Source organism: Saccharothrix algeriensis, from assembly GCF_016907655.1.
Lineage (GTDB): Bacteria > Actinomycetota > Actinomycetes > Mycobacteriales > Pseudonocardiaceae > Actinosynnema > Actinosynnema algeriense.
Map to the genome: position 1 here is coordinate 2447672 of NZ_JAFBCL010000001.1, position 56435 is coordinate 2504106.

Consider the following 56435-nt stretch of genomic DNA (forward strand, 5'->3'; position numbering starts at 1 on the left):
GGCCACGTCGGGGTGGTGCGCCGGGTCCGTGCCGATCGACGGGATGGACAGCCACTCGCGCAGCCCGGCCAGGAAGTCGTCGGCGAGCGCGGTCACCGCCGCGCGCTCGGGATGTTCGGGATTTTCGGGATCACCGCTCACGGTGCGGGAGGATAACCCTGACAGCGCCACCGGACGGGGGACATGACAGGGTGGACCCCATGGAACCCACTCGTTCCCGATCGCGGTCGGCGCGGGCGCTGGCCGGGCTGCTCGGCGCGGCGGGCGCCCTGCACTTCGCCCGGCCCCGGCCCTACGACGCGATCGTCCCGCGATCGCTGCCGGGCAAGCCGCGGACCTGGACCTACGCCTCCGGTGTGGCGGAGGTGGCGGTGGCCGCGCCCCGCACCCGCAGGCTCGGCGGGCTGCTGGCGGCGGGTTTCTTCGCCGCCGTGTTCCCGGCGAACGTCAAGATGGCCTGGGACCTCCGCTCGAAGTCGCCCCGGACCAGGGTGATCGCCTTCGGCCGGCTGCCGCTGCAGGTGCCGCTGGTCCTGTGGGCGCTGCGGGTGCGCCGCTCGGCCCGCTGATCACGCTGCGCGCCGGGTCCGACACCCAGCGCTGCCGAGGTCTGTCATTGTCACCTCAACCAGCCCTAGGATGCCCGAGTGCAACCGCTCCTCCACCGCGCCGCATCGGCACTCGGTTGGCGCGGCGTCGTCGTGCCCGACGTCGCCGTGCTGGGTCACCAGGTGTCGGCCGTCGTGCGCGTCCGTGCCGACGTGCACGAGTGGCGCACCACGAACGGCTGGCCTCCCCAGGCGGACCCGTCGTGGTTCCGCTCGTGGTTCGAACCTGCCGAGCACGACCGCCTGCCGGTCCCCGCGGTGGAACTGGTCGGCGTGCTGGTGGGCGAGTCGGCGGTGGACCGCGCGTTGCAGTCGTGCGGCACGCTGATGACGCTCGCGCCGTGCTCGGTGGTGCTGCCCGCGCCGCAGGGCGACCAGTCGTGGCCGTTGATCGAGCTGGACTACTACGGCATCGGCGTGGTGGCCGCGGACGACGCGGGCACGGCCGAGCTGCTCGTGCCGCCGGAGGACCGGTCGACGGAGTTCGGCCCGTCGCTGTTCGGCCGGTGGCTGCTGGAGGTCCTCTACGACCGGGTGCTCAAGGACACCCCGGACCACGCGCGGGTGAGCAGCTAGCGCCCTAGGAGGGGACCGAGCGGACCAGGGCGCGCAGGCCGTCGGCGTCCAGCAGGTCCGCCGGGCGCAGGGTGCGGTCGTGCCGGACGTAGTGGAACGCCGCCCGCACCCGCTCGACCGGTGTGCCCGACAGCGCCGCCCACGCCAGCCGGTAGGCCGCCAGCTGCACCGACAGGGCGGGCAGCCGCTCCTCCGCCGGCACCGCGCCGGTCTTCCAGTCGACCACCGTCCAGCCGCCGTCGGGGTCGGCGAACACCGCGTCCATGCGCCCGCGCACGGACAGGCCGTCGATCTCGGTTTCGAACGACACCTCGACGTCGTGCGGCGTCCGGTCGGCCCAGCTGCCGGCCAGGAACGCCTCCTGGAGGCGGGACAGGTCGCCGTCCGGGGCCGCGCCCTCGTCGGCGGCGCCGGGCAGCTCGTCCAGGTCGAGCAGCCTGCTCGCGCCGAACCGCTGCTCCAGCCAGGTGTGGAACGCCGTGCCGCGGCGGGCCGACGGGTTGGGCGGGAACGGCAGGGGGCGGCGCAGGCGGCGGGCCAGCCGGTCCGGGTCGGCGGCCAGTTCGACCAGCTGGCTCACCGAGAGGTGCTCGGGCAGGACGACCCGCTCGCGGCGGTCCGCGGCGGCGGCCCGTTCGGCGAGGAGGACGTCCACGTCCCGCGCCCAGCCCTCCGGGTCGTCGGCCTCCTCGTCCGGGGGCGCGGGGAAGTCCTCGTCCGGAGGGGCCGCGAACTCCTCGTCCGGGGGTGCGAGGTCGTCCTCCGGGGGCTCCGGCGGCAGGTCCTCCGCAGGGTCCGACGGGGCGTCCACGGGCTCCGGCAGGTCGTCCTCGGGCTCGGGCGACAGGTCCTCCTCGGGCTCGGGCGGCAGGTCGTGGTCCGCGGGCTCGGGCGGCAGGTCCGGTTGCGGCGACGGGTCGGGCCGGCGCCCAGGGGAAGCGGGTGCGGTCGCGGGCGCGGTCAGGTGGCGCCGCAGGGCGGCCAAAACCAGGTCCGCGCCCTCGGCCACGGCCGCGCGGCGCCTGCCCAGGGGGTCGGCGGGCCAGGCGGCCGTCTTCACCTGGGAGGCCAGCGGGTTGGGCTCGTCCTCCGCGGGGGGCTCGGCCCAGTGGACGACGTCGGCCGGCGGGTGGTCGGCGGCCCGGACCGCGTCGCGCAGCTCGCCGAGGAACACCGACGGGCCCTTGGGCTTGTCGCCCGTCTCGGCCCACCAGTGGCCGGAGACCAGCAGGCTGTGCTCGGACCTGGTCAGCGCCACGTAGAGCAGCCGGCGCTCCTCCACCAGGCGCCGGTCCTCGAAGTCGTCGGCGTGGCGGTCCAGCGCGTCCTGGACCTCCTTGCGGTCGCTGCCGCCCGGGATGCGCAGGGTGGGCAGGTCCTCGGCGTCGCCCCGCAGGTCGGCGGGCAGCTCGGTGACCGACTTGAGCCAGCAGGAGGACTTCTTCCGGCCGGGGAACACGTCCTTCACCACGTGCGGCACGGCGACGATGTGCCACTCCAGGCCCTTGGCCGAGTGCATGGTCAGCACCTGCACGCGGTTCTCGGCGACCTCCACCTCGCCGGGTTCGAGCCCGTCCTCGGCCTGCTCGGCCGTGTAGAGGTAGTCCAGCAGCGCGGGCAGCGTGGCCGACGGGCTGGCCGCCGCGAAGTCGGCGACCACGTCGGCGAACGCGTCCAGGTGCGCGCGGCCCACCCCGCCCGGCCGGGCCATGGCCTCGATGTCGAGCAGGAGGGTCCGCTCCACGTCGGCGACCAGCTCGGGCAGCGGCTGGTCCAGCCGCCGGCGCAGCGCGGACAGCTCGCCGCCGAACCGGCGGATGCGGCGGTAGCCCTCGGCCGAGTAGGCGGTCGGGTCGCCGGGGTCGTCCAGCGCGTCGGCCAGGCCCGCCTGCTCGGCGTGCTCGCCGGGCAGGGCGTCGGCGATGACGGACAGCGGGTTGTCGGCGGCGGCCTGGCGGCTGGGCGCGCCCGCCAGCTCGCGGGCGCGCTGCCACAGCGCCGCCAGGTCGACCGCGGCCACCCGCCAGCGCGACCCGGTCAGCAGGCGGGCCGCCGCCGTGCCGGCCAGCGGGTCCACCAGGACGCGCAGGGCGCTGGTCAGGTCGCGGACCTCGGGTTCGTCCAGCAGGCCGCCCAGGCCCACCACCTCGGCGGGCAGGCCCCGGTCGCGCAGGGCCGCGGCGATGGCGGCCATGTCCGAGCGCCGGCGCACCAGCACGGCGGCGGTCGGCGGCTCGTCGCTGGAGTCCAGGTGGTCCTCCCACTGCGCCGCGACGGTGTCGGCCACCCAGGCCAGCTCGGCGCGGACGTCCTCGAACAGTCCCAGGCGCACGTCGCCGGGCCCTGCCCCGGGGCGGGCGCGCAGCTCCTCCACGTCCAGGCCCGCGGCGCGCAGGGGCGCGGAGACGGCGTTGGCCAGCGCCAGCACCTCCGGCGGGTTGCGGAAGCTGGTCAGCAGGCCGTACTTGCGGGCGGGCGGGAAGTCGTGGACGAAGCGGGGCAGGTTGGCCGCCGACGCGCCGCGCCAGCCGTAGATGGCCTGCGCCGGGTCGCCCACCGAGGTGACCGACATCGGCTCGCCCCGGCCGAACAGGGACCTCAGCAGCACGCGCTGCGCGTGGCCGGTGTCCTGGTACTCGTCCAGCAGGACCGCGCCGTAGCGCTCGCGCTCGCCGCGCACGACCTCCGGGTGCTCGTCGGCCAGGCGGGCGGCCAGGGACATCTGGTCGGCGAAGTCCATGGCCGCCTCGCGGCGCTTGCGGGCCTGGTAAGCCTCCAGCAGGGGCAGCAGGTTCACGCGCAGGCGCTGGGCGTCGACGACGTCCTTCAGCTTCTCCGGCAGCGCGTCGCGCTGGCGCGGGGTCCTGGGCGCGGACTCGATCAGCGTGGTCAGCCACTCGGCGTGCTTGCGCAGCGCGGTCGGCTCGACCAGGTGCTCGCCCAGCTCGCCGGCCAGCGCCAGCAGGTAGCCGGTGACCGTCGCGGGGACCTTGTCGGTGTCGATGTCCTCGGTCCACGTCGACACCACGCGGTGCGCGAGCTGCCACGCCGCCGTCTCGGTGAGCAGCCGGACACCGGGTTCGACGGGCAGGCGCAGGCCGTGCTCGGCGACCAGGCGGCCCGCGTAGGCGTGGTAGGTCAGGATCACCGGCTCGGTGGTGAGGACGGCGGCCCTGCGCTCGCCGCTCGGGTCCAGGCGGTCCAGCAGCGGCGAGCCGCCCAGGCGGCGCAGGCGGGCGCGGACGCGGTCGGCCAGCTGCCGGGCGGCCTTGCGGGTGAACGTCAGGCCGAGGACGCGGTCGGGGGTGACGAAGCCGTTGGCGACCAGGTAGACGACCCGCGCGGCCATCGTCTCGGTCTTGCCCGCGCCCGCGCCGGCGACGACCAGGGCGGGCGCGGTGGGCGCGGCGACGACCGCCGCCTGCTCGGGGGTCGGTCTGGGCAGGCCGAGGGCTTCGGCGACCTCGAACGGGCTGGCCGGCTGCTCCAGCTCCCCCACCCGCCCTCGCTCGTCACCCGGCACCGCCACGACCCCGCCCGCGCGGCGCTGCGGCGACCCGCAGCGCGCTGATCGAGACCTCGGGGGCGGCCAACGACTGTGTCAGAGACGGCCGGCGGACGCCACCCGCGGTGGTTGACGCCACTCGATCACGCGAGCACCCGTCACGCGGCGCAGCGAGCCGTGCGCGGACCGGCGGTCCGGGCCCCGGTCTACTGGCTGACCTGCCGGCCGGAGGCGTGCACGGGGCAGGAGGTGCGGGCCGGGCAGCGGTCGCAGTCCGCGGTCTCCGTGGCCGGGTAGGTGGGGCCCACGCTGGAGCCCGCGGCGGCCTGGACCGCCTCCAGCCAGGCCCGCACGCCCTGCTCGTCCAGCGGGGCCTGCTCCAGCTCCGTCGCGCCGGTCTTCCGGTTCTCCTTCGCCACGTAGAGCAGGCGGGCGCCGCCCGGGTCGGTGCCCAGGCCGAGGTGGGTGAAGCCGCCCAGGGCGGAGGCCAGCTGGTAGACCGCCAGCTGCGGGTGCCGGCGGGCTTCCTCCCGGGTCACCGGGGACTTGCCGGTCTTCAGGTCGACCACCACCGGGCGGCCGTCGCGGTCGGTCTCCAGGCGGTCGACGCGGCCCTTGACGCGCAGCCACGGGCCGCCCGCCTTCTTCGGCACCTCCACCGCGATCTCCTGCTCCACCGCGACCTGGGTGAGCTGGGAGCGGCTGGCGGCCAGCCAGGTCAGGAAGGTGTCCAGCATCCGCTCCACGCGCAGGCGCTCGCGGCGGGAGAACCACGGCGCGCCGGCGTCCACCGCCGCCCACGCCTCGGCCAGCTTGGCGCGCAGCTCCTCCTCCTGCGCGCCGGTGGCGGCGGCCTGGGCCAGGGCGTGGACGAGCGTCCCGGTGATCGACGCCAGCTCGGCCGGGTCCTGGCCGCCGTGGCGCTCCACCACCCAGCGCAGCGGGCACTTGGCCAGCACCTCCACCGTGGACGGCGAGACGCTCACCGTGTGCTCCTCGGTCCACAGCGGGGCCTCCGAGGTCACCGGGGCCAGGCCGTACCAGGAGTCGGGGTGCGCGCCCGGCACGCCCTCGGCCGCCAGCCTGGCCAGCTGCACCGCCGCGCGACCGCGGCGCTCCTCCGGCTCGTCCGCGGAGCAGACCACGCGGCGCAGCTCGCCGACCAGCTCGGCCAGCACCAGGCCGCGCTCGGGGGTGCTGGTGGGCCGCTCGGGCTCGTCGGTGGACAGCTCCTCCAGCTCGTCGAGGAAGCGGGAGGGCTGCTCGTCCTCGCCGCGGACGGCGCTGACCAGCAGCGTCCGCCGCGCCCGGCTGGCGGCCACCAGCAGCAGCCGGCGCTCCTCGGCCAGCAGCGGCGCGAGGGCGGAGACCTGCTCGCCCACGCCGGCCACCACGTCGACCATGCGCTCCACGCCCAGCAGGGACCCGCGCAGCCGCAGGTCGGGCCACACGCCCTCCTGCACGCCCGGCACGGCCACCACCGTCCACTCCCGACCGGCGGCGGCGTGCGCGGTCAGCACCGCCACCGCCTCGCCCACCGGGGCCGACTCGGCCAGCGTGTCACCGACGATCTGCTGCGCGGCCAGGTAGTCCGCGAAGCCGTCCGCCCCCGCGCCGGGCAGCCGGTCGACGTACTTCGCCGCGGCCTCGAACAGGCCGACGATCGCGTCCAGGTCCCGGTCGGCCTGCAGCCCGGCGGTGCCGTGCCGGGCGGACTGGGCGACCCAGCGGTTCTCCAGCCCGGTCGCCCGCCACAGCTCCCACAGGACCTGCTCGACGCTCAGGCCGGCGGCGATGTCCTCGCGCGCCTTGCGCAGCAGGCCGGCGACGCGCCGCGCGGGCTGGGCCTCGGCGTCCTCCAGGGCGGCCAGGCGGTCGTCGGACTCGATCACCTCGACCAGCAGCTCGCCGCTGGGGCGGTCGCCGCCGGCGGCCATCTCCAGGCGGCGCAGGCCGCGGCGCAACCGCCGCAGCGCCAACGGGTCCGCCCCGCCCAGCGGGGACGACAGGAGCATCGCCGCGGTGTCCTCGTCGAGGGCGCCGGGCGAGGCGGCGCACCGCACCAGCGCCAGGAACGGGGCCACGGCGGGCTGTTGGGCCGGCGGGACCCCGTCGGTCGGGACCGCGACGGGCACGCCCGCCGCCAGCAGCGCCCGCTGGAGCGCGGGCAGGACCAGGGTCGCCGAGCGCGCCACCACCGCCATCTCCGACCACGGCACGCCGTCGATCAGGTGCGCGCGCCGCAACTGGTCGGCCACCCAGCCCGCCTCCTGCGCGCCGGAGGCGAACAGGCGCACCCGAACGCTGCCCGCGGCGCCCGTCGCGCTCACCTCGCGGGCGGGGGACGCGCCCGGCAGCCGGCCGGCGAGGCGGCGCACGGCCGCGCGGATCTCCGGGGCCATCCGGTGGCCCTCGCGCAGCACGACGGTCGGGGCGTCCGCGTCGGACAGCAGCGCCGGCTCCGCGCCCCGGAACGAGAACACGGCCTGGTCCGGGTCGCCGGCGAGGACGAACTCGTGCGCGGACCCGCCCAGCCGCGACACCAGCGCGTGCTGCAGCGGGTCCAGGTGCTGCGCGTCGTCCACCAGCAGGTGCCGCACGCGGGCGCGCTCGGCGTGCAGGACGTCCGGCTCGGTGTCGAACGCCAGCAGGGCGCTGCCCACCAGCTCGGCGGCGTCGTAGGACGGCGCGATGCCCTGGCCCTCCCCGGCCAGCAGGTTGACCTGCTCGTACTGCACGCCGAACAGGCCGGCCGCGACCCACTCGTCCCGCCCGTGCGCCCGGCCCAGCTCGACCAGGTCCTCCGGGCCCAGGCCGCGCTCGGTGGCGCGCAGCAGCAGGTCGCGCAGCTCCTGGGCGAACCCGGGCAGCGACAGGGCGGGGCGCAGGCGCTCCGGCCACTTCCGCGCGCCCATGCTCACGTCACCCGCCAGCAGCTCGCGCACCACCGCGTCCTGCTCGGGGCCGGACAGCAGGCGGGGCGCCGGCCCGCCCGCCCGGACGGCCTGCGCGCGCAGCACCGCGAACGCGTACGAGTGCACCGTGCGGACCAGGGGCTCCCGCGTCGTCGGCAGCGCCGCGCCCTCGGCGGGGCCGGTGAGCAGCCGGGTGATGTGCGCGCGCATCGCCGCCGCCGCCCGCCGGTTCGGCGTCAGCACCAGCACGCTCTCCGGGTGCGCGCCGCCGCGCAGCACCCGGTCCGCCACGACCTCGGCCAGCAGCGTCGTCTTGCCCGTGCCCGGTCCGCCCAGCACGCGCAGCGGCCCGCCCGCGTGGTCGAGGACCGCTCGCGCGGGCTCGCTCCAGTCGCGCCGGGGGCGCTCCTGCCGCGCCCGGCGCACCAGCAACGGCGCTCGGTTGCCTGCCACGCGGGTGATCGAACCACGCGCCACCGACAGCGCCCGGCCGGGGATGCCCGGTGCGTCCCCGGCCGGGCCGGCGCGACGTGGAAAGCTGTGCCGGGTGGATGAGCAGTTGCACGAGATGGTCCGCGAGGTCGTGCGGTCGATCCCCCGCGGCCGGGTCGCCACCTACGGGGACGTGGCGGAGCTGTCCCGCGCCCCGTCGCCCCGGCTGGTCGGCCAGGTCCTGAACCAGGACGGGCACGACCTGCCGTGGCACCGGGTGCTGCGGGCCAACGGCACGTGCGCGCCGCACATCGCCGACACGCAGCTGCAGCTGCTGCGCGAGGAGGGCGTGGCCGTCGTCGACGGCAGGGTCGACCTGCGCGCGCACCGCTGGGAGCGGGCGGTCAGGGAGAAGGCCGAGGAGCCGCCCGGTCTGTGGTGACCCGCTCCCGCACGCGGGCCACCTCGGCCTCGACCGCCGGGTCGCGGGTCAGCGCGGCGGCCAGGCGCAGCTGCGGCAGCGCCTCCGCGTGCCTGCTCTGCCGGCTGAGCGTGCGCCCGAGCAGCAGCCGGGCGTAGCCGTCGGACGGGTCGAGGTCGACCAGCTCCCGCAGCACGCCCTCGGCCCTGCCCAGCGCGGCGGACTGGAAGTGCGCCAGCGCCAGCTCGGTCAGCACGGTCCGGTCGGCGGGCGCGTGCGACGCGGCCTGCGCCAGGAACCGCGCGGCGGTGCTCGGGTCGCCCGCGGCCCGGAACTCCCGACCGTGGTCCAGCAGTTGGCGGATGTCGGTCATGTCGGCTCCTCCTCCACCGCGTCGGGGATCTCCCGACGCGGGTTCACCGCGAACGGCCCCGTGGCGCCCGTGCGGCGCGTGGGACCGGGACGGCGAGGTCGGGGCGGGTGCCCCTCCGCCGGGGTCCGGGGTCGTTCACCCCCGTCAACGTTGTTGAAATCTCAACTATTCCGGGACGGGGGTGCGCCGCCCCGCGCGGGCCGGCGGGGGGTCAGAGCAGGTCGAGCACCTTCGTGGCCGTGCGCTCCAGCCCGACCAGGGACCGCGGGCCGGACAGCGGGTGCAGGGCGTGCACGGCCAGGCGGAACAGCGCGGCGCGCAGCACCACCTGCGGCCACTCGGCCAGGTGCGACCACCGCCGCAGCAGGCCGTCGTCCGCGCCGCCCCAGGACAGGGCGTCCACGACGACGATCGCGGCGCCGTACTCGGCGGGCCGCCAGAACGCGGCGAAGTCGATGACCGCCGGGGCCGCGTCACCGGCGAACAGCACGTTGCCGAACAGGTCGCCGTGCACGACCTGGGGCCGCAGCGACACCGGACCGCGGTGCGCGGCGAGCACGTCGAACAGCCGGCCGCCCAGGTCCGGGTCCAGCTCGGCCGACTCCTCGCCCCAGGCGCACCGGTCGGCCACCGCGAACACGTCCGCGCGGGAGTCCAGGAACCGGGGCCGGGGCAGGTCGCGGGTCGCCCGGTGCAGGCGGACGGCGACCTCCACGATCTCGTCGTGCCGGGGCTCCGCCCGACCGGACAGGTACCTCGTGGCCGCCCACCCGCCCACGACGTACCGGCCGTCGGTCGAGCGCAGGGGTCTGCCCACCCGCAGGTTCTCCACGTCCAGCACGTCGAGCGTGCGGGCCACCCACGTCGCCTCGGCGGGGTTGCCGGCCGGCCGGATCGCCGCGTCGCCGCAGCGCCACACCGGGCCGGCGTCGATCAGCTCCGGTTCGGCGTCGCGCGCGCCGAACGCGGCGCGCACGTGCGACGGCGGCGGCTCCGGGGATGGGGTCACGCCGGCACGCTACCTGCCCGAAGGCCGGGTGTGGTGGAGGCTGTGGCGGATTGCGCCACCCGCCGACCGCGCCGCCCGACCGCCGGGGAGCCGGCGGGCGGGCCCCGCCTCCCCGCGGTCGAACGGCGTGGTCTGCGGGGCCGCCCCGGCGGGGGCGGCCCCGGTGGGTCAGTAGGTGGGCAGGCTCTGGTCCACCTCGCGGGCCCAGGCCAGCACGCCGCCGCCCACGTGCACGGCGTCCTTGAAGCCGGCCCGGTGCAGGGCGGCCAGGGCCTCGGCCGAGCGCGCGCCCGACTTGCAGTGCAGCACGACCTGCTTGTCCTGCGGCAGGTCGGCGAACGCCTCGCCGGACAGGATGCGGTCCTTGGGGATCAGCACCGAGCCCGGGATGCGCACGATCTCGAACTCGTGCGGCTCGCGGACGTCCACCAGCAGGAAGTCCTCGCCGGCGTCCTGCTTCTGCTTGAGCTCCAGCGGCGTGATGGTGTTGCCGGCCGCCGCCTGCTGGGCGTCGTCGGACACCACGCCGCAGAACGCCTCGTAGTCGATCAACTCGGTGATCTTGGGGCTGTTCGGGTCCTTGCGGATCCGGATCGTGCGGTAGGTCATCTCCAGGGCGTCGTAGACCATGAGCCGGCCGAGCAGCGTCTCGCCGATGCCGGTCAGCAGCTTGATCGCCTCGGTGACCATGATCGAGCCGATCGACGCGCACAGCACGCCCAGGACGCCGCCCTCGGCGCACGAGGGGACCATGCCGGGCGGCGGCGGCTCCGGGTACAGGTCGCGGTAGTTCAGGCCCGCGCCGTCCGGCGCGTCCTCCCAGAACACGCTGACCTGGCCCTCGAACCGGAAGATCGAACCCCAGACGTACGGCTTGCCCAGCAGCACCGCCGCGTCGTTGACCAGGTACCGGGTGGCGAAGTTGTCCGTGCCGTCCAGGATCAGGTCGTAGTCGCGGAAGATGTCGAGCACGTTCTCCGAGTTCAGGTGGACCTGGTGCAGGACCACCTTCACGAACGGGTTGATCTCGGCCACCGAGTCGCGCGCGGACTCCGCCTTCGGCTTGCCGATGTCGGACTGCCCGTGGATCACCTGACGCTGGAGGTTCGACTCGTCCACCACGTCGAAGTCGACGATCCCGAGCGTGCCCACCCCGGCGGCGGCGAGGTAGAGCAGCGCCGGCGAGCCCAACCCGCCCGCGCCCACCACCAGGACCTTCGCGTTCTTCAGCCGCTTCTGCCCGTCAACCCCGACGTCCGGGATGATCAGGTGCCGGCTGTACCGCGCGACTTCTTCCTTGGTCAGCTCCGCTGCGGGCTCAACGAGCGGCGGAAGCGCCATCTGATCCTCCTCGACGAAACATGTCCTGTACCGACGGACAACACCAGACTGCTCCACCGTCTTCCCCGATGGGAAGCCGTCCCAGTGCGTGGACACGAAGCAACCGGGCCGCCGCGGCGGCGCCCAGGGCGGCCGGGCGCCCCCGACCCGCAGCCGCCGGCAGGGCGCCCGCTCAGGGCAGCGGGACGCCTAGCGGGGCGCGACCGGGAACGCGTTGGCGGTGCAGACCTTGCCGTCGGCGGGCACGACACCGCGGTTCGAGGCGTCCACCTCGTTGAGCAGCGCCACGTAGTCGTTGGCCACGCCGAACGTCTGCTGCATCATCACCGGGGCGGGCTGGCCGTTCTCCTTGCAGCCCTCGTGCCGGTTCTCCAGGGCGTGACCGACCTCGTGGTTGATGGCGTACGCCCGATAAGTCGACAAATCGTTGCTGAACGCCTTGGCGCCGCGCACCCACCGGGCCACGTTGATGATGACCCGCTCGGTCGGCGGGTGCCAGCACGACGACTCGTACTGGATCTGGAAACCGCACAGGCTGTGCGTGGTGCTGGTGGTGGTGAGGCTGACGATGAAGTCGGCCGACGCCTCGTCCGCCACCCGCTGCAGCGCCACCCGGCCCGTGCCGACCCAGCTGCGGGGGTCGGCCAGGATGCCGTCGACCGACCGCGCGAACGCGTCGCGGTCGCCGCCGAAGTCGGCCGCGTCGACGCCGTCCTCGACCGAGATCGCGTACCGGTAGAGCCTGCCCTGCCCGACCTGCGCCGTCGTGCCGGCCACGGCCTGCCACGTGCCGGCGCCCTGCTCGGAGTACTTCGGCCCGTCCGGCAGCTCGGCCGTGGGGATGGTGACCAGGTCCACCTTCACCGGCGGCGTCTCGCTGGCGACGGGCGGACCCACCGAGGACGGCGCCGGGGCGGCCTGGGTGTCCCCGCCCGCCGAGCCGGGCGGCGCGGGCGCGGCGGTGTCCAGCACCACCAGCGCGGTCAGCACCAGCAGCACGGGCACGGCGTAGATCCGCCACCCGTAGTTCGCGGCCAGGCCCTTCAACCCCCGACGGCGCCGGCGCGGGTGGGGGGCGGCCGGCTCCCAGGACGCGGTCAGCGGTTCGGCGCCGGTCCGGCGCGCGCCGCGGCGGTAGCGGTCGTCGGGAGGGGTCGGCCGGGCACCCGAGGAAGGCGCCGTGCCACGCCCATCCTGCGATGTCCGGTTCACGGCGACCAGGGTGCCACAACGCCCCGGCCCGGTGGATCTCGGTCCACCGCCCCGGCGCGGGCCGGTCTACCAGGTCTCACCGGTCTCCCACATGCCCAGCACGGCCCGCGCCACCGACTCCGGGCGCTCCATCTGCGCCACGTGCCCCGTCCGGGGCAGCACCAGCAGCCGGCCGCGGGGCAGCAGCCGCGCCACCCGGGGCGCCTTGCGCACGCTGACCAGCCGGTCCTCCGCGCCCCAGACCACCAGCGCCGGCGCCGCCACCCGCGGCAGCAGCAGCCACAGCGACCGCGACCGCGGCACCAGCCACGCCCGGATCAGCTCGACCGTGCTGCGGCCCAGCGCCATCCCGGCCCACGGCTGCCCGGAGCGCTCCGCGTACTCCTCCTCCGACTGCTCGATCCGGCAGTCCGGCACCAGCGACGGGTCGGCGAAGCACAGCCGCAGCATCTGCTGGGCGCGCTCGCGCGGGCTGACCGCGGCCAGCCGCTGCCGCACGCGGGCGCCCACCACCGGCAGGAACGCCAGCGGCAGCCGCGGGTCGGACACCCGGCGCAGGCTGGGCCGCAGGTCCGGCACCGCGGGCGAGACCAGCGTCAGCGTCCGCACCAGCTCCGGGCGGGTCGCGGCGACGATCAGCGCGATCGCGCCGCCCATCGAGTTGCCGAACAGGTGCACGGGACCGACCCCGAGCGATTCCACGTACCCGGCGACCACCTCGGCGTGGGTGGTCAGGCTGAACGTGTAGCCGGGGATCGGCTCCGAGCGCCCGAACCCGGGCAGGTCCAGCGCGTGGCCGTCCACGTGCCCGGACAGCTGGGCCGCCAGGTCCGTCCAGTTCGTCGCCGAACCGCCCAGGCCGTGCACGTAGACGGCCGTCGCCGACCCCGGCCCGGGGGTCCGCCGGACGTGCACCCGGTGCCCGGCCACCTCGACGTGGTCACCGGGCCACGGCCGGCTCGTCGCGTCCAGCGGTGGCAGCGGCGCGGTGGACAGGGGCACGCGGGTGATGGCGGTCCTGCTCGCCTCCAGGGTGTCGGTCACGACTCCAGGATGCCTGCCGGGACGTCCTACGAAACGGGAAGGTTTTCCCGCACCGCTGCTACCAGCGAGTAAGGTTGCCGACGAGCCGGCGGGGCAACCCCTACCCGGTTCCGCGACGCACAGGTTGGCTGGAGGCACCATGACGGAGACGGCCCAGACCGCGGTCGGGCACAACGGCGGTGCGGGGCGGGGGGTCCGCCTCCCACGCACCGCCCGGCGTGCCCAGTTGCTGGCCGCGGCGCAGGACGTGTTCGTGACCAACGGCTACCACGCCGCCGCGATGGACGAGATCGCCGAGCGCGCGGGCGTCAGCAAGCCGGTGCTGTACCAGCACTTCCCCGGCAAGCTGGAGCTGTACATGGCGCTGCTGGAGGCCCACGTCGACGAGCTGGTCGACCGCGTGCGCGGCGCGCTGGCCTCCACCACGGACAACAAGCAGCGCGTGAAGGCGACGGTCGGGGCGTTCTACGACTTCGTCGACGGCGAGGGCCAGGCGTTCCGCATGGTCTTCGAGTCCGACCTGCGCAGCGAGCCCGCCGTGGCGCGGGCCGTGGAGCGGGCCACCGCGGAGAGCGTGGACGCCATCACCCGGACCATCACCGCGGACACCGGCCTGGACGAGCACCGGGCGCGGCTGCTGGCCGTCGGCCTCGTCGGCCTGAGCCAGGTCACCGCCCGCGCGTGGCTCGCCGACAACCGCCAGGTCCCCAAGGAGGACGCCGTGGCCCTCATCTCGAACCTCGCGTGGCGGGGCATCGGGGGAGGGTTCCCGCTGCGCTGAATTGCCGCGACTGTGTTGGATTGCCGCGACTTCGTCGCGGCGGCTCGGCCGCCTGGAAGTCGGCAGTTCACGCCCGATTTTCGGCGATCGAAGAGCGTGATCGCCGAAAATCGGGCGCGACCTACCGACGCGGCCTCGCGTGTGGGCACCGAGGGCGAAGTGGGTGGTGAGCGGGGTGTGGCTGCGTGAGGCTTCCTGCGGTTCGCGTTGCCCGGGCGAGTAGGTGTGACTTTGGGTAACTGTTACTTCTGGTAGCGTGTGTTGCATGGCTCCGACTGACAAGGGCGGGACGGACGCGCGCCGCGAGCGCTGGAAGGGGCACCGGGAGGCGCGCCGGGCGGAGTTCGTCGAGGCGACGATCCGCGCGGTGGCCGAGCACGGCCCCGACGTCGGCATGGACGAGATCGCCGCCGAGGCGGGCGTCAGCAAGCCCGTGCTCTACCGGCACTTCGCCGACAAGTCCGACCTGTACCTGGCGGTCGGCACGCGCGGCACCGAGCTGCTGATGGAGCGGGTGGTCCCGGCGATCGGCGCCGGGGGCCCGATCCGGGCGCGCATCCGCGGCGTCGTGGACGCCTACCTGTCGGTCATCGAGGAGAACCCGAACCTGTACCGGTTCGTCGTGCGCAAGTCGTTCGCCGACCGCCCCGTCGAGCAGGACGTCGTCGCCGAGGACAAGCAGCTCATCGCCACCGCCCTGGCCCGGCTGCTCGGCGACCACCTGCGGGCGTTCGGCATGGACCCCGGCGGCGCGGAGCCGTGGGCGCACGCCCTGGTCGGCATGGTGCAGAACGCCGGCGACTGGTGGCTGGACCGCCGGTCCCTGTCGCGCTCCGGCCTCGGCGACTACCTGACCACGATCATCTGGCACGCCGTCGACGGGCTGCTCCGCTCCGCGGGCGTCGAGCTCGACCCGGACGCGCCGCTGCCCGCCGACCTCTCCCGGGAGCCCGCGCTGGTGCGGCTCGTCGGCGGCGGGGAGGCGTGACGCCCGAGGACCGCGAGCGCGGCCGCACCGCCGGTGCACGACCGGAACGCGACGGAGGAGGGGCGCCCCGGCCGGGGCGCCCCTCCTCCGTCGCGTTCCGGTGCGCCCGGACCCCGCGTGCCGCCTGCGCGGCAGCGGCGGTCTACGCGCTGGCGAAGCCCACCCGGCGCGAGTCGCTCGGGCCGATCTCCACGTAGGCGATGCGCGCCGCGGGCACCACGTAGCGGGCGCCCTTCTGGTCAACCAGCGTGAGGTGCCCGCTGCCCGCCTTCAGCGCGTCCGCGACCTGCGACTCCACCTCGTCCGGGGAGAGCGAGCTCGACACCACGAGCTCGCGCGGGCTGTCCGCGACGCCGACCCTGACCTCCACGCTGACCTCCGTACACGCGTTGACCGCCGGCGGTGGCGGTCAGACAACTGTCGAAATCAACCCTAGCCGAGCCCGAGCGCCGCCATGCGCCGCGTGTGGCTTTGCTGGAGCCGCCGGAACAGCGCCGCGATGCCCGCCAGGTCGCCGGACCCCCGCACGATCAGCTCGGCCAGCCCGTCCCGCTCGGCCACCACGTACTGGGCCTGCGTCAACGCCTCGCCCAGCAGCCTCCTGCCCCACAGGGTGAGCCGGTCCTTCAACTTCGGGTCGGCCTCGCACGCCGCCCGGACTTCGCGCTCGGCGAACGCCGAGTGCCCCGTGTCGGCCAGCACGGCGAGCACCAGCTGCTTGGTCGGCTCGTCCAGCCACTCCGCGACCTCGCGGTGGAAATCCGCCGCCAGCCCGTCGCCGACGTACGCCTTGACCAGGGATTCCAGCCAGGACCGCGGCGCCGTGGAGGTGTGGAACGCGTCGAAGCCCGCCACGAACGGGTGCATCGCCTGTTCGACCGAGTGACCGTGGTCGTCGAGGTAGCGCTCGATCAGCGCGTAGTGGCCGATCTCGGCGGCGGCCATCGCGGACAGGTCGGCGCGCCCGGCCAGCGTGGGCGCGGTGCGCGCGTCCTCCGCCAACCGGTCGAACGCCGACAGCTCGCCGTAGGCCAGCGCGCCGAGCAGGTCGACCACGCCCTCCGGGACCCCTCCCGCGGCCTCCGCCTGCGCGAACACCGCCGTCCCACCCGTCGCCGACTCCACCTCTGGCTCACCCATGCCCGCGAGCCTAGCCGGGTGTTCTCCGCTACACCCCGGGCACGAGAGTCCGCAGCGAGCGCCCTCGTTCCACCCCGATCGGCCTAAGCGGGAGGTAGAGTTGCGTTCCGACGCCCGGCGCGGCGCGGCCCAGCAGGGGCCCGCAGCGGTGCCGACGGCGGACTACGGCGGCACCGTGCCGCCAGGAGAGGGTGCGCGCACATACCTCGCAGGCCCTCCCGCGCCACGCCCGGCCGCCCCCTCGGCCGAGAGGCGGTGGGCGCGGTCGAGCGGCCCGTACAGGCCGTGCGCGCTGGTACGAGAGAGGCGATCACCCTGACCGCGACGAACGAGAAGACCCATCTGGACCCGGTGACGCTGGAGCACAGCGAGGCGGGACTCCCTGGGGAGGACACCTCCCACCCGCTGGCCGCCGACGCGCCGGTCCACAACGACGCCCCCACGTTCGCCGAGCTGGGCGTGCGCGCCGAGATCGTGCGCGCGCTGGGCGAGGCGGGCATCGAGCGGACCTTCGCCATCCAGGAGCTGACGCTGCCGCTGGCGCTGGCCGGTGACGACGTCATCGGGCAGGCCCGCACCGGCACCGGCAAGACCCTGGGCTTCGGCATCCCGCTGCTGCAGCGCATCACCGTCCCGGGCGACGGCACGCCGCAGGCGCTGGTCGTCGTCCCGACCCGCGAGCTGTGCCTCCAGGTCACCCACGACCTGACCGACGCGGCCAAGCACCTGGGCGTGCGCGTGCTGGCCATCTACGGCGGCCGGCCGTACGAGCCGCAGATCGCGGCCCTGCGCAAGGGCGTGGACGTGGTCGTCGGCACGCCGGGCCGCCTGCTGGACCTCGCCGAGCAGCGCCACCTGGTGCTGGGCAAGGTGCGCGGGCTGGTGCTGGACGAGGCCGACGAGATGCTCGACCTGGGCTTCCTGCCCGACATCGAGCGCATCCTGCGCATGGTGCCCGACGAGCGGCAGACCATGCTGTTCTCCGCCACCATGCCGGGGCCGATCATCACGCTGGCCCGGACGTTCCTCAACCAGCCCACGCACGTGCGGGCCGAGGAGAACGACGCGGGCGCGGTGCACGAGCGCACCGAGCAGTTCGTCTACCGCGCGCACGCGCTGGACAAGACCGAGCTGCTGGCGCGGGCGCTCCAGGCCCGCGAGCGCGGCCTGTCGATGATCTTCACCCGCACCAAGCGCACCGCGCAGAAGGTCGCCGACGAGCTGGTGGAGCGCGGTTTCGCGGCGGCGGCCGTGCACGGCGACCTGGGGCAGGGCGCGCGCGAGCAGGCGCTGCGGGCCTTCCGCAGCGGCAAGATCGACGTGCTGGTGGCGACCGACGTGGCCGCGCGCGGCATCGACGTCGAAGGCGTCACGCACGTCATCAACTACCAGTGCCCGGAGGACGAGAAGACCTACGTGCACCGCATCGGCCGCACCGGCCGCGCGGGCCGCACCGGTGTCGCCGTCACGCTGGTGGACTGGGACGAGACGCCGCGCTGGAAGATGATCAGCGACACGCTCGACCTGGGCAAGCCGGACCCGGTGGAGACGTACTCGACGTCGGACCACCTGTTCAGCGACCTGGACATCCCGGCGGGCTCCACCGGGCGGCTGCCGCTGGGCCTGCGCACCCGCGCCGGCCTGGGCGCGGAGCCGGAGGAGGACCTCAAGGGCGAGCGCAAGTCCCGCGGTCGCCGCCGCGGCAAGGGCGCGTCGCCGCGCGGTGACGCCCCCGCCGAGGGCGCGACCGCGGAGAGCGGCTCGCGGACCCCCCGCCGCCGCCGGCGCAGCCGGGGTGGCGTGGTGGACGCCGCCGAGGCGACCGAGGTGGCCGGGGCCGCGGCCGACGTCGCGGAGGCCCCGGTCGGGACGACCGAGGCCGCGGTCGAGGGCGGCGCGCCCAAGCGCACCCGCCGCCGCAAGCCGGCCGGAGCGGGCGCGCAGGCCGCGGCGGAACCGGCGGCCGAGCAGGCCGCCGAGGCGGTGGCCGGACCGGCGGCCGAGGGGTCGACCGAGCCCGCCGGCCGCACCCGCACGCGCCGCCGCAAGGCCGACGCGACCGCCGACGTGCCGGCCGAGGGCACGACCGGGCCCGCGACCGCCGAAGGCACCGCCGAAGCCGCGTCCGGGGCCACGGGCGACGAGGGGTCGACCGGGTCCGCCGGCCGCACCCGCACCCGCCGCCGCAAGGCCGCGACGACCCCCGAGGCGACCCCTGAGGTGGCTGCCGAGGTGAACGCCGAGGTGACGGCCGGTGCGGCGGAGGTCGCAGCCGAGAGCACCCCGGAAGGCGCCCAGGAGGGCCCGGCCAAGCGCACGCGCCGCCGCAAGCCCGCCGAGCCGCCGGCCGAGGGGGCCGAGGCCGCCGAGCGACCCCGCCGCCGCAAGGCCGCGGAGGCGTCCCCGGAAGCCGGCGCCGAGCGCCCGCCGAGCCGCAAGGCCGACGCGCCCGACGCGGAGGACTCCGACGAGCGACCCCGCCGCCGGCGCCGTCGCCGCACGGGCGCGGAGGCCGAAGGTTCCGCTGACGCCCTCCCGTCGGCAGACTGACTCCTTACACGGATCACCGGCCACGTGCGGCAGCATGTGGCCGGACAGATCACCGAACCATCGGGGAGCCGGGCAGTGGGCCAGCCGGAACAGGCGGAGTCGAACGGTCGGGTCGTGCTGGGCGCCGACGGGCAGCCGACCGCCGAGACCGACCACCAGGTCGCCGTGGACACCGAACCCGACCACCAGGCCGCCGGTGCGGAACCCGACGACCGGGCCGCGGGCACGGGTCCCGACGACCGGGCCGCCGACGCGGAGGACGTCCTGGCGGAGCCGGGCTCCGCGCCCCCGGAGGAGCCGGTCGGCCCGGTCCGCACCTGGCGGACCCGGGGCGACTACCTCGCCCTGGCGCTGGTGGTGGTGGCGGTGCTGGTGGGCAGCCTGCTGGTGTGGCTGAACAGCGACATCCGCAACACCGTCTCGCAGACCGGCCCGAGCCCGGCCACCCCGCTGCCGCCGGTGACCGTGCTGCCGCCGTCGCTGGGCGAGGTGTGGCGCGCGCCCAGCGCCGCCACGCCGGTGCCGGTGGCGGTGGACTCGGTGGTCGTGACCGGTGACGGCGGCGAGGTCACCGGCCGCGACGCGCTGACCGGCGAGGTCCGCTGGCGCTACAGCCGGGACTGGCCGCTGTGCACGGTGGGCACCGCCTGGGGCCGGGTCGCCGCGCTGTACCGCAAGGACGTCAACTGCTCCGAGCTGACCACGCTGGACTCCGCGTCCGGCCGGCGCGGCCCGCAGCGCAACGGCGACGCCGCCCTGGACACCCGCCTGCTCGACGAGGGCTCGCACCTGGTCACCACGGGTGAGACCTACTTCGAGGTCTACCGGCGCGACGACCTGGTGCGGTCGCTGGAGTACGGCACGCTGCGCGCCATCGTCAACGCGAACAAGCAGCCCCGGCCGGGCTGCCAGTACGGCTCCACCGCGGTGACCAGCGGCAAGGTGGCGGTGGTCGAGCGCTGCTACCACCAGGACCCCTCCGACCGGATCACGGTCCTCAAGCCCAACCCGGAGAAGCACGACGAGCCGCAGGTGCTCAGCAGCGCGCTCATCGGCGAGAAGGGCAGCCGGGTCGTCGCGGTGACCGCCACGCGGGTCGCGGTGGCCGTGCCGGGCAAGCTGCTCGTGTTCGACGCCGAGACCGGCGGCCTGATGCAGGAGCACCCGGTCGAGGTGACCGCCGACGAGCTGCGCGGCGACCCGCCGGGCCGGGTGGCGGCGACCTCGGTCAGCACCGCGAACGTCTACTGGTTCACCGGGTCGCGCACGATCGCGCTGTCCCCGGTCGAGCTGAACCCGGTGTGGTCGACCCCGTCGCAGGGCCCGGGGACGACCCTCGCGGGCCGCGCGCTCATCCCGGTCGAGAACGCCCTGAAGGTCGTCGACCAGGTCACCGGCCAGGAGATCGGCCGCATCCCGGTCGACCGCGAGGGCTACGACGGCCCGGTGCGGATGGCCACCGAGGGCCCGATCGTGCTGGAGCAGCGCGGCGACACGCTGGTCGCGCTGCGGTAGGGCGGCGGTCGCGGGCCCGGCCCGTCCGGGCACGCGCGACCCCGCCGGGTGCGGCACACTTCGAGACGTGCACTCGCAGCTCAGCCCGCACCGCGCGGAGCGCGTGGACCTGCCCGGCCGGTTCGGCCACGTCGCCGCGCTGCGCGCCCCCGCCGCGGGTGTCGACCTGGGCGCGACGGCGCTGCTGGTGCCGGGGTACACCGGGTCCAAGGAGGACTTCGCGCCCCTGCTCGACCCGATCTCGGACGCGGGCCTGGAGGTCGTGGCCGTCGACCTGCCCGGCCAGCACGAGTCGCCCGGCCCGGCCGCCGAGGCCGACTACCGGCCGGCCGCGCTCGGCGCGGGGCTCGCGGAGCTGGTGGCGAAGCTGGCGGCGGACGGCCGGCGGGTGCTGCTGCTCGGCCACTCCTACGGCGGGCTGGTGGTCCGCGGCGCGGTGCTGGCGGGCGCGCCGGTCACCGGCCTGACCCTGCTGTCGTCCGGCCCGGCGGAGCTGCCGCCCGGCGAGCGCCGCACCGCGCTGGACCACGGCGAGATCACCCTCCGCGCAGAGGGCCCGGAGACCGCCCAGCGGCTCAACGAGGCGCGCGCGGCCCTGCACCCGGCCTGGGCCCTGCTCCCGCGGGAGCTGAAGGACTTCCACCGCGAGCGCTTCCTGCGCTCGTCGCCGGTGGGGCTGCTCGGCATGGGCGACTCGCTGCGCACCGAACCGGACCTGGTGGCGAAGCTGGCCCGCGTCCTGCGCTCCGGGGGCGTGCCGTGCCTGGTGGTGTGCGGCGAGCTGGACGACGCGTGGCCGGCCGCCTGCCAGCGCGACATGGCCGAGCGCCTCGACGCCGACTTCGCCGTCCTCAAGGGCGTCGCGCACTCACCCAACACCGAGGCGCCCGAGGCGCTGCTGTCGACGCTCCTGCCCACCTGGCGGGCCTGGCTCGCCCCCTGAAGCGGGCGGCGCCGCTCAGGCCCACCAGTACAGCCACAGGGTCGTCGCGCCGGCGACGATCACGGCCAGGCTGCACGCCGCCGCCACCCACCGGGTCCGGCGGTCGGCGACGACCTGGGCCGCCACGGCGATCACCGACGCCACCACGTGACCGACGACCACGTCGATCCCCGGGCCCGGCAGGCCGTGGCTGCCGGCGTAGACCTGCACGCCGATGAGCGCCAGAGCCAGCAGCGCGAGGCCCACGGCCACGGCGCCGCTCGCGCCGCGCCAGGCCCGCAGCACCCGCGGCTCGGTCTCCACCATCGTCACGGCTCCCCCTACGGCGCGAGCAGGGCCCACGGGTCGAGTGTCGGTGCCGCCTGCTGCCCCTCCGGGCAGCTGCGGCGGAAGTCGCACCACGTGCACTGCCTCCCGGTGCGGGGTGGGAACAGGACCTCCGGGTCGCCGCCCGCCGCGAGGGTGTCGCCGGCCAGGCCCAGCTCGTCGGCCGCCTCCTCCGCCCGCGACACGTGCCGCGCGAGGCTCTCCTCGGTGTGCTCCCACACCGCGACCGAGCCGGTGGGCAGGTGGTGCAGCTCGACCCGGTGGCACGGCTTGCGCAGGGTGCGCCGCGCCGCGAGCGCGTACAGGGCCAGCGCCTGGGAACCCCTCGCGTCGTCGACGGTCAGCGCGTGCCGGCCGGTCTTGTAGTCGACGATCACCAGTTCGCCGTCGCGCAGGTCGATGCGGTCGACCCGGCCCTCGGCGACGATCCTCGACGTGGGCGTGGACACCCAGCGCTCGATGCCGACCGGCTCGATCGACGTGTCCAGCTCGCCGACGTAGTCCCGCAGCCAGCCCTCGGCCCGGCCCCGGTACTCGGCGGCCTGCCCGGCGTCGCGGAAGCCGTCGTCCTTCCACAGCCGGTGCAGCAGGAGCACGGCCTGCTCCGGCGTGCGCCGGGCGGCGGGCAGGTCGAACAGCGCCTTGAGCGCGTTGTGCACCACCGCGCCGAGCGTGTTGTGCGCCCAGGCCCCGCCGCGCGGCGGCGTCGGCCGGTCGAGGTAGGACATGCGGAAGCGGCGCGGGCAGTCCGCCCACGTGGCGAGCTTCGCCGGGGTCACCCGCACGAGCTTCCTCGGCGCGGCCCCGAAGTCGAACCCCAACTGCTCCTGCACGCCACCACGCTACCGAGGCGCCCCGACAGCGCGGCCACTGCCTGCAACCGGCCGAGCGCCGCCGGCCCGAGTGGCCCAGTCCCCGCGGTCCGCGGGCCTCAGCCGACCAGCACCTTGCAGCCGGTCGCGCGGTCGGCGATCGCGTCCAGCACCTCCGGGGCGGTCGACTCGGCTCCCAGCCGCACGGTCTTGTTGGTGCCGTGGTAGTCCGAGGAGCCGGTGACCAGCAGCCCCAGGTCGGCCGCGAGCCCGCGCAGCCGGGCGCGGGTCGGCGCGTCGTGGTCGGGGTGGTCGACCTCGACGCCGGCCAGGCCCAGCCCCGCCAGGTCGGCCAGCACGGCGTCGGACACGATCGGCCCGCGCGAGGCCGCGAACGGGTGCGCCAGCACCGTCACGCCGCCGGCCTCGGCGATCATGCCGATCGCCCGCGCCACCGGCGTGTCGGTGCGCGGCACGTAGTACCGCCCGCCGGTCAGGTACCGGGCGAACGCCTCGTCGACGCTGGCCACCACCCCGGCCCGGATCAGCGCCATGGCGAGGTGGGGCCGCCCGGCCGGCGCGTCGGCGGGCATGGCCGCCATCAGCTCGTCCGGGTCGATGGGGAACCCGTCCTCGACCATGCGCACCGCCATCTTGCGCAGCCGCTGGCGCCGTTCCAGGCGCAGCCGCAGCTGCTCCTCGACCAGCGCGGGCGAGGTCGGGTCGTAGAGGTAGGCCAGCAGGTGGACGGTGATGACCCTGCCCCGGCCGTCGTCGGAGGCGCACGACAGCTCCGCGCCGCGCACCAGCCGCAGGCCGGCGGGCAGCGCTTCGGCCGCCTCCGCCCAGCCGGCGGCGGTGTCGTGGTCGGTCAGCGCGACGGCAGACAGCCCGGTGGCCGCCGCGGCGGCCACCAGCTCCGCCGGGGTGTCGGTGCCGTCGGACTCGGTCGAGTGGGTGTGCAGGTCGATGCGCACCCGCCCAGTCTGACCTACGGGACCATCTTCTTCCCGCGCGCCGCCCGTTGCGCCTTGATCATCGAGAAGCGCTCCGCCTGCGCCTTCTTGTCGCCGAAGGTCAGCTCCGAGATGGCGTCGTAGACCTCCTCGGGGTTGGGCAGGTACTCGATCCGGTTGAGGGCCTGGATCTGACCCGCCGACTCCACGACCAGGGTGCCGAAGCCGAACATGCGCCCGAGCACCGTGCGCTCGTAGGTCAGGTCGGTGACCTTGCTGATCGGCATCATCGCGACCTTGGTCTCGAAGACCCCCGAGGAGATCATGAACCGCTTGTCCGTGACGACGATGCGCTCCACCCACCACTCCATGACGAAGTAGGCGAGCCTGAGCAGCACGAACAGCGCCGCGTACCAGAGGATGTTCTGGACCACGCCCAGGTTCGGGGGCAGCAGGTACGAGATCATCATGGCGCCGGCGAGCAGCGCCGCCGCCTCCAGGAGATCCCAGAGCAGGCTGCTCCAGTGCCTGCGGACCCGGATGACCCGTCGCTCCGTGGGGAGCAGGTACTCGTCGGGGTCGCGTGGTGCGAACATGCCTTCGACCTCTCGCCGTCGGGAGGAGCCGGGCGACTCAGAACAATTGTTTCACGAAGGTGATGAGCGCCTCAGCAGCTTCCCGCAGCGTGCCCAGGATGTTCTGCACCAGCTGAGCCGCCTGCTGCGGCTCCGCGATGAGGAAGAACAGGAGCAAGCCGACCCCGGCGAAAGTGAGAATCTTCTTCAGATTCACGGTGATCAACCCCGTTCGCTACCCGCACCCGTTTGGCGCCAGTGAGGACCGTTGTACCGCACCACGCGGCACCTTGGGAGTTTTGTACCGCACCTGGGGTAGCCGGCTGCACCGCCGTTCCGGTGTGACTACGCTCGGTCAGCATGACGGCCGAACGCGCCCGCTTGATCCGCTGTGTCGGCGGCGTCGTCCATGACACCACCGGGCGACTACTGCTCGTGCGTAGGGCGAATCCCCCAGGTGAGGGACGGTGGTCGATACCGGGTGGACGAGTGGAGCCCGGCGAGGGGGACGCGGCGGCGCTGACCCGCGAGATCCTGGAGGAGACGGGACTCTCCGTGACGGTGGGCGCCCTGATCGGCAGCGTCACCCGTCCGGCGGCAGACGGGCTCTACGACATCCGCGACTACGCCTGCCAGGTGCGATCCGGTGTGCTCCGAGCGGGCGACGACGCTTCGGAGGTCCGGTGGGCGTCCGCTGCGATCTTGGCCACACTTCCGCTGACGGACGGCCTCCACGAGACCCTCCGGGAGTGGGGCCAACTACCCCGGGTCTGATCGATTTCGCCCGAACGGGGCAGGTGACACCCCTTCGGAACGGGCGGGTGCCGGAACCGGGAGCCGCCGGAGCGCCGTCACGGCAGCCAAACCAGCCGCTGGCCGTGCGGTGCGGTCCGCGCCAGCGCCTTGGCCGACCGCACCTGGCCGCCCTCGAACCGCACCAGCCCGAGCACCCCGCCGTCGGCGAGGTCGTCCCGGCCGGGCAGCACGTGCGCCAGGCCCTCGGCGTACGCGTCCTGGGTGACCCACCACGCCGGGCGGTCCAGCCCGGCCAGCGCCCGCGTGAACTCCGCGCCGGGCGCGGACGACAGCACGCCGCTCGTGATCACCACCAGCGGCAGGTCGGCGGGCACCCGCGCGGCGGCCTCGCCCAGGTCGGCCACGGCGTCGCCGGTGACGAACGCGGGCGGCGACTTGCGCTGCGCCGCCGCCGCCACGCCGAACAGCCGCAGCCGCTCGGGCTGGTCGGCCCAGACGCAGGCTTCCAGCCACGCGTAGGTGTCCTCGTCGGTCAGGTCGGCGGGCACGCGGTCCAGCCCGACCCTCGCCGCCACCTTGACCGCCTTGGGGATCCGGGGCAGCACCGCGCCGGGCGCCGGCTCCAGCGCGCAGTGCAGCCCCACCGCCGCCTTGGCCGGCCCGGCGACCACCTGCCCGGCCTGCTCGGTCTGGTAGCGGTAGCCGTACCGGTCCAGCCCCAGCAGCAGCCCCGCCGAGCAGCCCACCTCCAGCAGCCCGACCGGCCCCTTCACCATCGCCACCGCCGGGTAGAGCAGGGCGGCCCGGCGCACCTCGTTCACCCGGGCGGAGCGGGTCGAGATCAGCGCCCGCATCCGCTCCGCGCGCTCCAGGGCGAACGAGCGGAACAGCGGCCACGTGCCGTCGTCCACGCCGTACGTGCCGCCCAGCGACGGGTAGTAGTTCGACAGCTCGTGGAACGGCTCGGCCTGGACCAGCCGGTGCGCCGCCGCCAGGAGCAGGGTCGCGTGCGCGAACCGCTCCGGGGCCGCGGTCAGCAGCCCGGCGACCTCCGGGTCGGCCGCGGCGCGCGCCGCCAGGTGCCCGTAGAGCGGGGAGCTCCGGGCCTCCCGCCGCGCGAACCGGGCCAACCGCTCCCGCACCAGATCCAGAGACGTCAACGCCACTCCTCCGCCCGATCCACCGCTCAGCCGACCCCGCCCGATTCGCCGCTCAGCCGACCCCGCCCGATTCGCCGCTCAGCCGGCGGAAGGCACCGGCCTGCCCGGCTGCTCACCACCGCGGCTGTCGCCGTAGGACCGCTTGGGCACCATGACCTTCCGGCGGAACACGCAGACCACGGTGCCGTCCTGCTTGTAGCCGCGCGTCTCGACGTGGACGACGCCGCGGTCGTCCTTCGACTTCGACGGGGTCTTGCCGAGCACCTCGGTCTCACCGTAGATGGTGTCGCCGTGGAAGGTGGGCTTGGTGTGCCGCAGCGACTCCACCTCCAGGTTGGCGATCGCCTTGCCCGACACGTCCGGCACGGACATGCCCAGCAGCAGCGAGTAGACGTAGTTGCCGACCACCACGTTCCTGCCGAAGTCGGTGGTCTCCGCCGCGTAGTGCGCGTCCAGGTGCAGCGGGTGGTGGTTCATGGTCAGCAGGCAGAACAGGTGGTCGTCGTACTCGGTCACCGTCTTGCCGGGCCAGTGCTTGTAGATCGCGCCGACCTCGAACTCCTCGTAGTAACGCCCGAACTGCACCGCACGCCTCCGTTGGCTCAGTGACCGGTGGCCGGCCCTCGGGACCGGGACGACAGTGTGAGCGCGGGAGGAGTACCCTCGGCAACCGGTCTGTGAGCGACTCCACCGCCGCGGACGACCGACCCGAGGAGGTGAGGACCGCCGATGAGCAACGATCCCCATCCTGCGAGTACCTCGCGCGTCCTCCCCGGAGGGTCGGCCCACCACAGCTAGGCCCAGTGCTCTCCGGTCGGGGACGTGCCGTCGTCATCAAGTCCGCAAGTCGACGCCACCCCGTCTGGAGGACTCGTGCCCAGCTTGCCCTCGCTCGGCGGCCGCAGAGGCCGCGGGCCCGCCCGACCCGGCATCCCGGTCCCCGTCCCGCTGTCGGCGTACGTGGTCGACTGCGGCGTGTACGTCGACGGCGCGCGCCTGACCGGCCGCTGGTCGCACACCGACGCGGTGGAGGAGGTCCGCCGGCGCGGCGACGGGTTCGTCTGGATCGGCCTGCACGAGCCGGACGAGGAGCAGATCCAGGGCGTCGCGGACACGTTCGGGCTGCACGAGCTGGCCGTCGAGGACGCCGTGCACGCCCACCAGCGGCCCAAGCTGGAGCGCTACGACAACACGCTGTTCATGGTGCTCAAGACCGTCCGGTACGTGCAGAACGCCTCGCCGGACACGGCCAACGAGATCGTCGAGAGCGGCGAGATCATGGTCTTCCTGGGCCGGGACTTCGTGGTCACGGTCCGGCACGGCAACCACTCCGGCCTCGCCGCCGTCCGGCGCGAGCTGGAGGAGGACCCGGAGAAGCTGCGCGTCGGCCCGGCCGCGGTGCTGTACTCGATCGCCGACCACGTGGTGGACAACTACCTCGACGTGACCGACCACATCGAGGACGACATCGACCAGATGGAAGCGCTGGTGTTCGCGCCGCGCAGCGGGGTCAGCGCCGACCAGATCTACCTGATGAAGCGCGAGGTGCTGGAGCTGCGCCGCGCGGTGATGCCGCTGGCCGTGCCGCTGCGCCGGCTGGCCGAGGGCTACACGCCGCTGATCCCCGAGCAGGTGCGCTCCTACTTCCGCGACGTCGACGACCACCTCACCGAGGTGTCCGAGCGGGTGATGAACTTCGACGAGCTGCTGACCACGCTGGTCAACGCGACGCTGGCGAAGATCACGCTCCAGCAGAACTCGGACATGCGCAAGATCTCGTCCTGGGTGGCGATCATCTCCGTGCCCACCATGGTGGTCGGCGTGTACGGCATGAACTTCGACCACATGCCCGAGACGCACTGGAAGTACGGCTACCCCATGGTGCTCGCCGTCATCCTGGTCGCCTGCCTGACGCTGTACCGAATATTCCGTCGGAACCGCTGGCTGTAGCCCCCCAGTCCACCCGACCCGACGGGATGCCCGACATGACCAGAATGCTGACCAACCTGCGCTTTTGGATCCTGGCCTTCCTCATCGGCTGGCTCACCGCGGTGACGCTGCTGATCGCCACCGGCCACTAGTGCGTCCACTGTGGACCGACCCGGCTAGTCCCAGGGCCGGGTCGCCCAGGTGAACGGGATGCCGTGGCCGGCGCCCACGCCCAGCCGCAGCGAGGCGCCGCGGGGCCAGAGCCTGAGCAGCAGCTGGAACTCGTGGGAGGTCGCCCCCGGCACCCGGCGCGGTTCGAAGACCAGCAGGGCCAGCGGCGCCGCGGGCGTGGCGCGGGCCGCCGCGTCGGCCAGGACCGCGCGGCCCCGGGCGCGGTCGGCGGGCGAGGCGTACTGCCACACCACCGAGTGCCACACGACGGTGAGCACGTCGCGCTCCGGCCGCGCCAGCTGGTCGGCCAGCCACTCCGGCCCGGTGGCCCGCCGGACCGGCACCGGGTCCAGCCGGGCGAGGGCCAGGGCGGCCTGCAGGCGCTCCCACCGCCACGTCTGGTCCGCCCACACGAACGACGACAGGTGCAGCCGGCCCTCTTCGGTGGACACGTCCACCGGGTCGAGGTCGCAGCCCGCCCGCCGCACCAGCCGCAGGTTGTGCGACAGGTCCGCGGGCGGGCGGCCGGTCCACCGCACGTCGAGCGCGAACGGGCTGCCGGGGTCGCCGAACACCTCGTCCCCGGCCCGGTAGGCGATCCGGTGCGGGCGCAGGTTGAGGCCGCCGGAGGCCCCGACCTCCAGCAGCCGCACCGGGAACGGGGTGCGCCTGCCCGCCGCGCCCGCCGCGAGCCGGGTGGCGGTCTGCAGCCCGCCGAACAGCGGCGCGCTGCGGCCCGGCTCGTTGGTCTGCACGACGGTCGCGTCGACCACCGCCCGCAGCTCGTCGGCGTGCTCGTGCAGGACGGGCAGCGCGTCCTCCCACAGCGAGGCCAAGTGCGGCCGGCCGCCGGCGGTCGGGTAGTGCCGGGCCAGCCGCGGCGCGCGGCCCTCCAGCACCAGGCGGTGCAGCGCGCCGGCGAACCGCAGGCCGGGCACGGTGCCCTTGCGGTCGCACCGCGCGCCGGCCATCACCCGCGCGGTGACGCCGCCGCGCGCCAGGTCCTCCGCCGCCGCGACCAGCAGGGCGTGCGTGAGCGGGCTGGAGTCCCGGCAGCCGCGGGCCGCGTCGAGGAACAGCTCGGCGAGCACACCACCGGACGCTAGTACGGAACCGCGCCCGCGCGGCGGGCCGGCCGGGCGATTCACCCTTTCACCGACGAGGTGTCGCGAGGGCCCGCCGGCCGTAGGCTCGGTGGGTGCCGAGGGTGCTGGCGGTGGCGGACGAGGTGGTCGAGGGGTTGTGGACCGACCGGGTGCGGCGGCACGGCGTCGACCTGGTCCTCGCCGCGGGCGACCTGCCGTTCGACTACCTGGAGTTCCTGTCCTCGGCGCTGGACCGGCCGTGCGTGTTCGTGCCCGGCAACCACGACCCCGACCTGTCCGGCTACGCCAACGTGCGCGGCCTGTGGACGAAGGCGGGCATCCCGTCCCGGTGGCCGGGCCCGGCGGGCGGGGTGAACGCCGACGGGCGGGTGGTGGACGTGGCCGGCCTGCGCATCGCCGGGCTGGGCGGCTCGATCCGCTACCGCGCCGGGCCCAACCAGTGGACCGAGCGGCAGCAGGCGCGGCGGCTGCGCCGGGTGCTGCGGCTGGCGGCGTGGCGGCGACTGCGCGACGGTCGCGGCGTCGACGTCCTGCTGACCCACTCGCCGCCGCTGGGCTGCGGCGACGAGCCGGACCCGCCGCACCGCGGCTTCGCCTGCCTGCACGACGCCGTGCGCCGGCTGCGCCCGCCGCTGCTGCTGCACGGGCACGTCCACCCGCACGGCGTGCCCCGGCCGGACCGGCGGCTCGACCGGACGCGACTGGTCAACGTGGTGGGGTACCAGGTGCTCGACGTGCCCGAGCGAGCCCCGGACCGACCGGGGCGGGAGGAGGACCGCGATGCCCCGTGACACCGGCTTCCCCGCCGCCGACGCGGAGAACGACTTCCTGCGCGCCCGCCGCCGCCAGGTGCTCTCCCGCCTGGCGGCGTGGCTGCGCCGGGAACCCGACGACGTCAACATCATGCTGCCGTTCCACGAGGTCGTGGAGGCGCTGGGGTACCGCGGCGAGCGGCGGCTGGGCCTGCGCTCGGTCCGGTTGGACTCGATCGTGGGCAGCGTCGACCGCACCCGCGACTTCGACCGGCGCTTCCGGCCCACCTCGGCGCGGGTGCGCGCGCGGTGGCAGCGGTTGGCGCTGGCCGCGCGCCGGGGCGAGGCCGTGCCGCCGATCGAGGTGTACCGGGTCGGCGAGCTGCACTTCGTGCAGGACGGCCACCACCGCGTGTCCGTCGCGCACGCCCTGGGGCTCGCGGTCATCGACGCGTACGTGACCGAGGTCGTCACCCGCATCGACGCGCGGGGCATCCGCCACCGGGGCGACCTGATCGTCAAGGACTACCGGCGGCTGTTCCTGGAGCGCGTCCCGCTGCCCGGCGAGGCCCGCGCGGCGGTGCTGCTGTCGGACCCGTGGGACTACGCCCGGCTCGGCGAGCACGTCGAGGCTTGGGGCTTTCGCCTGATGCAGGACGAGGGCGCGTTCCTGGACCGCGCGGCGGTCGCCCTGCGCTGGTACCGGGAGGAGTACGTCCCGGTCGTCGACCTGCTGCGCCAGGCCGACCTGATCGGCGACCGCACCGACACCGAGACCTACATGTGGGTGGCCGCGGAGCGCTACCGCCTGATCCGCACGCACCGCTGGGACGCCGACGTGATCGACGCCATCCGCAGCTCCCGCCGCGCCTGACGGCTCCGCCGGGGCCACCGGCCGGACGACCCCGACCGAGGACCACCGACCGAGGACCACCGACCGGGCGCCACCCGACCGGGGACCGTCGGCCGACGCCCGCCGACCGCTCGCCCCCGCGGGCGCCGGCGGCCGGGCGGGGCGCGTCCCCGGTGATCACCCGTCGGGGTGATCGGGTGCGGGATCGGCCGGCCGGTGCGCGCGGTTCACCGGCCCGGCCGCGCCGTTCACCGACGGCCGCGGGGCCCGCCCGGAACCCCGACCGCTCCCCTCAGGCGGTCGGGATCACCCCTCGGGAGCGCCGCGCGCGGCGCTCCCCCTCAGGCCGTCCGCCCCGGCTCCACCAGCTCGCGCAGCCGGGGCGGCATCCGCTTCTCCAGCCCGAACGGCTCCAGGTGGGCCTGCAGGACGCCGTCGAAGGCGCGCTTGACCGACGAGGTGTCCCAGGTGTCGCTCTCCAGGACCGGCTGCTTGAAGTGCGGGTGGCCGACCAGGTGCAGCTGCCGGCCGTTGCACCGGACGACCTGCCCGGTGATGCCGGCGGAGGCGTCGCTGAGCAGGAACAGCACCAGCGGCGCGACCTTGCCGGGCGTGCGGTCGGCGGGGATCGCCCGCAGCGAGCGCTCGGACTTCCACACCATGCGGGTGTGGGCGACCGGGCAGACGGCGTTGACGCGGACGCCCTCGCCCTCCAGGTCCAGCGCCCACGACGCGCTCAACGACACCACCGCGCCCTTGGTGGCCGCGTAGGTCGCCAGTTTGCGCTGCCCGAAGAACGCGCCGGACGAAATGTTCACGATGGACCCGCGACCCTGTTCGCGCATCACGCGCATGGCCGCGATTCCGGTGTATATGACACCCAGCAGGTTGACGTCGACCGTCCGGCGCACCGATTCCGGGTCGTCCTCCCACGGCAGCGTCTCGTAGTTCAGCCCCGCGTTGTTCACCAAGCCGTCCAGGCGGCCGAACTCGGTGAGGCACATTCCGACGATCTTCTCCGCTTCGGAGGGATCGGTGACCGTGTGCGTGCTGGCCACCGCCCGCCCGCCGTACCCCCGGATGTGCCCGGCGACCTGTTCCGCCAGGTCGGCGTCCACGTCGTTGACCACCACCGCGGCCCCGGACTGCGCCGCGTGCATCGCGTAGGCTTCGCCCAACCCCCGCCCCGCACCGGTGATCACGACCGCTTTTCCGTCAAGAATCCCCATCGCGCGCTCTCTTCTCTGATCGGCGGTCTCCCCTGCCCCGACGCCGCTGGTCGGGGTTGTCCCCGCCTTCGACCAGAGTGGGGAGCGACCGGAGTGAAAGCTGCGCGAAAGCGGCGAACTGCGCCTTTGCTGCGCTGAATGGCCCACGGAGTTCGTCCGGGCCGATGGCCCCGACCGATCGGTGACGCACGGTGACGCCCGACAAAGGGCCACCCGCGCCGGCGCGGGTGGCCCCGGAACCGCTCAATCCCCGGAATAGGTGAGGTTGCGCCCGCTGCCCGGGTCGAACAGCTGCACCTTGTCGGCGTCGAACCAGATCTCGGCCGGCTCACCCTCGGCCGCCGAGGACGCCGCGGACAGCCGCGTCACCAGCGACACGCCCTCGCCGGGCACGTCGGCCGACCCCGCGTCGGCGGCCAGCTCGGCCAGCTCCGCCGACGTGGCCTGCGCGCCGGAGAGGCTGAAGTAGGCGAACTTGTCCGAGCCCATCGACTCCAGCACGTCCACGTGGCTGGTGAAGGTGACCCCGTGCCGGCCCGCCGCCTCGTCCACCAGCCGGGCGTCCTCGAAGTGCTCGGGCCGCAGGCCCATGATCACCTCGCGCGGCGCGTCGGCGCCCTCCAGCAGCCCGCGCACCCGGTCGGTGAGCGGGACGTCGCCCAGCGGCGAGCGCAGCACCCCGTCCTCCAGCGCGGCGGGCACGAAGTTCATCGACGGCGAGCCGATGAACCCCGCCACGAACAGGTTCGCCGGGTGGTCGTAGAGGTACTGCGGCGCGCCGACCTGCTGCACCGCGCCGCCGCGCATCACCACGACCCGGTCGCCGAGGGTCATCGCCTCGGTCTGGTCGTGCGTCACGTACACCGTGGTGGTGCCCAGCTGCTTCTGCAGCCGCGACACCGAGGTGCGCATCTGCACGCGCAGCTTGGCGTCCAGGTTGGACAGCGGCTCGTCCATCAGGAACGCCTTGGGGCTGCGCACGATCGCCCGCCCCATCGCCACCCGCTGCCGCTGCCCGCCGGACAGGTTGGACGGCTTGCGGTCCAGGTGCTGCGTCAGGTCGAGGATCTCGGCGGCGTGCCGGACCTTCTTCTCCACCGTCGCGTTGTCGACCTTCGCCAGCCGCAGCGGGAAGGCCATGTTCTCCTTCACCGTCATGTGCGGGTACAGCGCGTAGGACTGGAACACCATCGCGATGTCCCGGTCCTTGGGCGCGCGCTCGTTGACGCGCTCGCCGCCGATGCGCAGCTCGCCGGAGGTGATGTCCTCCAGCCCCGCGATCATGTTCAGCGTCGTGGACTTCCCGCAGCCCGACGGGCCCACCAGGATGATGAACTCGCCGTCGGCGATCTGCAGGTCCACGTCCCGCACGGCCACTGCGCCATCGGGGTACTGCTTGCTCACCTTGTCGAGCACGATCTCGGCCATTGCTTCACCCCTTGACGGCGCCGGAGGTCAACCCGGCGACGATACGACGCTGGAAGAACAACACGAACAGGATGATCGGGATGGTGATCACCACCGCGGCGGCGGCGATCGACCCGGTCGGGTCCTCGAACTGGGAGCTGCCGGTGAAGAACGACAGCGCCACCGGGACGGTGCGCGACCGCTCGGTGGAGGTCAGCGAGATCGCGAACAGGAAGTCGTTCCAGCAGAAGATGAACACCAGGATCGCCGTGGTGAACACCCCCGGCGCGGCCAGCGGCGCGATGACCCGGCGGAACGCCTGGCCGGGCGTCGCGCCGTCCATCTTCGCCGCCTTCTCCAGCTCCCACGGGATCTCCCGGAAGAACGCCGACAGCGTGTAGATCGCCAGCGGCAGCCCGAAGGTGATGTAGGGCAGGATCAGGCCCGGCCAGGTGTCGAACAGCCCGAGCGTCCGCTCGATCTCGAACAGCGGCGAGATCAGCGAGATCTGCGGGAACATCGACACCAGCAGGGAGATCCCGACCAGCACCCGCTTGCCGGGGAAGTCCAGCCGGGCGATCGCGTACGCGGCCATCGTCCCGAGCACCACGGCGACGGCGGTGGCGATGAGCGCGATGCCGATCGAGTTCACCAGCGCCCGCACGAACTCCGTGGTGGCGAAGATCGCCTTGTAGTTGTCCAGCGTCCACTCGCGCGGGATGAAGTTGCCGTCCGCCAGGGTCGCCTTGGACTTGAACGACAGCGACACGATCCACAGCACCGGGAACAGCGCGTAGGCCACGACCAGGACGTTGAGCACCGCCCACCGGGCTTTGCGGCCCGTGGTCTCGGCGCCGCCGATACCCGCCATCAGCGCTTCCCCCCGTCGTCGCTGCCGGGGGCAGCGGTGCCGAACAGCTTGATGAACACGAACGCGATCAGGGCCACCATCAGGAAGATCAGCACCGACATGGTGGAGCCGATGCCCAGGTTCAGGCCCTTGATCAGGTTGTTGTAGGTCACCATCGACACCGACGTCGTGCCCTGCGAGCCGCCGGTCAGCACGAACAGGTTGTCGAAGATGCGGAACGCGTCCAGCGTGCGGAACAGCAGCGCCACCAGGATCGCCGGCTTCATCACCGGCAGCATCACCCTGGTGAACCGCTGCCACGCGTTCGCGCCGTCCATCGCCGCGGCCCGGAGCAGGTCGTCGGGCACCAGCGCGAGGCCCGCCATCAGCAGCAGCGCCATGAACGGCGTCGTCTTCCAGATCTCCGCCAGGACGACCACCAGCAGCGCCGGGATCTTCTGCGTCAGCACCGGTTCGCCGCCGGCGACCGTCTCGGCCAGGTAGCCGGTCCCCGGTGTCCACGCGTACCGCCAGGAGAACGCGGCGACGACGGTGACGATGCCGTACGGGATGAGCGTCGAGGTGCGCACGATCCCGCGGCCCACCAGCGTGCGGTGCATGACCAGGGCCAGCGCCATGCCGAGCACCAGCTCGATCACGACCGACACCACGGTGATCACGACGGTGATCCACACCGCGTTCCACCAGTACGCGTTGCCCAGCACGGTGACGTAGTTGTCCAGGCCGACGAACTCCCGGCGGTCCGGGAACTTCAGGTCGTAGCGCTGCAGCGACAACCAGATCGAGTAGATGATCGGCCAGCCCGCGACCGCCGCCATCACGACGACCGCCGGCGCGCACAGCAGCAGCCCCAGCCGCCGCTCGGCCCTCTTGCCCTCGCTGATCGCCGCCTTGGCCTTCGGCGACGGCCGGACCTGCCCGGAGTCCGCGGTCGGCGCGTGGCTCACGGCAGCACCCCCTTCGAGTCGAGCGCGTCCTGCAGCTCCCGGCGCAGCCGGTCGGCGGTGGCCGCCGGGTCGATGGCCGAGGGCGGCGACAGGACCGTGGAGATCACGGTCGAGACGTTCTGGTACGCCGGGGTGCGCGGGCGGACGCTCGCGTTCTTCAGCGTCTCCAGGATCGCCTCCCGCATCGGGTACGGCTCGGCCATCTCCGGGTCCCGGTAGACCGACTCGATGCTGGGCGGCACGCCGTCGTTGATGGCCGCGAACTTCTGGCTCTCCGCGTCGCGCAGGCAGGTGACCGCGTCGAACGACTGCTCGGGGTGCGGCGAGAACGCGCTCACCGCGAAGTTGACCCCGCCGACGGTGACCCGGGCGTCCCCGCCGTCGATGGACGGGAAGGGCGCCCACTTGAAGTTCGCCGCGAACTCCGGGCCCTTGTCCTGCGCCGCCGCGTAGACGAACGGCCAGTTGAGCTGGAACGCGGCCTTGCCGTTCTCCATGGCCAGCCGGGCGTCGTCCTCGGCGAAGTTCGCGAACGAGGGGTCCACGACCTCGGACGTGGCGAACCCCTTCAGCACCTCCAGGGCCTTGACGGCGCCGTCGTCGACGACGGCCCTGGTGCCGTCCTCGTCGAGGATCCGCCCGCCGGCGGAGTTGACCAGGGTGTTGAACAGCACGACCAGGCCCTCGTACTGCTTGCCCTGCGCCTCGACCAGGCCGGGTTTGCCCTCGCGCTGGAGCTGCGCCCCCATCTCGATCATCTCGTCCCACGTCTTCGGCGGCGTGGGCACGAGGTCGCTCCGGTACCACAGGAGCTGGACGTTGGTGTTGTCCGGCGCCGCGTAGAGCCTGCCCTCGTAGCGGGCGGTGTCCAGCGGCGTCTTCAGCGTCCCGGCCTCGACCGCGGCCTTGGCCGGGCCGGTGAACTCCCGGATCCACCCGGCCTCGGCCAGCTCGGCGGTCCAGGTGATGTCGAGCCCGAGGACGTCCATGCCCGGGTCCTCGGCCGCCAGCCTGCGGACCAGCTGCTCGCGCTGCCCGTCGGCCTCGCGCGGCAGCTTGTGGTAGACGATCCGGTACCCGTCGGCCCGGTCGTTGCACCGGTCGACGATCTTCTGGAAGTTCTCCTGCGGGTACTTGTAGACGTTGATGGTGACCCCGCCGTCACCCGAGCCGCACCCCGCCAGCACGGACGCCGCGACCAGCGCGGCGCTCCCGACAGCGGCCAACCGATGACCTGCGCGCTCCACCGGCCCTGCCTCCCTTCCCGACAACGGAGGGCCAGACCGCAGCGCCCGGCACCTCGTCGTGCCCCGCCGGTCGGCCGAGGCCGGCCGGTGGAACGAACCTAGGCCCGGTGATCAGGTGCCGCAACCACCCGTGCCCGCAACGGCTCTACCCGGTGATCGGGAAGGCGAAACCCGCTACTCCTTGGGCGCGTCACCCGGTCGCATGGCGAGCTTGGCCAGCAGGTCGCGCCCGCGCTCGGCGTTGCGCGGCTGGCACAGCACGTCGTAGCGCCCGGCCACCAGCTGGCTGGCCGACTGGAAGTCGCGCTTGCCGCGCGCCGAGCCGTAGCCGACCGCCGCGAAGATCAGCCCGAACGCGATGCCGACGACCAGGCCGACCAGGATGGGCCCGAAGCCCGCCTCGGCGGTGGTGCTGAACAGCGACAGCAGCACGCCGACGAACAGGCCGAACCAGGCGCCGGAGGCGGCTCCGGTGCCCAGCACGCGGCCCCAGGTGAGCCGGCCGGTGACCCGCTCCACCAGCATGAGGTCCACCCCGACGATGGTCACCTCCTGCACGGGGAAGTCGCTGTCGGCGAGGAAGTCGACGGCGCGCTGCGCCTCCTCGTAGGTGCTGTACGACCCGATCGGCCACCCGGTGGGCGGCGTGGGCAGGCGCGGCGGCGCACCGGGTCGGTTCTGGCCGGAGAAGGAACTCGTCACGGGAACCACCTCTTCTGCTGATCACCCCCATCCTGCCAACTAGGGGCGAACAGCGCGAAACGGATGGCCGGGAACGCCACGCTTCCGTGACCTGGGCGGCGGCGCCCGCGCCCCGCGGGGCGGTGTCAGCCGCGCGACCGGTAGTCCCGCAGCAGCCCGCGGCTGATGATCGTCTTCTGGATCTCGCTGGTGCCCTCGCCGATGAGCAGGAACGGCGCCTCGCGCATCAGCCGCTCGATCTCGTACTCCTTGGAGTACCCGTAGCCGCCGTGGATGCGGAACGCCTCCTGGGTGACCTCGGCGCAGTACTCCGAGGCGATCAGCTTGGCCATGCCCGCCTCGACGTCGTTGCGGGCGCCGGAGTCCTTGAGCCGGGCGGCGTTGACCATCATCAGGTGGGCGGCCTCGACCTTGGTGGCCATCTCCGCCAGCTTGAACGCGACGGCCTGGTGGTCGGCGATGGCCTTGCCGAACGCCCGGCGCTGCTGGGCGTACCCGACGGCCAGCTCGAACGCGCGCAGCGCGATGCCGCACGCGCGGGCGGCCACGTTGACCCGGCCGACCTCGACGCCGTCCATCATCTGCCGGAAGCCCTGCCCGGGGACGCCGCCGAGCACGCGGTCGGCGGGCAGCCGGAAGCCGTCGAACACCATCTCGGTGGTGTCGACGCCCTTGTAGCCCATCTTGTCGATCCTGCCGGGGATGGTCAGGCCGGGCAGCACCTCGCCGTAGCCCTCGGGCTTGTCCACCAGGAGCGCGGTGAGGTTGCGGTGCGGCTTCTCCGCGCCCTCGTCGGTGCGGACCAGCACGGCGGTGAGGTTGGACGTGCCGCCGTTGGTCAGCCACATCTTCTGGCCGTCCACCACGTACTCGTCGCCCTCGCGCGCGGCCCGCGTGCGGATCGCCGCCACGTCGGAGCCCAGCTCGGGCTCGGACATGGAGAACGAGCCGCGCACCTCGCCGGTGGCCATCCGGGGCAGGTAGTGCCGCTGCTGCTCGGGCGTGCCGTGCTGCCTGAGCATGTGCGCGACGATGAAGTGGGTGTTGATCACCCCGGAGACCGACATCCAGCCGCGGGCGACCTGCTCGACCACCAGCGCGTAGGTCAGCAGCGACTCGCCGAGCCCGCCGAACTCCTCCGGGATGGTGAGCCCGAACAGGCCCATCTCCTTCATGCCCTCGACGATGTCGGCCGGGTAGGCGTCGGCGTGCTCCAGCGCCTGGGCGTGCGGGATGATCTCCTTGTCCACGAAGGAGCGGACGGTGGCGAGGATCTCCTCCTGGACTTCGGTGAGGCCGGCGGTCCGGGCCAGGCGCGCCATCGCGGGTTCCCTTCGTCGTCCGGGGTTACCGGCGAGTATGGACCGGTGGGCGGCCGTTCGCGGCCGGAAGGTGCTCCGCGCCACGCCCTGAACCGAGACAGCGCCGGCCCGCCCCGCGGCGGGGCCGCCGACCCGCCCGTCACGCCTCCGGCGGCGTCCACGCGCGGGTGCGGGACATGCCCGCCGCGCGGCCCTTGGCGGCGATCACCAGCGCCATCTTCCGCGACGCCTCGTCGATCATCTCGTCGCCGAGCATCACCGCGCCGCGCTTCCCGCCCGCCTCCGAGGTGTAGTGGTCGTAGGCGTCGAGGATGTCCTCGGCGTGGTCGTAGTCCTCCTGCTTCGGGCTGAACACCTCGTTCGCCGCGTCGATCTGGCCGGGGTGCAGCACCCACTTGCCGTCGAAGCCCAGCGCGGCCGACCGGCCGGCCACCCGCTTGAACCCCTCCACGTCGCGGATCTGGAGGTACGGGCCGTCGACGGCCTGCTTGCCGTGCGCCCGCGCCGCCATCAGGATCTGCATCAGGATGTAGTGGTAGGCGTCGCCGACGTCGTAGCCGGGCGGCTGCTCGCCGACCACCAGCGACTTCATGTTGATCGACGCCATGAAGTCGGCCGGGCCGAAGATGATGGTCTCCACCCGCGGCGACGCGGCGGCGATCGCGTTGACGTTGGTCAGGCCGAGGGCGTTCTCGATCTGGGCCTCGATGCCGATCCGGCCGACCTGGAGGCCCGTGGCCTTCTCGACCTGGGTCAGCAGCAGGTCCAGCGCGTGCACCTGCTCCGCGGTCTGCACCTTGGGCAGCATGAGGCAGTCCAGGTTCGCGCCCGCGCCCTCCACGACCTCGGTGACGTCGCGGTAGGTCCACTCGGTGGTCCAGTCGTTGACGCGGACCACGCGGGTGCGCGAGCCCCAGCCGCCCTCGTTGAGCGCCGCGACGACGGCCTCGCGCGCGGCCGGCTTGGCCAGCGGCGCGCAGGCGTCCTCCAGGTCGAGGAAGACCTGGTCGGCGGGCAGGGTGCGGGCCTTGTCCAGCATCTTCTGGCTGGAACCGGGAACAGCCAGGCACGAGCGACGGGGACGCTGCTGGTCGACCACGGGGTACCTCCTCGTACCGGCCGGTAGCTCTGGTGCTGCGAAGAGTGGCACGCGGGGTGGTCGGCCGCTATTTCGTGAGTCCCGATTCACACCGGGCGTGGCAGGCTGGGCCCGTGGAGATCACCCGCGTGCTGGACAACGCGCTGCGCAAGGCCGCCGCCGTGTGGGTCGCGCCGGAGGGGCACGGGCCCCGCCTGGTGTGGGCGCTGTGGCGGGACGACGCGGTGCTGGTGGCCGTCGGCGGCACGGAGCAGGAGGTGCCCGGACTGGCCGACGGCGTGCCGTGCCTGCTGACCGTGCGCTCGCCGTCGACCCACTCGCACCTGGTCGACGTCGCCGCGACCGCCCGGCTGGTGGAGGTCGACGAGGGCGCCGCGGCGGCGCTGCGGTCCGCGCGGCTGAACGCGACGCCGCGCTGGGACCGCGTCTACCGCCTGGAGGTCGCGTGATCACCGTGCCGCCCGACTTCGCCGTCGAGCTCGGCGAGGAGGCCCTCGCCTGGCGCGCCGCGCTACCCGCCCTGGCGGCGGAGTTCTGCGCCCGCTGGGGCCTCGCGCCCGACGGCGACCTGCTCCACGGCTTCGTGGCCGTCGTGCTGCCGGTGCGCCGGGCCGACGGCCACCCGGCCGCGCTCAAGCTGACCTGGCTGGACACCGAGACCCGGCAGGAACCGCTGGCCCTGCGGGCCTGGGACGGCGACGGCGTGGTGCGGCTGCTGGCCGACGACGCCGAGCGCGGCGCCCTGCTGCTGGAGCGGCTGGACCACACCCGCTCGCTGCTCGACGCACCCGCCGGGGAGGCGCTGGAGGTCGCCGGCGGCCTCCTGCGGCGGCTGCGCCTGCCCGCCGACCCGGCGTTCCGCCGCGTCGAGCCCGAGGACCTCGTCGGGCTCAACGAGGAGCTGGGCCGGCCGGTGCCGGACCGCTTCGTCGCGCCGGCCGCCGAGCTGGGCGCCGAGCTGGCGGCCACCGCCGGGGACACCCTGGTCAACGAGGACCTGCACTACGCCAACGTGCTGCGGGGCACGCGCGAGCCGTGGTTGATGATCGACCCGAAGCCGGTCGCCGGCGACCGCGAGTACGGCGTCGTCCCGCTGCTGTGGAACCGGTACGGCGAGGTGGCCGGCGAGAGGGGGCTGCGCGACCGGTTCGCGGCGCTGTGCGACATCGGGGAGCTGGACGCGGACCGGGCGCGCGGGTGGGCGGTGTACCGGGCGGTGGCCAACTGGCTGTGGTCCACCGACGCGGAGCTGCCCGAGCTGGCCGGGAAGTGCGAGGGCATCGCCCGCGCGCTGACCGCTGGGGGACTCTGATCCGGCCTCCGGCCACCGGCTCCACCCGATCGCCGACGGTCACGTGCGTAGCCACCCCGCCCGCCACGGTGGCCGAGCAGTCCGGGGTGGACGGTCGGCCCGGTTCCGCGCCCTGGCGCACGGTGAAGGCGTGCTCGCCCTCGGGCGAGCACGCCCCGGTCCGCCGGCCACGCGCCCGGGGCCGGCGCGGCGGACCCGGTGGCCGGGTCCTCGCCGCCGGTCGCGCGGAACACCCGGACGCGCGCGACGCCCGCCGCGAACGCCACGGCCACCAGGCCCCGGCCGGTGACGACCTGCGCCAGGTCCGCGACCGGCCGCGCCCGCGCGAGGGCGTCCGCGCGCACCGGCAGGAAGGTGAAGCCCAGGCCCGCGCCGGCGACACCGGCCTCCGCGTGCCCGTCCACATCGGACAGGAACAGGCCGGGCGCGGACGCCGGCGGCGCCGGGTCGAGGTAGTCGCCGACCGAGGGGGTGTCGCCCGCGAGGGTGGCGCGCTCGGCGTCGACCACGACCCGGTGCAGGCCGCGCGCGGTCTGCCGGGTCGCCGCGCCGGGCGGCAGCGCGCCGGCGCGGCCGAGCAGCCACGCCGTGCCGACGCCGGGGCGCCCGGCGAACGGCATCTCCCCCAGCGGCGAGAAGATGCGCAGCCGGTAGTCGGCGGCGGGGTCGGTCGGCGGCAGCGGGAAGGCCGTCCCGGAGTAGCCGAACTCGCGCGCGAGGGCCGGCAGCCGCGCGTCGGGCAGGTCGTCGCAGCCGTGCACGACGGCCGGCGGGTTGCCCTCGAAGGCCCGCTCGGCGAACACGTCCACCGCGTCGTGGTCCAGCGCGTGGCCGACCCTGGCGCCGTCCGCCACCGTGGACCCCGTGGACGAGGTGGAGGTGCGCCCCGCCGGGCCGGGGGACGTGGCGGCGGCCGGCTCGTCGACGCCGCGCCGGCCCTGGCGCGCGACCCGGGGCCGGAGCGGGTGACCGTGCACTCCGGCGAACGGGCGGTGTCGGCCTGCGAGCGCGGCGGGTTCGCGGTCTCCCCCGTGCTGCGCCAGGCCGAGGCCGGCCGCGGGGGCTGAGCGCGGCGGCGCGCCCGCTCGTTGACTAGCCTTGCGGCGTGGTCGCCGTGAACCGGGTCTTCGCCGCTCAACTCGCCGGACTGCCCGTGTTCGGGCCCGACGGCGAGTCCATCGGCAAGGTCCGCGACCTGGTCATCGGCCTGCGGGTGGACCGCCAGCCGCCGCGCGTGCTCGGCCTGGTGCTGGAGCTGGCCACCCGGCGGCGGATCTTCGTGCCGATGCTGCGGGTCACCGCCATCGAGCCCAACGCCGTGACGCTCGCCACGGGCTCGGTCAACCTGCGGCACTTCCACCAGCGCGCCAACGAGGTGCTGGTCGTCGGCCAACTGCTGGACGCCCGCGTGCGGCTCGACTCCGACCAGGCGGCCGTGCTGGTCGACGCCGCCATGGAGCCCACCCGCACCCGCGACTGGCGGATGACGCGGGTCGCCGTGCGGGTGCGGACCGGGCGGCTCGGGCGGCGCGGGCCGGTGCAGGTGCTGCGCTGGGAGGAGCTGGCCGGCCTGTCCGTGGCCGAGCTCGCGGGCCAGCCGCAGGGCGCGCAGCACCTGGTGGCGGTCTTCGAGACGATGCGGGCGGCGGACGTCGCGCTGGCGCTGCACAGCCTGCCGGTCAAGCGGCGCTACGAGGTGGCCGAGGCCCTCGACGACGAGCGGCTCGCCGACGTGATCGAGGAGCTGGGCGAGGAGGACCAGAAGGACCTGCTGGCGCACCTGGACGACGAGCGGGCCGCCGACGTGCTGGGCGCCATGGACCCCGACGACGCCGCCGACCTGCTGGCCGAGCTGCCCGAGGCGGACAAGGACCGGCTGCTGGGGCTGATGGAGCCGGCCGAGTCCGAGCCGGTCAAGCGGCTGCTGGAGTACAGCTTCGACACGGCGGGCGGGCTGATGACGCCCGAGCCGGTGGTGCTGGCCCCGGACGCGACGGTGGCCGAGGCGCTGGCGCACGTGCGCAACCCGGACCTCACGCCCGCGCTGGCCAGCATGGTGTTCGTGTGCCGGCCGCCGACCGCGACGCCCACCGGGCGCTACCTCGGGTGCGTGCACATCCAGCGGCTGCTGCGGGAGCCGCCCTCCGACCTGGTGGCGGGCGTGCTCGACACCGACCTGGCCAAGCTGGGGCCCGACGCGTCGCTGGGCGACGTGACCCGGTACTTCGCCGCCTACAACCTGGTCTGCGGCCCGGTCGTGGACGAGGCCGACCACCTGCTCGGCGCGGTGACCGTGGACGACGTGCTGGACCACCTGCTGCCGGCCAACTGGCGGGAGACGGGGCTGACCCATGCCTGAGCTGCCGCGCCGCCGGCTCGACCAGCCGCGCCCACCCGGCCGGTTCCGGCTGCAGCTCGACCCGGAGGCGTTCGGGCGGTTCTCCGAGCGGCTGGCCCGGTTCCTCGGCACCGGCAAGTTCCTGTTCTGGCAGACGCTGGTCGTGATCGTGTGGATCACGCTGAACCTGGCCGCCGTCTCGCTGCGGTGGGACCCGTACCCGTTCATCCTGCTCAACCTGGCGTTCTCCACCCAGGCCGCGTACGCCGCGCCGCTGATCCTGCTGGCCCAGAACCGGCAGGACGACCGGGACCGGGTGTCGCTGGAGGAGGACCGCGCGCGGGCCGCGCAGACCAAGGCCGACACCGAGTACCTCGCCCGGGAGCTGGCCGCGCTGCGGATCGCCGTCGGCGAGGTCGCCACGCGCGACTTCCTGCGCGGCGAGCTCGACCGGGTGTTCCGGGAGCAGCGCCGCAAGGCCCTGCGGGACGACCCGCGGTGGGACGACGTGCCGTCCTAGGGGCGCCCGCTTCAGGCGTCGTCGGCCGCCAGCCGCTCGCAGGACCGCCCGAACGCCTCCAGCTCGGCCGACCCGAACACCTCGGCGAAGTGCCGGGTCACCCCGGTCAGGTGGGTGCTCGACGCGATGCGCAGGCGGTCCAGGCCCAGCGCGGTGAGCACCGCGACCACCCCCCGGCCGTCGCCGTCGGCGCGCTCGCGCAGCACGAGGCCGGCGCGTTCCAGCCGGTCGACGAGCCTGGTCACGCCGGAGCGCGACAGCAGGACGGCGTCCGCCAGCTCCGTCATCCGCAGCCGGTGCTGCGGCGCCTCGGCGAGCTGCACGAGGACGTCGTAGGCCGCGAGCGACAGGCGTTGCTCGGCGATCAGTTCGGCTTCCAGGATCCGAGTGAGCCGCGCATGGGCCCGGAGGAAGGATCGCCACACGCCGAGCTCGGTTCGGGTGGGCAACCGGGCACTTCCGGTTTCCGGCACGGACGACGATGTTACGGAAAGCACTCGACCGGCTTCGCGCTGGCCCCGAATTCCCGGTGACCGCCCGGTAGCTTGGAGGTGCGCCGCGCCGCCGTAGCATGGCGTCCACCCCCTGAAAGCCCGGCGATCGAAGGCGATCCAGTGACGCAGACCGCTCCCACCGTTGACGACGTGCGCAAGGCGCTGGCCGGCGTGCAGGACCCGGAGATCCGGCGGCCCATCACCGACCTCGGCATGGTGAAGTCGGTGTCGGTCGAGGACGGGGTCGTGGCCGTCGGGGTCTACCTGACCGTGGCCGGCTGCCCCATGCGCGACCGGATCACCGCCGACGTGACGGCGGCCGTCTCCGCGCTCGACGGCGTGTCGTCGGTGCGGGTCGAGCTGGACGTGATGAGCGACGCGCAGCGCACCGAGCTGCGCAAGTCTCTGCGCGGCGGGGTGGACGAGCCGGTCATCCCGTTCGCCCAGCCCGGCTCGCTGACCCGGGTCTACTGCGTGGCCTCCGGCAAGGGCGGCGTCGGCAAGTCCAGCGTGACGGCGAACCTGGCCGTGGCGATGGCGGCGCGCGGCCTGTCGGTGGGCGTCGTGGACGCCGACATCTACGGCCACTCGATCCCCCGGATGCTGGGCACCGAGGCCCGGCCGACGCAGGTCGAGAAGATGATCATGCCGCCGCAGTCGCACGGCGTGAAGCTGATCTCCATCGGCATGTTCACCCCCGGCAACACCCCGGTCGTGTGGCGCGGCCCGATGCTGCACCGCGCCCTCCAGCAGTTCCTGGCCGACGTCTTCTGGGGCGACCTGGACGTGCTGCTGCTCGACCTCCCGCCGGGCACCGGCGACGTGGCCATCTCGGTGGCCCAGCTGGTGCCGAACGCGGAGATCCTGGTCGTGACCACCCCGCAGCAGGCGGCGGCCGAGGTCGCCGAGCGCGCGGGCGCGATCGCGCTGCAGACCCGTCAGCGGGTGGCCGGCGTCGTCGAGAACATGTCGTGGCTGGAGCTGCCCGGCGGCGAGCGGATGGAGCTGTTCGGGTCCGGCGGCGGCGAGGCGGTCGCGGCCTCCCTGTCCCAGGCGGTCGGCGCGGAGGTGCCGCTGCTCGGCCAGGTGCCGCTGGACCAGCGGCTGCGGGAGCAGGGCGACGCGGGCACGCCGATCGTGCTGGCCGAGCCGACCTCGACGGCCGCGCAGGTGCTGACCTCGGTGGCCGCCAAGCTCTCGGTGCGCTCCCGCGGCCTGGCCGGCCGCCTGCTCGACGTCTCGCCCGCCGGCCGCTGACCGCGCCCCGCCGGCCCGCGCCGCGGGACTGCGGGACCGCGCACCGACCCCGCGGGGTCGACCGGGCGGGTCGGTCAGGTGGCGTCCGGGTCGTACGGGGGGCGCTCGCCCTGCTGGAGCGGGCGTTCCCGCTCCCGCTCCCGGGCCCCGGTCGGCCCCTGGTCCTGCGCCGAGGCCGTCGTGTGCAGCCCCGGGCCGGCGTAGCCGTTCGGCTTGCGCCCGCCGTTGGGCACGTCGTCCCACAGGTGCTTGGTGATGGCCCGCTTCGGGTCGAAGTTGCGCAGCTCCCGGAGGTCCTCCAGCGGCTTGCGCAGCTGGTCGAACTCGGGGCCCATCTCCTGCCGCAGCTGCTCGCGGGCGCCGGTCGCGTAGTCGCGCACCTGGCGGATGGTCCTGCCGAGCCAGGCCGCGGCCGAGGGCAGGCGTTCCGGCCCCAGGATGAACAAGCCCGCCACGATGATGACCAGTAGCTCTACCCAACCGACGCTGTCAAACACCCGGTGCCACCTCCGCCGACCGCCCGCCCGCTGCCAGAGTAGCCGTCAGTCGGACCGGAGCGTCACCTGCAGGGTCAGCTCCCGGCCCTGCCTGGCCAGCACCACCGGCACCGTCTCGCCGATCTCGTGGTCGCGGACGGCGACGGTCAGCTCCGCCGCGTTGCGGACCACCCGGTCCCCCACGCGCGTGATCACGTCGCCCTCCTGGATGCCGGCCGCCGCGGCGGCGCCGCCCTCCGGGACGTTCTGCACCTGGGCGCCCTCGGCGGTCTCGGCGGACGCGGAGCGGACGTTGACGTTCATGTCCGCGTGCTTGACCTGGCCGTCGCGGATGAGGGCCTGGGAGACCTTGCGGGCGTAGTTGCCCGAGATCGCGAACCCGAGGCCGACCGAGCCGCCGGTCTCGGTGCGGATCGACGAGTTGATGCCGACCAGCGCGCCCGACGAGTCGACCAGCGCGCCGCCGGAGTTGCCCGGGTTGATCGCCGCGTCGGTCTGGATGGCGTCGTAGGTGACCTGCGGGCCGCCGTTCTCGCCGGCCGCCGTCACGGGGCGGTGCAGGGCGCTGACGATGCCCTCGGTCACCGTGTTGGACAGCGACAGCGGGGAGCCGATCGCCAGCACCGCGTCGCCCACCTCCAGGTCGTCGGAGTTGCCGAACCGGAGCACGGTGGGGTTCTCCACCTCGACCTTGATCACGGCCAGGTCGGTCTTGGCGTCCCGGCCGACGATCCGGGCGACCGCGCGCTTGCCGTCGGTGAAGACCACGGTCAGCTTCGCGGAGGTGTCCTGCACGGCCGGCGCGACCACGTGGTCGTTGGTCAGGACGTAGCCGCCGCCGTCGATGACCACGCCCGAGCCGACGCCCGCCACGTTCGCGCCCTTGAACTCGATGGACACGACGCTGGGCGTCACGCGCTGGGCGATGTCGGCCACCGAGCCCACCGGGCGCTCCTTGCCGGGCTGCACCTCGGCCAGCGTCACGCCGCCGTCGGTCAGCGGGTTGCCCATCCGGCCGAGCAGCCACCCGACGACACCGCCCGCCGCGCCGACGAGCAGCGCCGCGACCATGAGCAGCGCCAGCGCCGAGGGCTTGACGCGGCGGCCGAAGAGCAGCTCGGGGACGCTGAGCTGCGGGCCGGGGCCGGGCGCGGTGGCCGCGCCGTCCTTCGCCGGCTCCTCGGTCACGGCGGGCGGGCCGATGACCGCGCTCGCGCCCGGGTCGCGCCAGGGGTCGCCGGCGGCCCGGCCCTCCCAGAGGGGCGGCTCGGCCTCCGGCTCGCCGTGCGGGCCGTCGCCCGGCGGGCGCTGGAGCAGTTCGGAGGTGCCCTGCGGGCGGCCGAACGCCGTGCTGAGGGCCTCGGGCGGCGGTGGCGAGAGCCGGACGCCGCCGTTGGCGTTGCCGCCGGCCGGCCGGTCGGCCGAGAACGCGCCGGGGACGCCCCAGGGGCGGCCGAAGACGGCGGCCTGGGCCGGGTCGACGCCGGGGCGGTCGAGGGGGCGGGGCGCGAGCCTGCGGTGTGCCCCGTCGTCCACGCCGGACTTGGGGGTTCCGTTGCCCTGCTCTGGCTCGCTCATCGCTCCCCGCACGTCGTCTTCCCGGTGTTGCGGGCCTCATCGTGCCCGGTGAGCGGTGAAGTTGTCGTCAGCACCCCCCGGGAACGGGGGCGGCGCCCGGTGTCGGCTCCGGCCGCGGTGCGGCGGGGCCGGGCGTGGATCACCGCAGGGGTGCGGGGCGGGTGCCTGACGGGCGAGCGCCGGGCGTCCGGCGCGGTCCGGCTCCCGGGGTGGCAGGTGTCGGCTCCGGGGTGTCAGTGCCCGGTTCTCGGTGCCCGGTTCTCGGTGCCCGGTTCTCGGTGCCCGGTTCTCGGCGCCCGGTTCTCGGCACCCGGGTGGCTCCGGGCCTTCAGCGGCCCGACGAGAGCTCCGCGCCCACGGCCGTGGGCGTCGGCGCGGCGTGGCCGACCGGTTTGAGCACGCGCTGGTCGCCCGCCTGCTGCGGAGCGACGACGGGGGACGGGGGCGTGGTCGGGCCCTGCGCGGGGATCGGGGTCGAGTCCTCGCCGCCGGGCGCCACGAGGGCCAGCGCGCCCAGCATCAGGCCGGAGACGACCACCCCCGCGCCGTGCCGCGCGCGACGGCCGCCGAACCGGCTGCCGGTGCCGAACGGGCGGCTCTGCCCCAGGACCGGACCCGAGCCGAAGGTCGCCCGGTCGGGGCGCTGGACGGCGACGAGCGTGCCGTCCTCGGTGACCGCGAGGCCGTCGGGCGCGCTGGGGAGGTCGACCTCCTGCGGGATCGCGCCCAGCCTGGCCAGCAGGCCGGCGGGCGCGCACGGCGTCTCGGCCGCCCGGACGGCGGAGCGGGCCTGCTGCTGGGAGTAGGCTTCCGCGGCGCAGAACGGGCAGCGGGCCAGGTGCGCGGACACCCGGCCGTGGGCCGAGGCCGACAGCTCGCCGTCGACGAAGGCGACGACCGCGTCGGGCAGCAGGTGCTGCTCGGGCAGTCCCCAACCTCGCAGAGCGGTCATGCAGAGTCCTCCTGAACCAGACCCCGACGGCGTTCCAGTGCGGCGCGCAGGGCCTGGCGGCCCCGGTGGATCCTGCTCCTCACCGTACCCAGCTTCACGCCGAGGGTCGCACCGATCTCCTCGTAGGACAGGCCCTCCACGTCGCACAACACTACTGCGGCGCGGAAGTCCGGCGGCAACTCGTCCAGCGCGGCCTGCAGGTCCGGGTCGAGGTGGGTGTCGCTGTAGACCTGCTCGGGGCTCGGGTCGTCGCCCGCCAGGCGCTCGGCGTCCTCGGGCAGCCCCTCCATGCGGAACTTGGAGCGGCGGCGGACCATGTCCAGGAACAGGTTCGTGGTGATGCGGTGCAGCCAGCCCTCGAACGTGCCAGGCTGGTACGACGCGAGCGACCGGAACACCCGGACGAACGTCTCCTGGGTGAGGTCCTCGGCGTCGTGCTGGTTACCGCTCAGGCGGTAGGCCAGGCGGTACACCCGGTCGGCGTGGTCGCGGACGACCTGGTCCCACGTCGGCACGACCCACTCGGTGTCGTCGACGATGGGCGCGGTGGCGGTGTGCGGCTGCGTTGGCATCGGGCGGTGAAGCACCTCCAGTGGGCTGGTTGCCCTGCTGCACGGGTCAACGCTCGCCGCGGCTCGCGTGTTCCCGTGGGTCTTGCGGTCTTGCGGTGGTACCAGGGTGCGGGGTCCGCTTATAACCATCGTGAGAGTCGGCTGAGAGCAGGCTGAGAATTCCGCTGCGCGGGAGGTTCACCCGATCCGCCGCGTCCGGCGTTAACCTCTCGCTGTGGATGCGCCGCTGCGCGAGTACGTGGAGCGCTACCAGCCCGAGGACGCCGTCATCGCCGCCGCCCGGGCGCGTGGCGCCGGCCTGGGCTGCGCGCCGATCGGCGCGGGCGGCGGCGCGGCGCTGCGCTTCCTGGCGACCGCGCTCCAGGCCAGGGCCGTGGTGGAGATCGGGACGGGCGCGGGCGTCGGCGCGCTCTACCTGCTCGGCGGGATGCCGGCGGCGGGCGTGCTGACGTCGATCGACGTGGAGCCGGAGCACCAGCGCGCGGCGCGGGTGGCCTTCGCCGAGGCGGGCATCGCGGTGTCGCGGACACGGCTGATCATGGGCCGAGCGCTGGACGTGCTGCCCCGGCTGACCGACGGCGCGTACGACCTCGTGTTCGTGGACGCGGCCAAGGCCGAGTACCCGAGGTACCTGGACGAGGGCGTGCGACTGCTGCGGCCGGGCGGGGTGATCGCGTTCGACAACGTGCTGTGGAACGGCAAGGTGGTCGACCAGGCGCACCGCGACCCGGTCACGGTGGCGATGCGGGACGTGGTGCGCGCGGTGCGCGACGACGACCGACTCGTGCCGGTGCTCCTGCCGCTGGGCGACGGCCTGCTGGTGGCGGCCAAGACTCCTTGAGACGGGCCGCCCGGGAAGGGCGGGCCGCCCGGCTTTGGGGTTTTCGGCACGCCCCGTGCAGACCGGTCTCTTCGTGTTCTCCCCGTATGGCCTGCCCGGAGGGCTACCATGCTTTTCCTGGGGGTGCAAGCACGCTTTTCGCTTGCACCCCCAGGAAAAGCATGGTCGTCTTTAGACAGGCCATGCGGGGAGAACACGACCGCTCTTGCTCTTCCTCCTCCTTGGCGGCCTGCCCGTCCGGCGAGGACTCTTTTCATCTTTTCAGCTTAGATCCATACGGCCCCGAATCTCACCCAGATCCGTGCAGGTCAGAGGTATGAAGGGCGGCCGAGAGGCCCCCAAGGAGGAGGAAAAGAAAGAGCGGTCGTGTTCCCCTCCCCGCACGGCCTGCCGAAGGCAATCACGTTTGTCGGGGGGCGTCAAGCGAAGAGCGTGCTTGACACCCCCCGACAAACGTGATCGGGCTGCGCCCAGGCCGTACGGGGAGGGGAACACGAAGGCACCGGTATGTGCACGAGGTGCAGCACGGCTGCGTGAAGCGTGCCGGGTGCGGTGCTCCCGCGTGAACCGCGAAAAAGGGCGGTGGTCGTTCGTGCGCGGGCGAGCGCTCAGAACGCTGTGACGCCCTTCCCGAGCACGGTGACACCGCCGGCGGACACGGTGTAGCGCTGTCGGTCCGTGGCCGGGTCGACGCCGATCAGCGCGCCGTCGGGGACGACCACGTTCTTGTCCAGGATGGCCCGGCGCACCACCGCGCCGCGCCCGATGCGCACACCGGGCAGCAGCACGCTGCCCTGCACCACGGACCCGGTCTCCACCACCACGTCGGAGGAGACGACCGAGCCGTGGACGGTGCCCGAGATGATCGAGCCGGGGCCCACCATGGAGTCCTCCGCGCTGCCGCCCGCGATGAACTTCGCGGGCGGCAGCGGCGGGGTCGCGGTGCGGATGGGCCAAGCCTGGTTGTAGAGGTTGAACACCGGGTTCACCGACACCAGGTCCATGTGCGCTTCGTAGTACGCGTCGATGGTCCCCACGTCGCGCCAGTAACCGCGGTCCCGGTCGGTCTCGCCGGGGACCGCGTTGTCGGCGAAGTCGTAGACGTGCGCGCGGCCCTGGTCGACCAGCATGGGGATGATGTCGCCGCCCATGTCGTGGTCGGAGTCGGGGTTGGCGGCGTCCGCCCGCAGCGCCTCCAGCAGGGCTTCGGTGGTGAACACGTAGTTGCCCATGGAGGCGAACGTGACCTCCGGGTCGTCCGGCACGTGCGGCGGGTCGGCGGGCTTCTCCAGGAACCGGGTGATCAGCCCGGACTCGTCGGAGTCGATGCAGCCGAACGCCCTGGCCTCCGCGCGCGGCACCCGGATGCCCGCGACGGTGACGCCCGCGCCGCCGGCGGCGTGCTGGTCGACCATGCGGCCCGGGTCCATCCGGTACACGTGGTCCGCGCCGAAGACGATCACGTGGTCCGGCTTCTCGTCGTTGACGAGGTTGAGCGACTGGAAGATCGCGTCGGCGCTGCCGGTGTACCAGCGCGGCCCCAGGCGCTGCTGCGCGGGCACCGGCGTGACGTACTGGCCCAGGACGTTGGACAGCCGCCACGTGGTGGAGATGTGCCGGTCCAGCGAGTGCGACTTGTACTGCGTCAGCACGCAGAGCCGGACGAAGCCCGCGTTGACGAGGTTGGACAGCACGAAGTCGACCAGCCGGTAGTTGCCGCCGAAGGGCACCGCGGGCTTCGCGCGGTCGGCGGTCAACGGCCACAGCCGCTTGCCCTCGCCGCCGGCGAGGACAATTCCCAGAATGTGCGGTTGCCCTTTCACGACAACGACCCTAACCGTGCGGGCACCGGCCCACCATCGGCGCGGCGGGCTTGATCGGCGAGTGTTCACCGGACCGTCGACCGCGGCGGGGTTACGGTGGGCGGCGTGCGAATCGGACTGCTGACACGGGAGTACCCGCCGGAGGTCTACGGCGGGGCCGGGGTGCACGTCGGCTTCCTGGCCCCGGAGCTGCGCCGGCTGGTGGAGGTCGAGGTGCACGCCTTCGGCGACCCGCGCCCGGACGCCGCGGCGTACCGGCCGGTCGCGGCGCTGGCCGAGGTGAACCCGGCGCTCGGCGTGCTGTCGGCGGACCTGGCGATGGCCGCCGCGCTGGGCGGGGTGCAGCTCGCGCACTCGCACACCTGGTACGCCAACCTGGCCGGGCACCTGGCGAAGCTGCTGCACGGCGTGCCGCACGTGGTCACCGCGCACTCGCTGGAGCCGCGCCGGCCGTGGAAGGCCGAGCAGCTGGGCGGCGGGTACCGCGTCTCGTCGTGGGTCGAGCGCGCCTCCTACGAGGCGGCGGACGCGATCATCGCGGTGAGCGAGGGGATGCGGGCCGACGTGCTGGACTGCTACCCGGCGCTGGACCCGGCCCGCGTGCACGTGGTGCGCAACGGCATCGACACGTCGGTCTACCACCCGGTGGTCGAGGCGGACGCGCTGGCGCGGCACGGGATCGACCCGGACCGGCCGATCGTGTCGTTCGTGGGGCGGATCACGCGGCAGAAGGGCCTCGCCCACCTCGTCGCGGCGGCGCACCGGATCTCGCCGGACGCGCAGGTGGTGCTGTGCGCGGGCGCGCCGGACACCCCGGAGATCGCCGAGGAGACCCGGCTGGCGGTCGCGGAGCTGGCCGAGGCGCGGCCCGGTGTGGTGTGGATCCGGCAGATGCTGCGGACCGACGAGGTGCGGCAGGTCCTGAGCCGGTCGGCGGTGTTCGTGTGCCCCTCGGTGTACGAGCCGCTGGGGATCGTGAACCTGGAGGCGATGGCCTGCGGGACGGCCGTCGTGGCGTCGGACGTGGGCGGCATCCCGGAGGTGGTGGAGCACGGCCGGACCGGGTTGCTGGTGCACTACGACGAGGCGGACCCCGAGGCGTTCCGGACCGGGCTGGCCGACGCCGTGAACGAGGTGCTGGCCGATCCCGACCGGGCTCGGGCGTTCGGGCGGGCGGGGCGGGAGCGAGCCGTGCGGGACTTCTCCTGGGCGAGCGTCGCCACCCGGACGGTGGACGTCTACCGCAGCGTCCTCGACCAGCGCTGAGTAGCCATTGACCTACTCTATGTGACACGCGCCACACCCATTCGAGGGAACCTCGCACGCGGGTGACCGCCTTTAACCAGTAGGGGATCAACTACTGGGGGTCACATGCGGTGGCTTGCGCTGGTCGTGGCCGTGATTCCGCTGGCCGGGTGCGGAGCGGGGACGGAGCTGTCGGCCGCACCGGAACTCACGATCGAGGGTCGCTCGATCGTGGATCCGCAGGGGCTCCAGATGCGGGCCGAGGCGGAGCTGAGCTACACCCTGAACTTCGGCTACGTGGCGCGCGCCGGCCGCGAGGACGTCAACTGCTGGTTCGCCCGCACCGGCGCGAAGTCCGAGGTCGACACCCGGTTGTGGTGCGGCCCGGTGCAGGTGCCGGGCACCGCGGCGGCGACGGACTGGGTGCCCGTGCCGCTGAAGGAGGTCGAGCGCGGCGACGGCGGCGTGCGGCTGGAGGTGCAGCCGCCGCAGGTGCCGGAGCTGGGCACCCGCAGCACTCCGGTGGGCAGGCTGGTGCGCACCGACGGGCGGGAGACCGAGGCCGACCAGGGCGTCGGCGAGGCGGGCCCGGACTTCCTGGCCGTGCTGCCCGACGACGGCCGGCCGCTGGACGGGGCGACCGGGATGATCCGCGACGACCAGCTCTCGGCCCGGATCACCGGCTACGGGACCCCGGAGTCGTGGCGGACCGAGCAGGGCGAGCTGCGGGCCGAGCACGGCGTGCGGCTGCGGGTGCTGCGGCTGGCGGTGGAGCGGCTGACCGAGACCGACTCGGCGTTCCGGCAGACGCCCTGGGCCGGCTGGCGGCCCCAGCCGCCGGAGCTGGCGCTGCAGGTGCCCGGCCGGCGGCACCGGCTGCCGATCGAGCGGCTGCCCGAGAACGGGTCGGTGTTCGTCGTCTACACGGTGCCGGAGTCGGGTGGCGGCGAGGAGCTGGTGCTCCACACCGTCGGGGCGAAGTCGTTGGAGCAGCGGGTGGAGGTGCCCTCGGGCCGGCCGCTGGCGGACGCGCCCGCGGTGCTGCGGCGGCCGGGCGGGCCGGCCGAGCCCGCGCCGGTCGAGCACCGGCTCCGGGTGGGCGGGCAGGACGGCGCGCTGGAGGTCCAGCAGGTGCGGCTGGGCAGGCAGCGGCCGGTGAGCGCCGGGGCGCAGTTCTCGCTGGCGACGGCGTCCGCGCCGGACCGGGCGCTGCTGGAGCTGCGGCTGCTGGGCAAGGGCCTGCCGCAGACCGCCGCGGGGCCGATCACCCAGCACCTGGTCGCGGTGACGCTGCCGGACGGGTCGCGGGCGCCGCTGGTGGGCGCGCGCCACGGCGGCGACACGTTCCCGGTGGCGCTGGTGGTCGAGGTGCCGGCCGACGTCCGCTCGGTCGACGTGTCCGTGACGTCGGGATCGGTGGCGCTGCCCGTGCTGGGCGGGACGGCGGTGGAGGCGGGGCCGCCGGTGACCGTGCCGCTGGACTTCTGAGCCGCCCGCGCCGCCGACCGGCCGCGCGACCCGGACCCGACCGGCGCCGGGCCGACCGGGGTCACGAGCCGTAGTGCTCCACCAGGCTGACCAGGGTGCGCGCGGCGAACCCGGAGGCGCCCGGGACGACCTCGGCGTAGTTCTTGTCCGACCGCGCCGGGCCCGCGATGTCCAGGTGCGCCCACGGCAGGCCGCCGGCGAACTCGCGCAGGAACAGCGCCGCCGTGATGCCGCCCGGACCGGGCGGGCACTGGCGCAGGTCGGCGACGTCGCTGGCCACCTCCTCGGCCAGGTACTCCGGCAGCGGCATCCGCCACCAGGTCTCGCCGGTCCGCTCCCCCGCCGCCACGACCGCCGCGGCCAGGGCGTCGTCGGAGGCGAACAGGCCGCCGGTCCGCACGCCCAGGCTGACCTTCATGGCGCCGGTCAGGGTCGCCACGTCGACCAGGGCGTCGGCGTCGAGCGCGCGCACCGCGTACGCCATGGCGTCGGCCAGCACCAGCCGGCCCTCCGCGTCGGTGTTGGTCACCTCGGTGGTCGTGCCGCCGTAGTGGCGCACCACGTCGCCGGGGCGGTAGGCGGTGCCCGACACGTGGTTCTCCGCGCACGGCACCAGGCCGGTCACCCGGACCGGCAGGCCGCGGCGGGCGACGGCGACCAGCGCCGCGATCACCGCCGCGCCGCCCGCCATGTCGGTGCGCATCAGGTGCATCCCCTCGGCGGGCTTGATCGAGATGCCGCCGGTGTCGAAGGTGATGCCCTTGCCGACCAGCACCAGGTGGGGGCCGGTGGCCGCGCCGTTCCAGGTCAGCTGCACCAAGCGGGGCGGGCGGGCCGAGCCGCCGCCGACCGCGAGCACGCCGCCGAAGCCCTCGGCGGCCAACCACCGCTCGTCGCGGACCGCCACCTCCAGGCCCGGCGCGGTCCGGGCGAGCCTGGCGGCGGTCGACGCGAGCCAGGCCGGGTCCTTCAGGTTGGCCGGGGCGTTGGCCAGGTCGCGGGTCAGGGCGGTCGCCGCGGCCAGGTCGACGGCCTCGCGGACCTCGTCCGCCGCCGCGTCGCCCACCAGGCGCACCGCCTTCGGGCGGGGCGGGGCGGGCTCGCCGGTCACCCGGAACCGGTAGCCGCCCAGGACCAGCCCCAGGACGAACGACCGCACGTCGGCGCCGGGGGTCAGCAGCACGTCGAACGCCGTGCCGCCGTCCCGCTCCGCCTCCGCCTGGAGCGCCCGGGCCAGCGACGCGCCCGCCGTGCGCCAGTCCGCGGGCGCGCCCTCGCCGACGCCGAGCACCCAGTGCCCGTCCTGCCGGTGGGTCGCGCCCGCCTGCCCGCTGACCTGCCCGGTCAGCACCAGGTCCGCGCCGCCGGGCCCGAGCACGGGCGGCTCGCCGGGCCGGGCCAGCACCACCCGCCCGGCGCCGCGCCGAGGGGTGCCGGCCGCCTCGACGGCCACGAGCGGGGAGGGGACGGGCAGGCGCACTGGGACTCCTCGGCTGGACTGGCGGTGGTCAGGACGAAGCGATGCCCCGGTTCCACTGTGGAAACCGGGGCCCGACGACTTCTCGCTCCGGCTGGGTCAGCCAGCGGCTGCCTTGAGGGCGTCGCCCAGGGCGTTGGCCTCTTCCGCCGACATCTCGACGACGAGTCGACCACCACCCTCGAGCGGAACGCGCATCACGATGCCACGCCCCTCCTTGGTGACCTCAAGGGGACCGTCGCCGGTCCGGGGCTTCATGGCCGCCATCGCGTGCTCCCTCCGTCAACATCTTCCCCGTCCGACCAGGGCCGGATACTCCGACCCATTCTCCCCTATGCGGACTCGCCGGCGAAACCGAACCGATCTTTCCAACCGATCCGTGCTGTGCCGGCGATCTTCGCCAACGCGCACTTCAGCGCCAGGATCGCCGCGCCCCAACGATTTCCGGCCGGCGATTTCACCGTCAC

55 protein-coding genes and 1 pseudogene (1 of these 56 cut by a window edge) are annotated in these 56435 nt (G+C 74.4%); 21 read left to right on the forward strand and 35 right to left on the reverse strand.

The annotated features are described in order from the left end of the window. Positions 1–141 carry the start of a M20/M25/M40 family metallo-hydrolase gene (locus tag JOE68_RS10910; protein ID WP_204842249.1) on the reverse strand. The gene continues 1272 nt to the left of window position 1, outside the view, so 141 of the gene's 1413 nt are visible here — the first part of the coding sequence; it begins with the start codon at positions 139–141; its stop codon lies off the left edge, out of view. 59 nt (positions 142–200) lie between these two features. Between JOE68_RS10910 and JOE68_RS10915 the strand changes: the two genes are divergently transcribed. Further along, positions 201–569 carry a DoxX family protein gene (locus JOE68_RS10915; protein ID WP_204842250.1) on the forward strand — a complete coding sequence of 123 codons (369 nt, stop codon included), beginning with the start codon at positions 201–203 and terminating at the stop codon, positions 567–569. A 78-nt stretch (positions 570–647) separates the two neighbouring features. Beyond that, the gene (locus JOE68_RS10920; protein WP_204842252.1) at positions 648–1184 is read left to right on the forward strand and encodes a hypothetical protein; all 537 of its coding nucleotides are present in this window, start codon (positions 648–650) and stop codon (positions 1182–1184) included. A 4-nt stretch (positions 1185–1188) separates the two neighbouring features. On the opposite strand, the gene JOE68_RS10925 is transcribed toward JOE68_RS10920, so the two are convergent. After that, positions 1189–4683, reverse strand: a complete 3495-nt coding sequence (locus JOE68_RS10925; RefSeq protein ID WP_307819629.1) for an ATP-dependent helicase — start codon at positions 4681–4683, stop codon at positions 1189–1191. 212 nt (positions 4684–4895) lie between these two features. Further along, positions 4896–8057: an ATP-dependent helicase gene (locus JOE68_RS10930; protein ID WP_346038601.1), complete on the reverse strand. Its 3162-nt coding sequence runs from the start codon at positions 8055–8057 to the stop codon at positions 4896–4898. A 94-nt stretch (positions 8058–8151) separates the two neighbouring features. Here JOE68_RS10930 and JOE68_RS10935 point away from each other — a divergent pair, with 94 nt between their 5' ends. Next, complete coding sequence (locus JOE68_RS10935) at positions 8152–8478, forward strand: MGMT family protein (RefSeq protein WP_204842254.1); 327 nt, start codon at positions 8152–8154, stop codon at positions 8476–8478. Here JOE68_RS10935 and JOE68_RS10940 read toward each other — a convergent pair. From JOE68_RS10940 to JOE68_RS10960, 5 genes are all read right to left on the reverse strand, one after another. After that, positions 8441–8830: a tetratricopeptide repeat protein gene (locus JOE68_RS10940; protein ID WP_204842255.1), complete on the reverse strand. Its 390-nt coding sequence runs from the start codon at positions 8828–8830 to the stop codon at positions 8441–8443. The two genes, JOE68_RS10935 and JOE68_RS10940, sit on opposite strands and share 38 nt — an antisense overlap. A 211-nt stretch (positions 8831–9041) precedes the next feature. Further along, complete coding sequence (locus tag JOE68_RS10945; protein ID WP_204842256.1) at positions 9042–9839, reverse strand: TIGR02569 family protein; 798 nt, start codon at positions 9837–9839, stop codon at positions 9042–9044. 168 nt (positions 9840–10007) lie between these two features. Beyond that, the gene (moeZ, locus tag JOE68_RS10950) at positions 10008–11180 is read right to left on the reverse strand and encodes an adenylyltransferase/sulfurtransferase MoeZ (protein WP_204842257.1); all 1173 of its coding nucleotides are present in this window, start codon (positions 11178–11180) and stop codon (positions 10008–10010) included. Positions 11181–11369: 189 nt separating this feature from the next. Next, positions 11370–12227, reverse strand: a complete 858-nt coding sequence (locus JOE68_RS10955; RefSeq protein WP_239562207.1) for a DUF3152 domain-containing protein — start codon at positions 12225–12227, stop codon at positions 11370–11372. Between the two features lie 231 nt (positions 12228–12458). Then, entirely contained in the window at positions 12459–13436 is a 978-nt protein-coding gene (locus tag JOE68_RS10960; protein ID WP_307819630.1) for an alpha/beta fold hydrolase, read from the reverse strand. Between the two features lie 139 nt (positions 13437–13575). Here JOE68_RS10960 and JOE68_RS10965 point away from each other — a divergent pair, with 139 nt between their 5' ends. Together JOE68_RS10965 and JOE68_RS10970 are read left to right on the forward strand one after the other, a co-directional pair. Continuing rightward, entirely contained in the window at positions 13576–14217 is a 642-nt protein-coding gene (locus tag JOE68_RS10965; protein ID WP_204842261.1) for a TetR/AcrR family transcriptional regulator, read from the forward strand. Between the two features lie 265 nt (positions 14218–14482). Next, positions 14483–15205, forward strand: a complete 723-nt coding sequence (locus JOE68_RS10970) for a TetR/AcrR family transcriptional regulator (RefSeq protein WP_204842263.1) — start codon at positions 14483–14485, stop codon at positions 15203–15205. Positions 15206–15347: 142 nt separating this feature from the next. On the opposite strand, the gene JOE68_RS10975 is transcribed toward JOE68_RS10970, so the two are convergent. Next, complete coding sequence (locus JOE68_RS10975; protein WP_204842265.1) at positions 15348–15575, reverse strand: DUF3107 domain-containing protein; 228 nt, start codon at positions 15573–15575, stop codon at positions 15348–15350. A gap of 62 nt (positions 15576–15637) precedes the next feature. Further along, positions 15638–16345: a ferritin-like fold-containing protein gene (locus JOE68_RS10980; protein WP_204842266.1), complete on the reverse strand. Its 708-nt coding sequence runs from the start codon at positions 16343–16345 to the stop codon at positions 15638–15640. 351 nt (positions 16346–16696) lie between these two features. Here JOE68_RS10980 and JOE68_RS10985 point away from each other — a divergent pair, with 351 nt between their 5' ends. The 3 genes from JOE68_RS10985 (at position 16697) to JOE68_RS10995 (ending at position 21353) form a co-directional block, all read left to right on the forward strand. After that, entirely contained in the window at positions 16697–18895 is a 2199-nt protein-coding gene (locus tag JOE68_RS10985) for a DEAD/DEAH box helicase (RefSeq protein WP_504739696.1), read from the forward strand. Positions 18896–18970: 75 nt separating this feature from the next. Beyond that, positions 18971–20410, forward strand: coding sequence for an Rv3212 family protein (locus JOE68_RS10990; RefSeq protein WP_204842267.1), 1440 nt, complete (start codon positions 18971–18973; stop codon positions 20408–20410). A gap of 67 nt (positions 20411–20477) precedes the next feature. Next, on the forward strand, positions 20478–21353 hold the full coding sequence (locus JOE68_RS10995; RefSeq protein WP_204842268.1) for an alpha/beta fold hydrolase: 876 nt from the start codon (positions 20478–20480) through the stop codon (positions 21351–21353). A gap of 15 nt (positions 21354–21368) precedes the next feature. On the opposite strand, the gene JOE68_RS11000 is transcribed toward JOE68_RS10995, so the two are convergent. From JOE68_RS11000 to JOE68_RS11020, 5 genes are all read right to left on the reverse strand, one after another. Continuing rightward, positions 21369–21659: a hypothetical protein gene (locus JOE68_RS11000; RefSeq protein ID WP_204842269.1), complete on the reverse strand. Its 291-nt coding sequence runs from the start codon at positions 21657–21659 to the stop codon at positions 21369–21371. 14 nt (positions 21660–21673) lie between these two features. Beyond that, complete coding sequence (locus JOE68_RS11005; RefSeq protein WP_204842270.1) at positions 21674–22513, reverse strand: RecB family exonuclease; 840 nt, start codon at positions 22511–22513, stop codon at positions 21674–21676. Positions 22514–22611: 98 nt separating this feature from the next. Next, complete coding sequence (locus JOE68_RS11010) at positions 22612–23469, reverse strand: PHP domain-containing protein (protein WP_204842271.1); 858 nt, start codon at positions 23467–23469, stop codon at positions 22612–22614. Between the two features lie 14 nt (positions 23470–23483). Further along, positions 23484–24044, reverse strand: a complete 561-nt coding sequence (locus tag JOE68_RS11015; protein WP_204842272.1) for a PH domain-containing protein — start codon at positions 24042–24044, stop codon at positions 23484–23486. 37 nt (positions 24045–24081) lie between these two features. After that, positions 24082–24240, reverse strand: a complete 159-nt coding sequence (locus tag JOE68_RS11020) for a hypothetical protein (protein WP_170211632.1) — start codon at positions 24238–24240, stop codon at positions 24082–24084. Between the two features lie 143 nt (positions 24241–24383). Here JOE68_RS11020 and JOE68_RS11025 point away from each other — a divergent pair, with 143 nt between their 5' ends. Then, positions 24384–24797 (forward strand): NUDIX hydrolase, encoded by a 414-nt coding sequence (locus JOE68_RS11025; protein ID WP_204842273.1) that lies wholly within the window; start codon positions 24384–24386, stop codon positions 24795–24797. Between the two features lie 77 nt (positions 24798–24874). Here JOE68_RS11025 and JOE68_RS11030 read toward each other — a convergent pair whose 3' ends face one another. Both JOE68_RS11030 and JOE68_RS11035 read right to left on the reverse strand, forming a co-directional pair. Beyond that, positions 24875–25939 (reverse strand): DUF2332 domain-containing protein, encoded by a 1065-nt coding sequence (locus JOE68_RS11030; RefSeq protein ID WP_204842274.1) that lies wholly within the window; start codon positions 25937–25939, stop codon positions 24875–24877. 78 nt (positions 25940–26017) lie between these two features. Then, positions 26018–26545, reverse strand: a complete 528-nt coding sequence (locus tag JOE68_RS11035; RefSeq protein ID WP_372443355.1) for a MaoC family dehydratase — start codon at positions 26543–26545, stop codon at positions 26018–26020. 267 nt (positions 26546–26812) lie between these two features. On the opposite strand from JOE68_RS11035, the gene corA reads away from it, so the two are divergent. After that, positions 26813–27889 carry a magnesium/cobalt transporter CorA gene (gene corA / locus JOE68_RS11040; protein ID WP_204842276.1) on the forward strand — a complete coding sequence of 359 codons (1077 nt, stop codon included), beginning with the start codon at positions 26813–26815 and terminating at the stop codon, positions 27887–27889. Between the two features lie 155 nt (positions 27890–28044). Here corA and JOE68_RS11045 read toward each other — a convergent pair whose 3' ends face one another. Next, positions 28045–29130: a DUF2332 domain-containing protein gene (locus tag JOE68_RS11045; protein ID WP_204842277.1), complete on the reverse strand. Its 1086-nt coding sequence runs from the start codon at positions 29128–29130 to the stop codon at positions 28045–28047. 107 nt (positions 29131–29237) lie between these two features. Between JOE68_RS11045 and JOE68_RS11050 the strand changes: the two genes are divergently transcribed. Together JOE68_RS11050 and JOE68_RS11055 are read left to right on the forward strand one after the other, a co-directional pair. After that, positions 29238–29936 (forward strand): metallophosphoesterase family protein, encoded by a 699-nt coding sequence (locus tag JOE68_RS11050; RefSeq protein WP_204842278.1) that lies wholly within the window; start codon positions 29238–29240, stop codon positions 29934–29936. Next, on the forward strand, positions 29926–30771 hold the full coding sequence (locus JOE68_RS11055; RefSeq protein ID WP_204842279.1) for a chromosome partitioning protein ParB: 846 nt from the start codon (positions 29926–29928) through the stop codon (positions 30769–30771). The genes JOE68_RS11050 and JOE68_RS11055 overlap by 11 nt, the downstream gene beginning before the upstream one ends. A gap of 320 nt (positions 30772–31091) precedes the next feature. Here JOE68_RS11055 and JOE68_RS11060 read toward each other — a convergent pair whose 3' ends face one another. The 8 genes from JOE68_RS11060 to JOE68_RS11095 all read right to left on the reverse strand — a co-directional run bounded on the left by JOE68_RS11060 (position 31092) and on the right by JOE68_RS11095 (position 39574). Then, entirely contained in the window at positions 31092–31979 is an 888-nt protein-coding gene (locus tag JOE68_RS11060; RefSeq protein WP_204842280.1) for an SDR family NAD(P)-dependent oxidoreductase, read from the reverse strand. Positions 31980–32222: 243 nt separating this feature from the next. Continuing rightward, on the reverse strand, positions 32223–33407 hold the full coding sequence (locus JOE68_RS11065; RefSeq protein WP_204842281.1) for an ABC transporter ATP-binding protein: 1185 nt from the start codon (positions 33405–33407) through the stop codon (positions 32223–32225). A gap of 4 nt (positions 33408–33411) precedes the next feature. Next, positions 33412–34257, reverse strand: a complete 846-nt coding sequence (locus JOE68_RS11070; protein WP_204842282.1) for a carbohydrate ABC transporter permease — start codon at positions 34255–34257, stop codon at positions 33412–33414. Beyond that, positions 34257–35204 carry a carbohydrate ABC transporter permease gene (locus JOE68_RS11075; protein WP_307819632.1) on the reverse strand — a complete coding sequence of 316 codons (948 nt, stop codon included), beginning with the start codon at positions 35202–35204 and terminating at the stop codon, positions 34257–34259. Before JOE68_RS11075 ends, JOE68_RS11070 begins: the two co-directional genes overlap by 1 nt. Further along, entirely contained in the window at positions 35201–36430 is a 1230-nt protein-coding gene (locus JOE68_RS11080) for an ABC transporter substrate-binding protein (RefSeq protein WP_239562208.1), read from the reverse strand. Before JOE68_RS11080 ends, JOE68_RS11075 begins: the two co-directional genes overlap by 4 nt. A 195-nt stretch (positions 36431–36625) precedes the next feature. Then, entirely contained in the window at positions 36626–37153 is a 528-nt protein-coding gene (locus JOE68_RS11085; RefSeq protein WP_204842284.1) for a general stress protein, read from the reverse strand. A 125-nt stretch (positions 37154–37278) separates the two neighbouring features. Beyond that, positions 37279–38475 carry an acyl-CoA dehydrogenase family protein gene (locus JOE68_RS11090; RefSeq protein WP_204842285.1) on the reverse strand — a complete coding sequence of 399 codons (1197 nt, stop codon included), beginning with the start codon at positions 38473–38475 and terminating at the stop codon, positions 37279–37281. Between the two features lie 139 nt (positions 38476–38614). Further along, the gene (locus tag JOE68_RS11095; protein ID WP_204842286.1) at positions 38615–39574 is read right to left on the reverse strand and encodes an HpcH/HpaI aldolase/citrate lyase family protein; all 960 of its coding nucleotides are present in this window, start codon (positions 39572–39574) and stop codon (positions 38615–38617) included. A gap of 113 nt (positions 39575–39687) precedes the next feature. Between JOE68_RS11095 and JOE68_RS11100 the strand changes: the two genes are divergently transcribed. Further along, positions 39688–40023 (forward strand): hypothetical protein, encoded by a 336-nt coding sequence (locus JOE68_RS11100; protein WP_307819633.1) that lies wholly within the window; start codon positions 39688–39690, stop codon positions 40021–40023. After that, positions 40020–40886, forward strand: a complete 867-nt coding sequence (locus JOE68_RS11105) for an aminoglycoside phosphotransferase family protein (RefSeq protein ID WP_204842287.1) — start codon at positions 40020–40022, stop codon at positions 40884–40886. Before JOE68_RS11100 ends, JOE68_RS11105 begins: the two co-directional genes overlap by 4 nt. Before the next feature lie 206 nt (positions 40887–41092). Here the strand turns inward: JOE68_RS11105 and JOE68_RS32440 are convergent. After that, positions 41093–41740 (reverse strand): annotated as a pseudogene (locus JOE68_RS32440) (PhzF family phenazine biosynthesis protein); the annotation flags it as partial. Here JOE68_RS32440 and JOE68_RS11110 point away from each other — a divergent pair. The 3 genes from JOE68_RS11110 to JOE68_RS11120 all read left to right on the forward strand — a co-directional run bounded on the left by JOE68_RS11110 (position 41661) and on the right by JOE68_RS11120 (position 43744). Next, entirely contained in the window at positions 41661–41855 is a 195-nt protein-coding gene (locus JOE68_RS11110) for a hypothetical protein (RefSeq protein ID WP_204846393.1), read from the forward strand. The pseudogene JOE68_RS32440 and the gene JOE68_RS11110 sit on opposite strands and share 80 nt — an antisense overlap. 136 nt (positions 41856–41991) lie before the next feature. Next, positions 41992–43245: a magnesium transporter MgtE N-terminal domain-containing protein gene (locus tag JOE68_RS11115; protein ID WP_204842288.1), complete on the forward strand. Its 1254-nt coding sequence runs from the start codon at positions 41992–41994 to the stop codon at positions 43243–43245. After that, the gene (locus tag JOE68_RS11120; RefSeq protein ID WP_204842289.1) at positions 43238–43744 is read left to right on the forward strand and encodes a DUF1003 domain-containing protein; all 507 of its coding nucleotides are present in this window, start codon (positions 43238–43240) and stop codon (positions 43742–43744) included. The genes JOE68_RS11115 and JOE68_RS11120 overlap by 8 nt, the downstream gene beginning before the upstream one ends. Before the next feature lie 11 nt (positions 43745–43755). Here JOE68_RS11120 and JOE68_RS11125 read toward each other — a convergent pair whose 3' ends face one another. Then, positions 43756–44193: a MarR family winged helix-turn-helix transcriptional regulator gene (locus tag JOE68_RS11125; protein ID WP_239562209.1), complete on the reverse strand. Its 438-nt coding sequence runs from the start codon at positions 44191–44193 to the stop codon at positions 43756–43758. 165 nt (positions 44194–44358) lie between these two features. Here JOE68_RS11125 and JOE68_RS11130 point away from each other — a divergent pair, with 165 nt between their 5' ends. Next, complete coding sequence (locus JOE68_RS11130) at positions 44359–45495, forward strand: Mrp/NBP35 family ATP-binding protein (protein ID WP_346038599.1); 1137 nt, start codon at positions 44359–44361, stop codon at positions 45493–45495. 74 nt (positions 45496–45569) lie between these two features. Here the strand turns inward: JOE68_RS11130 and tatB are convergent, their stop codons facing one another. The 4 genes from tatB to sigE all read right to left on the reverse strand — a co-directional run bounded on the left by tatB (position 45570) and on the right by sigE (position 49094). Beyond that, complete coding sequence (gene tatB, locus JOE68_RS11135) at positions 45570–45992, reverse strand: Sec-independent protein translocase protein TatB (RefSeq protein WP_204842291.1); 423 nt, start codon at positions 45990–45992, stop codon at positions 45570–45572. Positions 45993–46037: 45 nt separating this feature from the next. After that, the gene (locus tag JOE68_RS11140; RefSeq protein ID WP_204842292.1) at positions 46038–47570 is read right to left on the reverse strand and encodes a trypsin-like peptidase domain-containing protein; all 1533 of its coding nucleotides are present in this window, start codon (positions 47568–47570) and stop codon (positions 46038–46040) included. A 328-nt stretch (positions 47571–47898) separates the two neighbouring features. Beyond that, on the reverse strand, positions 47899–48522 hold the full coding sequence (locus tag JOE68_RS11145) for an anti-sigma factor family protein (protein WP_239562210.1): 624 nt from the start codon (positions 48520–48522) through the stop codon (positions 47899–47901). Then, positions 48519–49094 (reverse strand): RNA polymerase sigma factor SigE, encoded by a 576-nt coding sequence (gene sigE, locus JOE68_RS11150; RefSeq protein ID WP_204842293.1) that lies wholly within the window; start codon positions 49092–49094, stop codon positions 48519–48521. Before sigE ends, JOE68_RS11145 begins: the two co-directional genes overlap by 4 nt. 214 nt (positions 49095–49308) lie before the next feature. Here sigE and JOE68_RS11155 point away from each other — a divergent pair, with 214 nt between their 5' ends. Continuing rightward, the gene (locus JOE68_RS11155; protein WP_204842294.1) at positions 49309–49935 is read left to right on the forward strand and encodes an O-methyltransferase; all 627 of its coding nucleotides are present in this window, start codon (positions 49309–49311) and stop codon (positions 49933–49935) included. Between the two features lie 608 nt (positions 49936–50543). Here the strand turns inward: JOE68_RS11155 and glgC are convergent. Continuing rightward, positions 50544–51758: a glucose-1-phosphate adenylyltransferase gene (glgC, locus tag JOE68_RS11160; RefSeq protein WP_204842295.1), complete on the reverse strand. Its 1215-nt coding sequence runs from the start codon at positions 51756–51758 to the stop codon at positions 50544–50546. A 105-nt stretch (positions 51759–51863) separates the two neighbouring features. Here glgC and glgA point away from each other — a divergent pair, with 105 nt between their 5' ends. Continuing rightward, positions 51864–53024: a glycogen synthase gene (glgA, locus tag JOE68_RS11165; RefSeq protein WP_204842296.1), complete on the forward strand. Its 1161-nt coding sequence runs from the start codon at positions 51864–51866 to the stop codon at positions 53022–53024. A 105-nt stretch (positions 53025–53129) separates the two neighbouring features. Then, complete coding sequence (locus tag JOE68_RS11170; protein ID WP_204842297.1) at positions 53130–54491, forward strand: hypothetical protein; 1362 nt, start codon at positions 53130–53132, stop codon at positions 54489–54491. Between the two features lie 61 nt (positions 54492–54552). On the opposite strand, the gene JOE68_RS11175 is transcribed toward JOE68_RS11170, so the two are convergent. Both JOE68_RS11175 and JOE68_RS11180 read right to left on the reverse strand, forming a co-directional pair. Next, complete coding sequence (locus JOE68_RS11175) at positions 54553–55971, reverse strand: leucyl aminopeptidase family protein (protein ID WP_204842298.1); 1419 nt, start codon at positions 55969–55971, stop codon at positions 54553–54555. Positions 55972–56067: 96 nt separating this feature from the next. After that, the gene (locus tag JOE68_RS11180) at positions 56068–56235 is read right to left on the reverse strand and encodes a DUF3117 domain-containing protein (protein WP_199441394.1); all 168 of its coding nucleotides are present in this window, start codon (positions 56233–56235) and stop codon (positions 56068–56070) included. Between the last annotated feature and the right edge of the window lie 200 nt (positions 56236–56435).

Excerpts from the sequence above, each read along its gene's own strand:
- JOE68_RS11120 (WP_204842289.1), top strand. The coding sequence starts at position 43,238 with ATGCCTGAGCTGCCGCGCCGCCGGCTCGACCAGCCGCGCCCACCCGGC.
- JOE68_RS10965 (WP_204842261.1), top strand. The coding sequence starts at position 13,576 with ATGACGGAGACGGCCCAGACCGCGGTCGGGCACAACGGCGGTGCGGGG.
- JOE68_RS11170 (WP_204842297.1), top strand. The coding sequence starts at position 53,130 with ATGCGGTGGCTTGCGCTGGTCGTGGCCGTGATTCCGCTGGCCGGGTGC.
- JOE68_RS11070 (WP_204842282.1), bottom strand. The coding sequence starts at position 34,257 with ATGGCGGGTATCGGCGGCGCCGAGACCACGGGCCGCAAAGCCCGGTGG.
- JOE68_RS10980 (WP_204842266.1), bottom strand. The coding sequence starts at position 16,345 with ATGGGTGAGCCAGAGGTGGAGTCGGCGACGGGTGGGACGGCGGTGTTC.
- JOE68_RS11060 (WP_204842280.1), bottom strand. The coding sequence starts at position 31,979 with ATGGGGATTCTTGACGGAAAAGCGGTCGTGATCACCGGTGCGGGGCGG.
- JOE68_RS11000 (WP_204842269.1), bottom strand. The coding sequence starts at position 21,659 with ATGGTGGAGACCGAGCCGCGGGTGCTGCGGGCCTGGCGCGGCGCGAGC.
- JOE68_RS11180 (WP_199441394.1), bottom strand. The coding sequence starts at position 56,235 with ATGGCGGCCATGAAGCCCCGGACCGGCGACGGTCCCCTTGAGGTCACC.
- sigE (WP_204842293.1), bottom strand. The coding sequence starts at position 49,094 with ATGCCAACGCAGCCGCACACCGCCACCGCGCCCATCGTCGACGACACC.
- moeZ (WP_204842257.1), bottom strand. The coding sequence starts at position 11,180 with ATGGCGCTTCCGCCGCTCGTTGAGCCCGCAGCGGAGCTGACCAAGGAA.
- JOE68_RS11015 (WP_204842272.1), bottom strand. The coding sequence starts at position 24,044 with ATGTTCGCACCACGCGACCCCGACGAGTACCTGCTCCCCACGGAGCGA.
- JOE68_RS10940 (WP_204842255.1), bottom strand. The coding sequence starts at position 8,830 with ATGACCGACATCCGCCAACTGCTGGACCACGGTCGGGAGTTCCGGGCC.
- JOE68_RS11090 (WP_204842285.1), bottom strand. The coding sequence starts at position 38,475 with ATGGCGCGCCTGGCCCGGACCGCCGGCCTCACCGAAGTCCAGGAGGAG.
- JOE68_RS11055 (WP_204842279.1), top strand. The coding sequence starts at position 29,926 with ATGCCCCGTGACACCGGCTTCCCCGCCGCCGACGCGGAGAACGACTTC.
- JOE68_RS11145 (WP_239562210.1), bottom strand. The coding sequence starts at position 48,522 with ATGACCGCTCTGCGAGGTTGGGGACTGCCCGAGCAGCACCTGCTGCCC.
- JOE68_RS10970 (WP_204842263.1), top strand. The coding sequence starts at position 14,483 with ATGGCTCCGACTGACAAGGGCGGGACGGACGCGCGCCGCGAGCGCTGG.
- JOE68_RS11025 (WP_204842273.1), top strand. The coding sequence starts at position 24,384 with ATGACGGCCGAACGCGCCCGCTTGATCCGCTGTGTCGGCGGCGTCGTC.
- JOE68_RS11140 (WP_204842292.1), bottom strand. The coding sequence starts at position 47,570 with ATGAGCGAGCCAGAGCAGGGCAACGGAACCCCCAAGTCCGGCGTGGAC.
- JOE68_RS11065 (WP_204842281.1), bottom strand. The coding sequence starts at position 33,407 with ATGGCCGAGATCGTGCTCGACAAGGTGAGCAAGCAGTACCCCGATGGC.
- JOE68_RS10915 (WP_204842250.1), top strand. The coding sequence starts at position 201 with ATGGAACCCACTCGTTCCCGATCGCGGTCGGCGCGGGCGCTGGCCGGG.